Here is a 57,046-nt window from a genome sequence, read left to right as displayed (position 1 = left end):
TGGGCGTCGGCGATCTGGTGACACCTGGCATCACCCTGGGGCTGCTCGGGCTCGCGCTCCTGGCTGCGGTCGCGCCGATTGCCAGCGTCATCCGAAAGCACTGGGCTGCGCGTAACACCTGATCGCCTCGTCAGACCAAGGTGCAGCAAAGAGTCAAGCGAGCCCATCGATGCAAGCCAAATCCCCCGCCGAAAGCCTTTCCTGCGATGTGTGCGTGATCGGGGGCGGCTCGGCCGGCCTGAGTGCTGCGGCGGGCGCGGCCCAGCTTGGGGCAAAAGTCGTGCTCATCGAGAGGGGGGCCATGGGTGGGGATTGCCTTAACACCGGCTGCGTTCCGTCCAAATCGCTGATCGCAGCGGCCCATGCCGCCCATATGTTCACCGCCGCCATGGCTCTGGGCGTTGGGGAGGCGATTGCGCCCCGAATCGATTTCGAGGCCATTCACCACCATATCCATGGCGTGATCGCCGCCATTGCCCCCCATGACAGTGTCGAGCGCTTCGAAGGCCTGGGCATCAAGGTCATCAGGCAGATTGCGCGCTTCACCAGCCCCACCGAACTGGTCGCCGGGCCCTACCGCATAACGGCACGCCGCTTCGTGATCGCCACTGGCTCGAGGGCAATTGTCCCACCGGTGCCGGGCCTGCGCGCGCTTGATCCGCTGACCAACGAGAGCGTTTTCGAGATGATCGCGCGCCCCGATCATCTGCTGATCATTGGGGGCGGGCCCATCGGACTGGAGATGGCGCAGGCGTTCCGGCGCCTGGGGGCGCAGGTCACCATTGTGGATGTTGCCGGCATCCTGCCGCGCGACGAGCCGGAGGCCGCCGAACTGATCCGGGGCGTCCTGCGCGATGAAGGCATCGTGCTGCATGAACACGCCAAACTGATCGATCCACAGAAGACCCAATCAGGCGTGAGCGCAACCATCGAAACGCCCACCGACCGACACGACATCACGGCAAGCCATGTGCTGGTCGCAGCCGGCCGCAAGGCCAATGTCGAGGACATGGGGCTGGAACTGGCTGGCGTCGAGAGCGGAGCCAAGGGAATTGTGGTGGACGGCCGGCTGCGGACGTCAAACCCCCGCATCTTCGCACTCGGCGATGTGGCTGGCGGACCACAATTCACCCATATCGCCGGCTACCATGCCGGCATTTTCATTCGCAACGCCATGTTCGGCCTGCCGGCCAAGGTGGACTATGCCGCCTTGCCCTGGGTGACCTATCTCGATCCCGAAGTGGCCCATGTCGGGCTGACCGAGGCCGAGGCGCGCAAGACACATGGCGATGTGACGGTGATCATCGAGCACATGGATGACAACGACCGGGCACAGGCCGAACGCCGCACGGAGGGCTTCGTCAAGCTGATCCTGACGGGCAGGGGCAAGGTGCTCGGCGCCACGATCGTGGCGCCCCATGCCGGGGAGATGATCAGCCTGTGGGGCCTGGTGATATCGGGCAAAGTGAAGCTCTCGGCCGTGGCGTCCATGATCGCCCCCTATCCAACCCTGGCCGAGATTTCCAAGCGCGCCGCCGGCGCCTATTTCAAGCCCAAGCTTTTCGGACGCCTGCCGAAAACCTGGGTCGGACTGGTACAGAAGGTCTTTCGGTGAAGCATCCGGAATCAAGCCGTTGAACCAGCTCCTCCACCACCGGCATGACTAAGGATACGATCGCCGCGACACCCTCGGCGTTGGGGTGGCACATATCGGGCTGATTGAGCGCTGGATCCAGCACCCCACAAAGACATCGGACGACTGTCGGACCCGATCAGAGCAACTCACCACACTCGTGCACCCTGGGCCCGGTTTGGCTCGGCCCTCCGGTCAATCACTTTAGCACGGACGGGCTCATGCGGCCTCGGCAGGATTGGTTTTCAGGTCGCTACCACTTGGTGGCAGGCACGAAGGACGGGCATTGTTCGTCGTCGCTAGGACACCGACATCCTCTTCGGCAGCAAGCAGATGACCTTCTCAAGCCGAGGCATTGCGGTCCTCCTGGAAAATTCCAAGTCCGCGGAGTGTTGTGCTCGCTGTGAGCCAAAGCTCGTCATAGCGTCGGACCACCTTGGAAAAGACGTTAATTCCGATCAGCAGGTTCTGCAGCGCCAGCGCTGTTCCATGGACATCGAAGGTCTCGGGCAACTCTCCACCCTCCACTGCAAGAGTGAGCAGTACCTCTAGCCGATGGGCGCTCCGAAGGATGGCTTCCTGAAGTAGGGGGCCCAGTTCGGCATGAGTTCCGGCCAGTTCGCTGACACAGTTCACCGCCAGGCATCCCCGTCCCTCAGGATCATCCGCCCTTACCGCACATACGGCGCGGCATGTCTCGGTCAACAATTGCAGCACCTGGCCGCTCGCGACTTCGTCATGAAGGGGACGGTCTGGCGATTGAGAGAAGTACGCGTCCAGCACCTCTCGGAACAACGCCTCCCGCGATCCGAATGCATTGTAGAAACTGGAACGGGTGATGCTTAGCTTTTCGGACACGGCAAGCACCGAGTTCTTCTCATAGCCGTTTCGCCAAATCTCCTGCATCGCAGTCTGGACGGCCGTTGCACGGTCGAAGCCGGAAGGTCGCGCCACCATCTCTTCCAATCTTTTTGTACAGAGATGGACAAAACGCCCAGTCTCGTTTTATACAATGGTGTCCAAAACGGGCGACGTCAACAGAGAGAGCCTCATATGACCGTATTTCTAGTCTCACGAACGGTGGTGAAGGACCCCGTGAAGTATCAGCAGTATGCCCAAGCAGCAGCATCCACCATCATGTCCCACGGCGGTCGGATTGCTTTGAGAGGCACGTTTGCTAGAGCGCTGGTGGGCTCGGCCGACTCCCATGGCACAGCTGTGATCGAGTTCCCCGACATGCAGTCAGTGGAGACTTGGCTTGCGTCCGTTGACTACCAGGCCTTGGTGCCCGTGCGTGACCAGGGTTGCGACATGCAGTTGCTGGCCTATGAGCAGCCCCCAACCTAACCTAGGCACTATAGAGCCAGCTTCTTCAGGCAGGAACAGAACTTCCAGCAGCCTCCCGAGGCAATCGGTCGCGCGATTGCCGACTGGCTGCGACGGCAATTGCAAGACAGGCGGGCTCGGAAAGAGTCCGCCTGCTTACACGGGTCAGCGCCGCCAGAGTCTGTTGCGCACGCGAAATCCAAGCTCGGGCTCGACCTTGCTTGGCGCGCTCAGGTCGACGCGTAAGTGGCCACGCTGGACGGCAGCTTTTGGGAATTTGTCTTAGGCTAGTACACGGCCGATATGGGGCGAGTCCCAGCCCGTCGGCTGCCGACCCCATTGCGGTCGTTGGCGCTTCACACCGGTAGCGGCCGCTTCCGCCCAAAGCGGCCTTTCCTGACTTGGCACCTTTGTCATTGATATGCGCAAGGAGCGGCTTCATATTGAAGACCATGAACGTTGTCAGTCATCTGGCCAGCGCGATGCTCACCACAAGGCTTCCGGGCCGACCTATGGTGCTGGGCATCAACGGTGTAGATGGAAGTGGCAAAACAACCCTGGCCCGGGCTCTCGCAGCCGACCTGGCAGCTAGAGAGTTCCCGGTTTGCCTCATCAGCGTGGATGACTTTCACTATCCAAGGAGCATCCGAGCGCGACGGGGCGCACTATCGCCGGAAGGCTTTCGCTACGACGCGATAAACCTCGCTGCCTTGGCCGATAAAGCGCTTTCTCCAATAGCCCAGGCGAGGGAGTTCCCCGTCAGCATTGCCACGGCTGTGTGGAGTATAGACGCCGATGCGCCGGTCGATCGCCGCGCCGTGATATCAGCGGATACGATGGTGGTCGTCGAGGGGGTGTTCCTGTTCGACTGCCCTGTCTTGCCGTTGCTCGACCTCAAGGTCTATGTGCGTGCCGATTTTGAGACGACCCTCCAGAGGGTGCAGATCAGAGACTGTCACATTTTCGGTTCGGCAGATGCAGTCGTGCAAAGGTACCGAACGAAGTACATCCCAGGACAGCGAATCTATCTCCAAGAGGTGCAGCCCGAGCAACTGGCCGACATCGTTGTAGACAACGACGACTTTGAGCGGCCGCTGATCGTCAAGAACAGACTACAGGGAATGTCACCTTCTGGCGTTTAGCTGACACGCCTGCTTGATACCTGTCATTCCGCAACCCACCCCATTTGAGCCGTCTGCCGCACCTTTGAGGGACGGCAGCTTTCGGGAAATCGCCAAAGCTACCCGAGCGGCCGGAATGGGGCGCGTTGCCGACTGTCGGATGCCGATCCCATTACGGTCCTAGTGCGTGGCATTCTCAATGCCTGAAAGCGCCATCCGGTGAGGTCCCCACGGGCCACGGTATGAGCACCCGTGTTAAGCCTGATCTTCCGGGTTCAGCCGTGGATGGGTCTCTTCGCCAAATACCCACAAAACCAAGCCTGACACCATCATCGAAAGCGCCACGAACCAGAAGGTAGCCTCGAGAGCGCCGCTGAAATGGGCAACCAGGCCAAGCCCGAGCGCACCAATGCCATATCCAAGGTCACGCCAGAACCGATAGATACCAATGGCTGAGCCGCGCCAGCTGGGCGGGGCGATGTCGGCCACGGCTGCCGACAGATTGGGATAGAGCAGCGCCATGCCGAAACCGGAAATGGCGGCCGACGCGGCCCACCACCAAACGCCAGTGCCCATCACCACCATGGCGACGCCGAAACCCGAAATCCACATGCCAAGCACATTGGGCCAATGCCGGCCGACGTGATCGGAAAGTCGCCCGGTGAAGAGCTGTGAACCGCCCCAAGTGAAGCCATATGCGCCAACAATCCAGCCGATGGAGGCGAGGTCCATGCCCTTCTGGAACAGGAACACGGGAAAGATGACCCAGACCAACGCATCGACAAACTTCTCGACCAGCCCCGCTTGGCTGATCGCGGCCATGCGCCGGTCGCGCCAGGACATCAGCGTGAACACCTCCCAGGTCGTGGGGCTGTCGGAGATGTTGCGGGGATAGCGCGGACGATAGGCGCTGGTTTTGGCAGTGGCATGGGTGGCCGCCTCTGCCTTGGCCCATGGCAGTGTATCGCGAACCCAGACCAGGGTCAGCACCAGCGCAGTGATCACGACGGCGAGCCCAAAGATCAGCAGCCCCAGCCTGGCGCCAAGTCCCGTTGCAACGTAGCCTGTGACAATGCCCGCCACCGCCACGCCGACATAACCGGCAAATTCATTGAGGCCGATGGTCAGCCCTCGCTGGTCAGCCCGGGTGATGTCTAGCTTGGAGGTCTGGGTCATCGACCAGGCTAGGCCCTGATTGATCCCCAGCAGCACGGTTTCCGCGACGATCCAGTTCCAGTCGGGGGCGAAATAGATCATGAACGGGACAGGCAGGGCCGCGATCCAGCCGAGCAGCATCACGCGTTTCCGTCCAATTCGCTCGGACAGCCGACCGGCAACGAAATTCAGCACACCCTTGACCATGCCGAAAGCGACAATAAAGGCCGTCAGGAGGATGAAGGAGCCACGGGCCACGCCGAACTCGGCTTCGGCCAGGGCCGGTACGACGGTCCGCATCATGCCCAGGGCAAAGCCCACCAGCATGACCTGGAGCAGCTGATGGACGAACTGCGTCAGGTTCTCCCGAATGCCCCGCGTGAGCGTGCCCACATTGTCACCTGAAAACGCGGCACCATCGCTCATGCGACGATTTCCAGCCCGGCATTGCGGGCACGATTGCCAGCTGCTTCCGGCGGTGGTGGCGGGATGTCAGCGACCATTTTCGCCACGAACTCGTCCACGTCGGCAATGCGGAATGCCTTGTTGAAGCGCTTCTCGAACCCGATTGTCGAGGAGGGCTTGCCGCTGAGGCTGCGGCCACACACAGAGCCGGAAAAGGCGCCAGGCAGCACTTCGATATGGTCAGGCAGTGCCTTGAGACGTTCAACGCTGGCAAACAGCGCCCTGGCACCATCCTCGGCGCTGCTGGCAAGTTCGGTTCGCCCCATGTCGCCCACCATCAACGTATGGCCGGTCAGCACGAACCACGGCTCCTCGGCCCGGCTCCGATCGGTGACCAGGAGCGAGATGTGTTCAGGTGTATGGCCTGGCGTATGCATAACGGAGAGCAGGACATTGCCCAGCTCAAGAATGCTGCCGTCACTCACGTCATGAAACTCGAAATTCGCCTTGGCGCCCGCAAACAGGGTGTACTTGGCGCCGCTCGCTGCTGCCAGGGCACGCCCCGACGAGATATGGTCCGCATGGATATGCGTGTCGATCACATAGAGTATCTTCATCCCGGTGGCGGCAGCAGCTTCGAGATAGGGTTCAACAGGCCCAATGGGATCGACTACAGCCGCAGATGCCTTGCCGCCACAGCCCAGGAGGTAGGACGCACCTACGGGGTCGAAATGCAGGAACTGACGCAGGATCATGATGGAACTCCGATAAGACCAACCCTTGCGAGCCGGCCCAATTTGTTATATTCAATAATTCCATTGAATGATCGAGCGATGTTCCGATGTCAAGTCCTTCACCCAAGCTGGCCCTGTTCGAGCAGTTCGCCCTGGTCGCCAAGACGCTGGGCCACCCGCAACGGCTTGAGCTGATCGAGCAACTGGGCCAGGGGCCGCGCAGCGTCGATCTGCTGGCAGAAAAGCTCGGCTCGCCCATCGCCAATGTCTCGCAGCATTTGCAGACCATGCGCCGCGCCGGGCTGGTCGCAGCGGAGCGCCAGGGCAAGTACGTCGTCTATAGGCTGGCCGACGCCAGTGTCCTCATGGCCATTCAGGCAATCCAGCGGGTGGCAGAGAATAACCTGGCCGAAGTGAACAAAATCGTCCGAGGCTACTTCGAGCAGCGTGATAGCCTTGAGCCGATCACCCGCGAGGAGCTGTCTGGCCGCCTGCGCGACGGAATGGTCACCGTGCTCGACGTCCGCCCCGCCGACGAATTCGCTCTCGGCCATGTGCCCGGCGCGGTGAACGTACCGCTTGCCGAGCTCGACGCCCGCCTGTCCACACTCGACCCCTCAAGGGACATTGTCGCCTATTGCCGTGGAGCCTATTGCGTCATGTCCTTTGAAGCGGTGTCGCGCCTTCGCCTACAAGGCTTCAGGGCCCGGCGCCTTGAAGACGGAATGCCTGAATGGGCGGCAGCCGGCAATGCCGTAGCGTCATAACCACTCCGAACAGAGAAGAAGTAACCATGCAGCCCATGCACCGACAAGTCTTCCTGCTGGCGACGGCGCAGGCGCTGTTCCAGATCGTTTCAGTCTTGGTGATGACCATTGGCGGCCTGGCCGGAGCCCTACTGGCCCCATCGCCGGAATGGGCGACCGCACCGATCGCGGCCATGTTTCTAGGTACAGCGGTATCGACGGTTCCCGCTTCGATGTGGATGACACGCGTTGGTCGCAAGATCGGCTTCGTCACTGGAGCCAGCTTGGGTACCTTGGGCGGCCTGGTGGCTGCAGGCGGGATGATGACCTCGTCTATCACCCTGCTCTGCGTGGGCACCTTCTTGGCGGGGTGCTACCAGGGCTTCGCCCAATTCTATCGGTTCGCAGCCGGAGAAGTCGCTGATGACCGCTTCAGGCCGCGTGCCATCTCCCTGGTGCTTGCCGGTGGGGTGGTGGCCGCACTCGTCGGGCCGCTCCTGGCGCGGTGGGGCGGCGATCTCATGCAGCCCATGTACACGGCGTCCTTCCTGTTCCTGTCGGGTGCTTCGGCTCTAGCCATTGGCGTGCTGCTTGGCGTGAACGTCCCGCAGAGCGTAGACACCGCCGATGAGCGGGCCGCAGTACGGTCCCTCCGTGAAATCGTGCTGCAGCCGACCTATCTCGTCGCGCTCTTCGGCGCCGTCACCGGCTATGGCATCATGATCCTTGCCATGACGGCAACACCATTAGCCATGGTGCACCACCAGCACGACTTGGTGGCCACCTCGACCGTGATCCAGCTGCATGTGCTGGGCATGTTTCTCCCCTCATTCTTCACCGGTTCCCTCATCGCCCGTTTCGGCGTTCTGCAGGTCATGCTGGCCGGTATCTTGCTGCTGACCGGCCATGTGCTCTTCAGCCTGTCCGGCACCGGCTTTTATTCCTTCACGGCGGCCCTGATCCTCCTGGGTGTCGGCTGGAACTTCCTCTATATCGGCGGCACCAACCTGCTGACCCGGACCTACACGACTGCCGAGAAAGGCAAGGCGCAGGCTGCCAATGACCTCACCATCTTCCTGGTGGGTCTGGCATCGTCGCTCAGCGCCGGCGTTCTGCAGAACACCATTGGCTGGCAGGCCCTGAACATGTGGCTTCTGCCATGGCTTGCCACGGCGGCTGCAGCGATACTCTGGCTCAAGGTGTCACCGAAGGGAGCCGCAATCCGCGTTTAGGCTGCGGGCGGAGCGCGGACCAGTTTCCGTATGTGAATTATCATGAGGCGACACGTAGGGCTGGTTGCTTACCCTATCGCCAGAGCGCTAACCGTGCAGACGTTGTTGTTGCGCACCGTAGGCACATGGCCTAGCGCATAACAGGAACACTGGAGGGCGCAGACATGTTGGACAACTTCATTCTGAACACCGTGGCGCTTCGTCAGGCGACCTACAAAGGTCGTGATGCCATTGAGCTAACACTACCCGTTTCAGCAAACCAAGACCCGTCCCGCGAGACGTTAATCGACCGAGACTTCATGGCCTGGTCGCGTGACGTCGATTTCTCCGACGGTGTTATCGAGCTTTCGGTAGCCAGCGTGCTGGCGGACGATGCCCCTCCATATGCGAGAGGCTTCATAGGGATAGCCTTCCGCATCGACGAGCAGCAGCGCTTCGAGAGTATTTATCTTCGTCCGACAAATAGCCGCGTTGACGATCAGTTGCGCCGAAACCGATCCGTGCAGTATGTCGCCTATCCAGAGTACACATTCCCCCGGCTTCGAACCGAAGAGCCTGGCAAGTATGAGACCTACGTCGATATTCCAATGGATGATTGGATCAAACTGCGGCTGGAAATAGCTGGCTCGGCTGTTCGGCTCTTCGTCAACGGATCCAAGCAGCCTGTTTTCGTAGTGACCGATTTGAAACTTGGACCAGCGCAACGCGGAGGTATCGGGCTTTGGATCGAGGCAGGCACGGTGGGATATTTCGCCGACCTCATGATCACATCCGCCAAATAGGGACGTTCAACCCGGACGGCCTCGATGTGATGGCGTTGCAGCAGTCGATCCGAGCTCCTCCGTTGAGGTCAGGCTGCAAACTCCCACAGGCATGCGTTGTTGCCGCTGATTGCCGTTGCTTATCCGTGACTATGCCCATGGCGATGATGCAGGTCCGGATAATGCGGATGTTTATGCCGCATGGTCACCACCCTTGGGCGAGGGCCCCACGCCAATTCTGGGCCAGGATATCTTTGCGGCCAGCGCAATTGCACGCTCGCGGTGCGGAGTGTTGGCTCCATCGACCTCCGGCCATTCAGGGGGACAATGACTCTCCGCCGAGGCGGATGAGGAGGTTTTTGGCCCCAGCAGCAGTCCATATTTTTCCCTGCGGAGTGGGTATGTTTCGGCTGTTGAGTTCGCTTGCAAGGCGCGTTGGCGAGACTGGATCCTTAAGGCCAAGTGAGGCCTTGATGTCTGCGACAGTCTCTCTTAGCCTCTCGGCACGCTTGTCGGCGGCGCGACGAGCCCCTGCCGCGGCCTTACGCTGATTGCGAAGAGGTGGCGTTTGGGTTTCTGCGTTTAGTAGGCCCTTTCTGATCGAATTGCGGATTTGCTTGCCTCGAGCCGTGGCATTTGCCGCGAATATGGAGCGGATCTCATATCCCACTTCCCCGCCGGTCGCTGCGTTCTTGATCGTCACACCGGAGCTGAACAACTTGTGTATCGCATCATCAATTCTGTCCGGGTGCGTCCTTTCAAGTAGTGTCTGAAGATCAGCTACAACTAACGCGACTTCATTCGCCAGTGAAAAAGCGACGGCGTTCCTGAATTCCTCCGTCTCGGCGAAATGCCTATCGCGGTTTGTTAGTATGGAGTAAAAAGACTTGATTGGTGCAATTTTGTGTAATTTGTTGAAAGTCAGAAATAGAAGATACTGATGTTTCAGTGTTTCATTAATTTCTTCTTTTGATTGCGGCCTTCGCCTCACGTACATGAAGTAGTAGGCGACATAGTGCATAGGTCTTTCTCGCGGCTGACGCACATAGACGCGCGGCGTCAGAATCCCAACTCCGCTACGGCGATGGCGCAGATAGCACGCCTATAAGAGCACGCAATCCCCTCGCACTGTCGCCGCCGACGTCGTTCAAGGCACCTGCTGGAGGGTGGTTCTTGGGACAAGTGCAGACTTGAGGAAATAGTTAGCAAACTCAGCCCTGGAGCGCCCCGCGCATTGTTATAGGCATTTGATCGTCACCTTGAATTGAACGCAGTCGTCAACCGCTCGGCTCTAGCAAAATCGTCGATTGGACTTTGCCCGTTGAAGCGACTTTCAGAAGTGACCCGGAGGATAGGTTGCCAATTTGAGCCGGGGAGGGGGCGGCAATGCCTTCCAATGACAGGCCCTTCTAGGACTTCGAGTTGTATCGGCGGTCGCCCGCAGACCGACCTGTCCGCCTGGATGCCGCGTCGGCGGGACGTAGCCATACCTAGCCGAGTCAAACCTTGGGAAATCGCGATCGAACCGGAGCTCCTTATACATAATCACAACATGTGTTGTAATTTTATATGAAGCTCGCGCTTGAGGTTGAACCGGAGTGAGCGAAATCCCGTCCTCGTTTCCTAATATATATAATCTTGAAGATATATCTTATTAGGAAAAACGGAATTTGCATCCCGTCCTCATCGCTCTCTCCGGCAAGTACGAAACTCGAGCGTTTTCACAGGGTCGCATTTGCGCGACCAAGGCACCAAATTTGTTCCGGCATATTAAGTTTCGGCCCGGTTGGAATGCGAGGACGAGAGACCGAACTACGGCATGGCTTCCGGACAGTTGAGTAGGATTGTTTCGAGGGCTTTGCCAGCAGAGTTGGAGCTTGGGCATGGCGTCGCCGGTAGCAGAACCAGCAAAGCCCCGGTGAAAGTGCCGGTTACGAGTAGCCCTGGCGCCGTGTGGAAGGTTTGAACGACGCGCCTGTTCCGTCCATATGACCCTCTCCGGCACTATCTCTGCTTTCACACCTCCAATGCACTGGCACGAGATGAACTCGGCCAAATCCGGCTCAACGTGAGCCGTCATTCTCTTCGCGGTTCGTCCAGCCGGGGTCTCCAACGGCAGTCTGCTGACAAGTATTCGAGTCACGCCAGGCTTGTATATGTCTGGGGTCGACAGGGGCGCTTGCTGGCAAGAGTTTGTATACTTTTTGAGAGAATGTGCGCTGAGTTAGCCCGCACACGCCAGTGAGCTCCTAAAGAGGTTTCCGGTCGAGCCGAAGCATGCCTTTGCCTCTACGCAACGTGCCGACCAATTCCGAAAAAAGCGAAAATTGGGTCAGAAAATGAGCGCAAAGGTAAAAGCTTGGAGCCATCACCGCAAAATTCGATGCGGTGCTCGCCGGTGTGCGCATCTATCGCGTGTCATTGTAGCCCGTTTTGTCCGGGGGGTGTAAGCTCCAACGCAAGAGCGTTTGCGGTGAAGTTTACACTGCAACTCCAGCAGCGGTAAAACTAGCGACCGAAGATAGCTCTGAGGGCTGAGCGCGACCTGGTGGTCACTGCCGGATCTGAGTTTGATGAAGCAGCCCTGATCTCCTCTAGCCAGGCAAGTTCGTTCCGAGTTACAACCGTTCCGATGACGGCTTCAAAGGCCCTCATCGCAGCATCTTCAGCAGACTGTTGCAACGCCATTAGCAGTAGTCTGCGCGGATCCACGCTGAGCGCTGCGGCCAGAGCCGGAACGCGATCGAGTGGCAGTCTTGCCGAGCCGTTCTTTACCAGCGCCAGCATTGAAGGATTGATGAAGCCGGCTTCTATTGCGATTTCAGCCTGTGACTTGTCTTTTTGGAGCTCAAGGATGCGTTTCTGGAGGAATTTCACTAACGCAGTATCTTCGAATGGTCGCTTAGCCAATCTGATGCACTCATCTATGTTGCTGATGAGTGTCATATAGCGACGAGATATAGGGTCTGATTGATCATACGTAGGTTTGCGCTACCCTAAGGGCTGCGCGGGCTTCGCCCTTGCGGACGCCTGAGGCGTCCCTTCTTGTGTGTGCAATTTTCATAGGGAACAACTACAGCGGGATGGGCCCACTGCATTCTGGCGGTTCGCTCTGGCGCAGGCTACTAGCTATCCCCGCTTCGCGGGCAATAGCATCATGTCGGTTCAGACACGACGTCGCGGTTCCTGAGATCAGGGCCGCCAAAAACTGTCCGGCGGCACCCAATGATCATAATTTAGCACATCTGTCAGGGACTTGCTAGCATAGCGTGCCGCACCTGTTTCGTCGAACACGGACTTAATATCGACGTTTCCAGACGGAACCAGACGTCTCCAGACTGGATCAGCGCGCTTCATGAAAGTGTCCACTTGCCTTTGGTGCTCCACGCCATGGGCATTGAAGAACTTCACCAGTCCATGCCAATGAAGGTTCACCCTGGGCTTCTCCAAGATGTAGCAACAGTACATCCGATAGTCGTGGCTCTTCGCCCAGTCTCTGCCAATCAAGGTACTTTGAAGCCGAGCGTCCCAGGCCTTCAGCTTGGCTTTCGAGTTGATAATCTGGGCATCTAGCCTTCTAGGGGAGCTTGCTGGTGCCTGATTGAACGTTAGCGTTACAAACAGGTCCCAATCCCATTGGGAAACCCACTCGACCCAATCTTTTGCAAGTTTCTCTGGTTCGAGTAAGGGTGAGCAAGTGAAGTGATTTGTGACCATTCGGGTGGATAACTAGATTCGCTATTAGGCTGACAAGCTCGAATTAACGCATTTCCAAAGCTTGTCGAAGCCGCCTTGCGGCAATTAATAGTGGAAGGGGTATCTCCACCTTATCTCCACTAAAACACCCAGAACATTTGTGAACGGTGCTTTTCTAGAAGAACAGAAAATCCCAGTTTTGCTGGGCTTTCGGCAGAACTCTGCCCGCTCATAACGGTCTGGTTCCAGGTTCGAGTCCTGGTGGGCCCACCATATTCCTTTGAAAATAAGCATGACAGGCTGTCGTTGCGAGCACGGGGCAGTACGAGGGTTGCCCGGAGCACCGCTTTCGTACTGACGCGCCGATCCGCGACGTCATTCGCTCGCATTGATTAGTGGCTAAAGCCCGCGGACCGTTCCTGGTACGACGCAGTTTTTTGGCGGGATTCCATGACGTCTTCCATAGCCAGCATTACCCCCGCCGATCTCGATGATATTGTGGTCATGGCCGGTGAACTCAGCCTGCACGAGGGCGATCCTGTCCCGGACGTGAGTGCAAGCGATCTTGCCGAGGTGATGTTCTCCTCGCACCCTCTCCTCTTTGGATCGATCGCGCATGTTGATCAAATGCCTGCCGGCTACGCGCTTTGGACCGTTGGGTACACCATGCAGTACGGAAAGAGCCTGCTGGAAATCGTGGACCTCTACGTGCGTCCTGATGTCCGTCGCAAAGGCATAGGGCGTGCGCTCATGCGGACCATGGCGCACGTTGCGCAAGGCCGCGGCTACCGCTTCCTGACGGTCAAGACCTTCAACGGCAATGCTGAGGCAAACGCGTTCTATCGCGCTTGCGGTGGCATGTTGGACCAGACCAATGTCTATGGCTTTGGCCTCAAGGCCATGGCTGGGTTGCGATCAGAGGCATGTGACGACCTCTGAGGCTACCGAAGAGGTGGCCACAGCCCGACGCGTTAGCTGATCCGGGAAACGTCTAGACAGAGTCGATAGTCCGCCATCAGGAATCATCTTGGCGACGACAACTAGGCCGAAAGGCGCCCCATTCTGGACGTTCAACAGGCCAGCGCAGGTTCTCCAATACGGACACCCCCGCCAGGCTCGGAGCGACGATTAGCTGGGGAGAAGACTGGCCTTTGCCTGAAGATGTGCCGCGAGTGCAGGGCGTCTTGTTGGCCCCATGCGAGACCAGGTCTGGACCCTCAAGCTTCCGGGGTGAAGAGGGCCCTCAGTAGCATCCCGGCGATGACGTCCTCGAACCCCGGCCCGAAGAACGCGACATCCTGCAGGCTTGTATGGGTGGTGTATTTGTTCATCAGGATGGCGGCTGAAATGAACTCAGCGGCTCGGTGGTCCTTGGCCTCGACCGATAGGCTTCCGACAGACTGGCGGATCAGGCGCTTTCCCAGCCTTTTCAGGAAGGTGCTATACTCCACCGCGAATGTCGGCTCCGCCAATGTCGCTTCGCTGAGCACATAATTGACGAGCTTGAGGTCCTCTTTTCCGCTCAGGGTGAGGAACTCCTTGACCCATTGCTGCACCGCGGCCCGCGACGCCGGCTTGAGCGAGATCAGGCGATCGAATTCGGCAACAAAGCCGGGCGCTTGCCGCCGCCCGATGGCGATGGCCACGTCGATCTTGTCCTTGAAGTGCAGGTAGAAGGTCGTCCGGTTCACATGGGCCCGCTTGACGATCTTGTCGATGGTCGTGCTGCGAAACCCCAGCTGCTGGAATAGCACAAACGCTGCATCAATGATCCGCTGGCGCGTCAGCTCTTTTTGCGCCTCGCGGATCGAGGTCGTTGGGGCAGCGTCATAAAGTGGGCTGTCTGAGGACAAGAACTCTACTCATCGCGTTCTGGGCTGACTTTTGGATAGGCCATCTCATCAGCATCGGCAATACTGAAGGGCGCCGGATGCATCGCTCTGATCGGCGACGATTTTCCCCTCTGCAACCAGATAGTGCAGATAGGCCAATATCTCGGAGTGAACCTGGACTTTTCCGAGGTTGGACAGAGCGGTGAGAGGAATATTGCGATGCCGCAGGGCTGCGGCGATCGCTGTCGCGGTCAGCGGCCCCGCCGACAGGATCCCGGCGATCCTGTCCATCTGTGCGCTGTGGTAAGCGACGGTCTCGTCCAGGCGCGCGTTCGGCGTCGGCAAAGGCGCGCCGTGTCCGCTGAGGCAGAGCTTGGCCTCGAGCGCGCGCAACCGCCCGAGCGTTGCCAGATAGTCGCCCATCGGATTGTCGGAGGTGCCCGGCATGACGACAATGGGCGGAAAGCCGTTGGAAATGACGGTGTCGCCAGCAAAAAGCGTCCTTGTCCCTGCATGCCAGATGCAGATGTGGCCGTGGCAATGACCCGGGGTGAGGATCGCCTGGAATGTCTCGCCGGCAAAGCAGAGCGGTTCGCCTGCAACGAGCGGACGAAAGTCCGGCGGCACGGCGATCCGGCTATGACTGCCAAAGGGATTGGGAAAGGTCGCGCCCTCGGCAAATGCTAAGCCCATGCGCCTGAACTGGGCGGCGAATGCGCTCTCGCCGCCCGCCGATACCAGGCCTCGCGCAAACTGGAACTCCGACAGCGCTTCGGGGTGCATGGCCGGAACGCAGCCAGACCGCTCGAAAAGATGCCGGGCCTGCCCCAGGTGATCGGGATGGGCGTGGGTGATCCACACTGACCTCAGGGCAGACCAGCCCAGGCCCAGGCCCGTCACGCAATCGTCCCACACCTGCGCGCCGGCGGGGCCGGGCCAGCCGCAGTCGATCACCGCCCAGGCTGCCCCATGCCTCAGGATATAGGCATTGGCCACCATGCCCCAGCGCGCAGGTGGATGCTCGACCCGATAGACATCGAGTTCTCCCAGCCGGGTGACCAGCGTGACCGAAGGGTCTGACCCTGCATGCGCCATCACGCCTCCGGCTTGGACGCCGACGGGGCCCTCTCGCCCGATGCTGCAGCGCTGGCAAAACTTGCGGTCGCCCTGAGATGCTCCCCGCGGCCGGTCATCGCCCGAATGTCGAGCGCCCGGTCCGCGCCCTGGTGTCCGGAGAACGAGAGCCTGTCGCCAGGCACGCAGGGCGTGCCCAGTTTCATGGCGATGCGGGTCAACTGCTGGTCGGGCGCTGCGGTCTCGGTCAGGTAGCGATAGACCAGCCCAAGGCTGGTCGCGCTGTTCATGATGATATCTGGCAAGCCCTGCGACCGGGCGAGATCCCGATCATGATGGACCAGTTCGAAATCGTTGAACGCCAGGGCGCCCGCGATCACCGTTGTTGCGTTGACCGCAATGTCGAGCGGCGCAAGCGTGTCCACCGGGCGCGCGGTCGCCATTGTGGGGGGCGTAGCCCCTGTGCTCTTGGGCCGGGGGGACGGCGGCGCGCCGGGCCGGAAGAACAGGCAGCGGATGCGCAGTTGTCCGAGCAGGCCGCCGTCCGCGTTCACGAACTCATGCAGTTCGGTGGCGAAGTAGCCGACGCCGAGCGGCGTCTGCTTCTCCTCCGAAATGTCCTCCAGCCGGATGCGGGTGGTAAGCATGTCGCCGATCCGGGCAGCCCGAAACTGCTCGAGCTCGTAATTGGTGGCGACGATGGCCGGATACCCCGCCGCCGTCAGTTCGGACCGCAGGCGCTGGTTCACCGACATCGGGCTGCGGGTCGTCTCCCAAACGGTCCAGAAATGCAGCATTGCCATCGGTGCCTCGACCCTTTGCGGGTCGAGGTAAGGCTGGTAGTCCAGGCCGATCGCCGAACACCAGCGCCGAATGGCGCCGCGATCAACCGGCAGTTCGGCCCGTGCCACGAAGGGCGCGATTTGGCTCTTCAGGCGCTCTTCAATTGCCGAGTTGTTTGACATTGGGCCTGATCCTTTTGATCTGGATGTCGGAGAGCTTGCGATCCCACGTGTTTGGCGTCACGCCCTGCTCCCTGAGCTTGAACTTCTGGGCGCGGCCGCTGCCGGTGCGTTCGATGAACTCGCGAAACTCGATGTAGCGCGGGACGGCAAAGCTGGGCACCCGGTCGATTGACCAGCGGCAGATCGCCTCTTCGGTGACCTTGGCGCCCGGCTTGAGCACGATCGTTGCCTTGATCTCGTCTTCCGCCGCATCCGATTTCACGGCGTGGACAACCACCTCTGCGACGTCTTCATGACCCATGAAGGCATTCTCGAGCTCGAAACTGGAGATGTTCTCGCCGCCGTAACGCAGGCAGTCCTTCTTGCGATCGATGAAATAGAAGCGGCCATCTTCGTCGAACTTGCCGATGTCGCCGGTGTGGAACCACATCTCGTCAAAGGCTTCCAGCGTCGCCTCGGCGCGGGACCAGTAGCCCTTGAACATGACGTCCGGCTTGAGCGGCCGCACCCACACCTCGCCGATGACGCCAACAGGACATTCGTCGCCATTGTCGTCGAAGATGCGCACATCGACATCGGGCGCGCACTTGCCAGACGATCCGTCCGGACCGGGCTGGTCCACCGGAAAGCAGGTGATGGGAAAACACTCCGATGAACCATAGGCCGGCGAAGCCACCAGCTTGATCCCGTAGCGGCGCCGCCAGGTTTCCACCAGCGTCTCCGGCAGCGGTGTCCCGAACAGCACCTTGACCTGCCCGCGGCACCGTTTCTCAGCCTCGGTCTCGGGCATCTGCGGAATGATTGTCAGCATGACGCTCAGCATCAGGATATGGGTGGCTTGGCTGCGTTCGATTTCCTCCCAAAAGCCATTCGGCGTGAACCGGGGGTAGATCGACATCGTGCCGGCGATGCCGAGCGTGCCAATCAGGCCCGCCACACCGGCAGCGATATGGAACAGCGGGGCAGGGGTCCAGAGAATGTCGTCCGGCCCCTGCAGCGCCATCCAGGCATTGGCCTTGCCGCCATTGTACACCGAGTTATGCGGCAGAACGCACCCCTTGGAGGGGCCTGTCGTTCCAGAGGTGTAGATGATCACGGACGCATCCCTTGGCGAGACTTCGACGCCGAGCGGCGCTGAATCATCCAGCATGAGCGCGTCGATGGTATGCAGGTGCAGCAAGCTCATGCCTGGCTCCTGCCGCTTGGGCGTCACCAGCGAATGCACATCCGACAATGCATGTTCAATCGCAAAGATATGGTCGCAATAGTGGTTTTCGGCGATGATCACCGACGCTGACGCATCATGGATCTGGTGGCGCAGAAACTCCCCCTTCAGTTGCGTATTCATCGGCACAAAGATGGCGCCGAGCTTGTTGACGGCAAACCAGGTCAGCACAAAGTTGATGGTGTTATCGAGTATGCCGATAACCCGGTCGCCTTTGTTCACCCCCAGCCCGCGCAAGCCATGCGCGAGCCGGTTGGAATCCCGTTCAACGGTGGCGTAGGTGAATTTGTCGCCGGCAAAATCCACAAAGACCTTGTTCGGCGATTTCTCCAGAGCGTCTGCCAGAAGATCCAGCAGCGTCCTCTGACCATCATGCCTCCACATGACTCCCCCCATTTCGTTCCCCCCTCTTATTATTGTTAGTAGGAACGCGGCAGGCCAAGCATGGTCTGCGCGACGTAGTTGAGGATCATCTCGGGTGAGACCGGGCCATTCTTGGTCATGCGCACCATGGGCCAATAGGGCATCAGCTTGTACTCCATGGCGACAGCATTGCCCCCGTGTGTGCCGATGGCGGCGTCCATGCAGTGCAGCGCGGCCTCGCCGGCCGCAAATTTGGCCATGTTGGAAAAGTCGCCGGCAGGCAGCCCATGGTCATGCATGAGCGCGGCTTTGCGCGCCATGAGCGCGGCGAGCTCGAGCTCGATCTTGGCCTTGGCCAGCGGGTGCGCGACCCCCTGGTGGGTCCCGATGGGCTTGCCCCACACCGACCGGTCGCGGGCATAATTGGCCGCCTTGTCCAGCGCATAGCGCGCAATGCCCATGATATTGGTGGCCGCGACAATGCGTTCGGGGTTCAGCCCGGTGAACACCGTATGCAGGCCCTTGTGCAGGCCGCCGATCAGCCGGTCTTCCGGCACTTCGAGATTGTCGAAGAAGACCTGAAAGGACTGCTCGGGGATATGCATGAAGGACGGAATGACCGTCTTGTTGATGCCGGGCGAATCCGCGTCGGCAAGGAAGAGGGAGAGGAGCCCGCGGCCAGTCTTCTCATCGGTGCCGGTGCGCGCGACGATCAGGACCTTGTCAGCAAGATCAAGGCCCGTCGTCCAGTATTTCTGGCCGTTGATGACCCATTTATTGCCGTTCTTGACGGCCGTGGTCTTGATATTATGCGTATTTGAGCCCGCGTCCGGCTCGGTAATGGCAAAGGAAAACAGCTGCTTTCCGGTCGCCAGATCGGGAACCCAGGCCTTCTTCTGCTCCTCGGTGCCGTGTTGTGCGATGATCGGCGCGCCGATGCCCGACGAGAACACCAGCCCGGCAATCGGGCAGCCCTGCCGCGCGGTCTCTTCCATCACCATGGAGAGCTCGAAAATGCCCATGCCGCCGCCGCCATATTCCTCCGGCAGATGGATGCCAAGGAACCCGGCATCGCCCAGTTCGCGCAGCAGTTCGCTCATCGGCGCCTTGGCCTTGACCTTCTCCGCCCAATAGTCAGGACCATATTTCGAGGCGATCGCGGACACCGACTCGCGAATGGCGCGCTCCTCCACTGTCGGTTCCAGGGGCAGCGATGGGATGCCATCGGCGGTCATCGTGGCTTGCATGTTCAAGAGACGTCTCCATTCTGGTTTGAATTGATGGCCCGGCCGGGCCGAAATTGCGGAATACGGGCCCCATCGCCGCGCGCCTCGAAACAGACGCTGACGCCGTCGCCGATGCGCAGCGCATCGACATCGCAGTCGACGATGTTGGTCATCAGCTGCGGGCCTTCGGCCAGGCGCACGATGGCGAGCACATAGGGGAAATGGTCGGCATAGCCTTCAAAGGGCTGCATGTGGACCGCCGAGAACGAGACGATCTCTGCCTCGCCGCTGGCGGTTATCCAGGCGATCTGGTCCGAGCGACAGGCCGGACATTTCTGCCTTGGCGGAAAGAACACATCGCCACAGGCCCCGCATTTGGGCAGCGAAAGCCTGCTCTCGCGAGCAGCCTCCCAATAGGGCCTTGTGGCATCGGTCACCTGAGGAACGGGACGTCCAGGCATCAGGCGCTCCTTCCCAGGATCAAGGTTGAGTGTTCAGCCATCATCCCTCCGTAGCTGTGGACGAGCGCGCGGTCGGCTGAGACCTGTCGGCCGTCGGCGCGACCCATCACCTGAAGTGCGCCCTCAACGATCATCGACATCCCCGAGGCATCGCCGCCGTGGCCGTAGCCGATCAGGCCGCCATAGGTATTGACGGCAAAATCGCCGCCCGGTGCGGTGCGGCCGGAGTGGAACAGCTCCGCCGCCTTGCCCCTGGCTGCAAAGCCCAGATCTTCCAGGAACATCAGCGGATTGATTGAGAACGCGTCGTAGATCTGGACATGGTCGATGTCCGCCGGCGCGAGGCCGGCCTGGCGGAAGGCGTCCGCGCCCGAGCGGGCTGCGCCGCAGTCAACGAGGTTCCGGTTGCGGCTGACATAGCCATGGCCATGGAACTCGCCCATGCCCAGGATATAGGCGGGCTGGGCCGATATCCGGCGCGCCACTTCCCCGCTGGTGACCAGCACGGCGCCGCCACCTTCACAGGGGATTGAGCAGTCCAGATAGTGGAAGGGCGAGGCGATCATGCGCGATGCCAGCACATCGGCGACGCTGATGTCGGGCTTGGCATAGGTCAGTGCGGCAGGGTTCAGCTTGGCCCATTTGCGGCTCGAGACTGACACGGCCGCCATATCCTGCGCGGTGACGCCGAACTCGTGCATGTAGCGCGCGGCATATTGTGCGTAGAGCCCGGCAATCACCGGACCATAAGGAAACTCAAACTCCGGGTCGCAGACCGATTTGATCAGGGTTTCGGCCACATCTGGGCTCATCTTGGCGAATTTGCCCGCGCCGACGCACAGCACCGCCTCGGCCTTTCCTGCCGCGATAGCCAGCGCTGCGTATTGCACCATATATCCATAGGTGGCGCCGCCGGCCGACATGGTCAGGCCCAGGCGCGGGGTCAGCCCCAGTTCCTCGGCCAGCATTTCATGGGTGAAGATCTTCGGCGACGGCGTCGCCATATCCAGCGGCGCCGCGAGAACGCCGTCGATGTCCCCCAGCTTCAAGTTCCAGTCCGCCAGCAGCTGTTCGATCACCTGCAGATAGAGCTGCGCATTGCTCAGGTCCGGATAGCGACCGGGCTTGATCTCTGCAGCGGCGGCAATGGCCGGGCTATTCGTCAGCGTCACCATTTCAAGCGTCCTCGTGATGTCTCGGGCCCCGACGCCAAACGGTCGGCAGACCATCCCAGCAGGCCAAGTGTGCGGATGGATCTTCCTGACCCGCGCAGCCTGGGGCCGGAACGCGCGGCACAGATGGTGCCGGCACGATGCCGGACGCCAGGTCACCAGCGCCGCGCGCCTTCATGAGCGGATACCGGGGTTCGCAGCGGCCCAGGTGGCGCCGACAGGCCCCTCAAACGGGCGCAGATCCCGGCCCTCTGGTCCGATCCGCACCGGCTCGCCGCCGGGGTCATCTCGCTGCACGGAACATGCCGCAGCAGGATCGATGGCGCCCAATGGAACGACATCAAGTTTGCCCACAGGGCCGCGTCTAGCGGCACCCGACAATCTGTCGGCTGCCTGCTCAGCTTTCTCTCCCGCCATGTATCCCCCTCCAGGGCCGCCTACTCAAGGTCGACGTTACGCTAATCATACGACACGTATTGAATTAGACAATAGGTGTTGTGTGAGTTTTTTCGGAGTGCTAGATTTGACCCATCGACACGAGCGAATTTGAGTACTGAGAGGCAAGATGAGCGAAACCAGCCCCCGCGTAGTGGCGTTTGATGAGGCGTCCGCCTTCGTGCTTGGCGGCACATCCGGGATTGGCCTTGCCGTTGCACGCGTCCTTCAGGACAAGGGCGTGCGCCGGATCATGCTGGCCGCCAGAAATGCCGAGCGCGGCCAGGCGGCCATAGAGGCCCTGCGCGGGCCGGCCGACATCCGCTTCATCGCCTGTGACGCTACCGATGGCGCCTCGGTCGCTGCCGGTGTCGCAGCCGCGCAGGCGGCCTTCGGCGCCGTGGACATTGCTGTCTCGGCGACGACCGCCGAGACGATGCTGGGCCTTGTCGGCAATCTGGAGATGCGTGACATCGAGCGCGGATTGAGCGGGATCGCACTCCCGCCGCTGTATCTGGCCAAGGCCGTGCTGGCCGGGATGAAGGCGCGGGGCGGTGGGGCGATCGTCAGCGTCGCCTCCGACGCGGCCAAGGTTGCCACGCCCGGTGAAGCCGTCATCGGCGCCGCCATGGCCGCGATCGCCATGTTCTCGCGGACACTGGCCATGGAGGCCAAGCGCGACGGGATCCGCGTCAATGTGGTCACGCCCTCGCTGGTCACCGGAACGGGCTCTGAACAGCGAATTCTGGCATCCCCTTTTGCCGCCAAGATCTTTGCCAAGGCCACCGAAAAGGCGGCTCTCGGGCTGCCCGATGCGGCCGAGATAGCCGAGCTGGTGGCCTATCTCGTGTCCCCGGCCGCAGCGCGTCTGACCGGCCAGGTTGTGTCGCTCAACGGAGGAATTTCGGCAGCCTGACCGCTTGCTGCGCAAGGCCGAGAGGAGCCTGCAGCCGCCGGCAAGGACCCCAGGTCCGTTTGCCGGCACACCAATGGGAGGATTTATGACCAGCAATTCCAAGCCGGATACCAGGCACTATCCGCACCTGACCTTCGCCAGCGTGAAGGTCGGGGACAGGTTTGTTCTGGGAGAGCACACAATGGCCCGTGAAGAGCTCATTGCCTTTGCTCAACGATTTGATCCTCAGCCCTTTCATCTGGGCGACGCGGCCGCTGCAGACCATGCCGTCTTCGACAGGCTGGCTGCCAGCGGGTGGCATACCGCCGCCGTGATGAACCTGCTGGTGGGGCCGTTTTACGAACGCACGGCGATCAAGGGTCTCGCCGGCGGCGGTGTCGACAAGCTCATATGGGCCAAGCCCGTCTATGCCGACGACGTTCTGCGCATGGATATGGAGATTGTTGACGTCCGGCCCTCACGAACCAAGCCGCATCTTGGGTTCATCTCCATGCGCATCCACGCGCACAACCAGGATGATGAGCTTGTGGCCCACATGACGCTCACCGGCGCTTTTGAAACCGGCGTGCAGCCTGCCTGAGCCCGGCAAGGCCCGAGGTCGGCGGCGCAGGCCAGCCTGTCCCGATGGCCCGACGCCGACGATGCCCGGGGCGCCCTGGTCGAGCTCAGGCCGGCGCGAAGACCGAAATCCGCAGCTATCTGTAGAAGTTTGGAGGACAAATGAAAATTCTGGTGCCGGTCAAGCGGGTCGTTGACTACAATGTCAAGATCCGCGTCAAGGCGGACGGCTCGGGCGTCGATCTCGCCAACGTCAAGATGTCGATGAACCCCTTTGACGAGATTGCCGTCGAGGAGGCCATTCGTCTCAAGGAGGCCGGCAAGGCCGATGAGATCATCATCGTGTCTGTGGGGCCCGCCCAGGCCCAGGAAACCATCCGCTCGGCGCTGGCCATGGGCGCCGATCGCGGCATTCTGATCAAGACCGACGCGGTCGTGGAGCCGCTCGACGTTGCCAAGCTGCTCGCGGCCGTGGTGGCCGCCGAAGGCGCCGAACTGGTCGTTCTGGGCAAGCAGGCCATCGACGATGATGCCAACCAGACGGGGCAGATGCTGGCGGCGCTGCTGGGCTGGGGGCAGGGCACCTTCGCCTCCGCCATCGAACTGGGCGACCGGCAGGTCACGGTCGTCCGCGAGATCGATGGCGGACTGCAGACGGTCGCTGTCGCGCTACCGGCCGTGGTGACCACCGACCTGCGGCTCAATACCCCACGCTATGCCAGCCTGCCCAACATCATGAAGGCCAAGAAGAAGACCATCGAAGACAAGAGTGCTGCCGATTATGGCGTCGAGATCCGGGGGCGGCTGCGGGTGATCCGCACCGAAGAGCCGGCCGTCCGTCTGGCTGGCATCAAGGTCAAGGATGTCGCCGAGCTGGTCGACAAGCTGAAGAACCAAGCGGGCATTCTCTGAGCAGGCCCCGGGAGCGAAAACCATGACTATTCTTGTTATTGCCGAACACGACAATGTCTCTCTGTCCGAGCAGACAGCCAAGGTGCTGACGGCCGCCACCCAGATCGGCACGGATATTCACATCCTGGTGGCGGGCAAGGGTGCCGCATCGGTGGCAACGGCCGCTGCCGGGCTTCTGGGTGTGAGCAAGGTCATCCTGGCTGAAAGCGATGCCCTTGAGCATCGCATGCCCGAGGCCCTGGCCGAAATTATCCTTGCCCTGGCGGACGGCTACGACACCTTCATCGCCGCCGCCAGCAGCGTCGGCAAGGGCGCCATGCCGCGTGTGGCCGCGCTGCTCGACGTCATGCAGGTTTCCGAGATCATCGCGGTTGTCAGCCCCGACACCTTCAAACGCCCCATCTATGCCGGCAATGCTATCCAGACAGTGCAGGCACTCGATGCCAAGAAGGTGGTAACCGTCCGCACGGCGGCCTTTGCCGCGACGGGGAGCGGCGGAGCGGCCGTCGTGGAGACCGTCTCGCCCACCTCGGGGGTGGTTCTCTCACGCTTTGTGGCAAACAATCTCTCCCAGAGCGAGCGCCCCGAACTGCAGGGCGCGCGCATCGTGGTGTCCGGGGGCAGGGCGCTCGGATCGGCGGCCAAGTTCGACGAGCTCATTCTGCCCCTGGCCGATGTCCTGGGCGCGGCCGTCGGCGCCAGCCGTGCTGCCGTCGACGCCGGCTATGTGGCCAGCGATCTGCAGGTGGGCCAGACCGGCAAGATTGTCGCCCCGGACCTCTATATCGCCGTCGGCATCTCTGGCGCCATCCAGCACCTGGCCGGGATGAAGGATGCCAAGGTCATCGTCGCCATCAATACCGATGCCGATGCGCCGATCTTCGGGGTGGCCGACTATGGCCTGGTGGGCGACCTGTTCACCGTGCTGCCGCAACTGACCGCCGCACTCAAGGCATGACCGGCGACCCTGCCGGCAACGGGATTGGCGACAGCAATGACTGAACGCGAACAGATGCACTTTGATGTGGTGATCGTGGGGGCAGGGCCTGCGGGCCTGGCCGCAGCGATCCGCCTCAAGCAGGCCGACAGCACCCTGTCGGTTGTTGTGGTCGAAAAAGCCGCCGAGGTGGGCGGCCATATCCTGTCGGGCGCGGTCATCGATCCGGCCGCGCTTGACGAACTGGCCCCTGACTGGCGCGACGAATGCCCAGAGGCCAGGGTGCCGGTGACCGAGGACCGCTATCTCATCCTGGGGCGCAAACGCGCCTTTGCCATCCCCAATCTCGTCATGCCGCCGCTCTTGTCCAACCACGGCAATTTCGTCGTCTCGCTCGGCAATGTCTGTCGCTGGCTGGCCGCCAAGGCGGAGGCGCTGGGCGTGGAAATCTACCCCGGCTTCGCGGCGACCGAACTGTTGGGCATGGCCAAGGGAACCATCACCGGCATTGCCACCGGCGACATGGGTCTGGACAAGGCTGGCCAGCCAGGGCCGGACTACCAGCAGGGTATGGAGCTGATCGGTCGCTATACGCTGCTGGCCGAAGGCTGCCGGGGCTCCTTATCCAAGATGGCCATTGCGCGCTTTGGTCTCGATCGCAGCGCCGATACGCAGAAATATGGCATCGGCTTCAAGGAAATCTGGCAGGTCGATCCCGGCCGGCATCGGCCCGGCCTGGTGCAGCACAGCTTTGGCTGGCCACTCAGCCCGATGACTGCGGGGGGCTCCTTCCTCTATCACATGGGCGATGGCCAGATCGTGGTCGGCTTCGTGGTTCATCTCAATTACAGAAATCCCCACCTCTCCCCCTTCGAGGAGTTCCAGCGTTTCAAGACGCATCCCGCCATCAAGCCGGTGTTCGAAGGCGCCAAGCGCATCGCCTATGGCAGCCGGGCCATCTCGTCGGGCGGCTATCAGTCGGTTCCCCAGCTGGTCTTCCCCGGTGGCATGCTGGTGGGTGATGCCGCCGGCTTCGTCAATCTGCCGCGCATCAAGGGTAGTCACAATGCGATGCGCTCCGGCATGCTGGCCGCCGATCACCTGGTCGCCGCCCTCAAGGCGGGCCGCCAGGGCGACATGGTCAGTGCCTATGACGCCGCCTGGCGCGACAGCGCGATCGGCCGCGACCTGTTCCCGGTCCGCAATATCAAGCCGCTGTTTTCCAAGCTGGGGCTCTGGGGCGGTGTCGTGCTGGGCGGCATCGAGATGTGGCTCAACCAGCTGTTGAACTGGTCGCCCCTGGGCACGCTGCGCCATGGCAAGCCCGATCACGCCTGCCTGGATCCAGCAGGCCTGCACCAGCCCATTGCCTATCCCAAGCCGGATGGACGGCTGACGTTTGATCGACTCTCTTCGGTGTTTCTGTCCGGAACCAACCACAGGGAGACGCAACCCGTCCACCTCAGGGTTGCCAGTCCGCAGCTGCAGCAGCAAAGCGAATACGCCGAATTTGGCGGGCCTTCGACGCGCTACTGCCCGGCGGGCGTCTACGAATGGATCGTCGAGCCAACTGGTCCCCGCTTCCAGATCAACGCGCAGAACTGCGTCCACTGCAAAACCTGCGACATCAAGGACCCCAACCAGAACATCACCTGGACGGCGCCCGAAGGCGGCGACGGGCCGAACTATGCCAATCTGTGAGACGGCCGAGGCAATCTTGGAGATCCCTGTCAGGATCCACGCCAGCAAGACCCAAGCCGGCATTGTCGCAGGCCGTCCACCATCGAGCCAGAGTCGCAGTTGCACCGAACAGTTGCCGAACGGGCTCTACCTTGTTTGTGGGGCTTGGCCTTCGCCCCCACGACGGGATCACGCGGGACCGATGAGGCCGTGGCGCTCAAACAGACGAAACGCCAGGACGCTCGGGTTCTTTCTGCGAGCGCATTGAGGCGGGCCCAGCCGTCCCTGTTCTCTGGCGTGCTCATCCATCGAAACGCTGGCTGAAAGCACTTTGCCACAGATGCTGCCAGTTTCGCCTCTGGCGGAAATTTCCACAGTCTTCCCCGAGAGACGCTCGCTTCGTCTCCCGGCGGTACGATATAATGCGCGAAGAACAACGACTTGCCGGCTATGATCCGACCGCTGCCTGACGGTTCCCCCAGACAGAAGCGCAGCTGTGCGTCCTATTCCGGCCGTTCGGGCGGTCCATTCGATTTCCTGCAAGCGGTTGGTCCGGTCAGTGCTTCGTTGCGGTCCTAGGGGGGGTAGGATGCGGAAGGGTAGCTCGCTGGTCTGATCCACCACAAGCCGCCGCCCGACCGCCTCCCAAAAGAACCCGGTCTTGTGCTCAGCCACCGTGGCGAGCTCGCCAGGTCGCGCAGTTGCTCTGGGCGCACTTATTGGCGATCCATCAATTTGACCCGGCACTAGAATAGCTCATGGCCCGGGTGGCGTTCGCAAAACAGTTCGTTTGCTCGGCATCACTATGTGGCCACGCGCCGACCCGCGCATGGCATGGTCGGCGTTGCCCCAACGTCTAGTTTGCGCCAGGCCGCAGGGTTGTGTGGGTCAGTCCTGCCGGTTCACGGCGCGATATTGATCTCCACCAGGGCATGTCTCTTGTTGTCCATCACCTGTGTGATGGCCTCGTCCAGCGCCGCTGGCAGGTCTTGGTGGCGGTCCACCCTTACGGACCAGGCGCGGCTGGCGGCCGCCACCTGCGCAAAGTCCGGCGTGGGTGAGAGGGAGACCAGCGGCATGACATTGGACTTTGCCGCATAGCCGTCCGGATAGATGCCGATCACCGACTGCCGGACGGCGCCCCATTCCGAATTGTTGAGCACCAGCACCAGCACCGGAATGCCCATGGCCTCGGCAATCTGGTGGCACGCGACGGGATTGGAAAACATGTAGGATCCATCGCCCATGGTGGCGATCACCAGCGTGTCGGGCTGTGCCAGCTTCATGCCCAGACTTGCCGGGAAGCACCATCCCAGCCCACCCGAATGCGGCTCCTGGAACCAGGACGCATGGTCATGCAGCGTTAAAAACTCCAGGGGCACCCCGAGTTCGGACAGGATCGCGGTCAGTCGCCCCTCGATGGCCATTGACAGGCAATGGCTGACAAAGGCCTTGGTCATCGGGTTGGCTCCGCCGTTTTCGGCCTCACGCGTGACGGCGGCGCGGCGGTTGGCGGCGGCCGCACGCACATGAGAACGGCGCGTTTCGCGCGCCGACTCTGTCTGCCCGAGATAGGCAGAGGCTGCCAGGGACAGTTCGGACAAGACGACGTCGGTATCGCCCACCAGCGCGAGATCGCACTTGAAATTGCGCACCGGAACATTGGCGTAGAGCGGATCCTGGCCGATATGCACCACTTTGCAGCCATCAGCCAGGGCATGGATATCGGGAGACCATGGGGCCAGGGAGTCGATGACCAGGATCAGGTCCGCTTCGGCGAGCCATTTTGCCGGGTCCATGCCGACAGCCATCGGGTGGTCGGTGGGTACGGCAAGCTGCAGGGCCCAGTATTGGCAGACCGGAATGCCCCAGTCGAGGACGAACCTGGAGAGCAACTCGAAGCCGGCCGCCGATCCGGCACCGCGCTGGGCGATGATCAGGGGCCGCTTGGCCTGGCTCAGCAGGCGTGCGGCGCTTTCGATGTCGGCAGGCCGGGGCGACGCAATGGCGGGGACCATGCGACCGGGACCGTCCAGCTCGTCTGCGGGACACAGCTGGCAAAGCACCTCGCGCGGCAGGCTGAGATAGACCGGCCCGCGTGGCGTGGAATTGGCCACCGCAAAGGCGCGGTCGACGATATCGACGGCTTGCTCTGGGAAGCGCAGCTCATAGTCCCACTTGACCACTTCGCGGATCATGGCGGCCTGATCGCGCATTTCCTGCCCCCAGCTGATGGGGACGGTGCGTGCGCCAAGACGGCCCTGTTCGACAGCCGGCGTGCGCCCCGAAAAAAGCAGGATCGGAACATGCTCCATGGCCGCATTGATGGCGCCGATGGCACAATTGGCCAGCCCCACATTGGTATGGGCCATGACGGCCTGGGCCCTGCCGGTGGCCAGATAGTAGCCGTGGGCCATTCCCATGGCCGCATTCTCGTGCGGAATGATGACGGTGTGCGGAAGCGGGATGTCCTTTGCCTTGGCTTCGGCCAGTCCCTCGATGATCGGAGGGAAATCCGTGCCCGAATTGGCGAAGATATAGTCGACGCCGATGGCCTTGAGACGCGCCAGGATGGCCCCGCCGGCAGTGATCATTTCAGGCTTGGAATTGCTCATGTCTGGACTCTCTGGCATGGACGACGGACCATTGGTGGAACTTGCGGCGCCGAGGAGCGACCGCAGATGTCGGGCTTTACTGGCTGGATAGCGACTGGGTTATCTTGGCGAGGAGCTGTACGAGGCGCTGCTTGTCCTTGCCGACGATGCCGTCGAGGCGGCGATCATGATCAAGGGCGACGGACCGCAGCCGGTCCTGCACCAAGCGCCCCTGCGCCGTGAGCTGCACGCTGTAGCTGCGCTGATCTTCCGGCTTGCGCTCCCGCACGATCAATTGCTGGCTGGCCAGCCCCTTGAGCGTTGATGTCAGCGTCGAGCGATCCCGGCCGCAAAGGCGGCCGAGATCGGATGGGGTGAGCGGCCCTTTCTCGGCCAGGACGGTAAGGATGGTGTACCATCCGGGTTTGAGCCCGGCTTTGTCCGCTGCGGCACTGAAGGCTGCAAAGGACGCCTCCTGGGCCAGCCTCAGGTGGTATCCGATCACATCCCCGAACACAGATGGAACGGGACCATCGGCAGCGTCCGCCGCCCCCACCGCCACATCGGTCGCCTTGCCTTGCACCGCCTTCGCCATCTCGCCCCGCCTGCTTTGAGCCATGCCATGTCAGCGCCGTCAGATGCGGACCCTGTCAGGTTAGCGGCGACGTCCGAAACAGGCAATATAGTTTGATATCAAATAATTTGAGACCAAAGTATATTGCTGCTCGCCGCCGGCGATGCGATGATGGCGTCACGAAGCAGGCCTGGAGGAAGTGGGACATGCGGATTGCGGTTATCGGCGCCGGCGCAATGGGTGGCCTGTTTGCCGCCCGACTGGCACAGAGCGGGCACGCGGTCTCGCTGGTCGAGGTGTCCCGCCCGCTCATCGAGGCAATCTCGACGAATGGGCTGCGCCTGACCGGCGTGTTCGGTGACACGATCAACGCCATGCCGATCGGCCCGGCGGATCACTACAGGCAAGCATTCGACCTGGTGATCATCTTCACCAAGGGTATCCACACCACGTCGGCCCTCACGGCGGCCCAACATCTCATTGGCGCCCAAACCTGGGCACTCACTGTGCAGAACGGCATCGGCAATGTGGAAGCCATCCAGCAGTTCGTGCCGGAGCAGCGCATTGTCATGGGCATGACCAACTGGCCCTCGACGCCGCGCGAGCCCGGGTTCGTCTCTGTTCCCGGGACGGGGGAAGTCAGGATCTGGTCCGCCGACGGCCGGGATTCCGAACAGCTTCGGCTCGTGGGCAAGGCATTGGATGACGCTGGCCTCAATTGCCAACTCGACCCCATGGTCAAGATCGCGATCTGGGAGAAGCTCGCCTTCAACGCGGCACTCAATTCGACGGCCGCGCTGACCGGTCTGACCGTCGGCGAAATGTCCGAAAGCGCTGAAGCACGCGATGTGGTCTTCGCGGTGGTGGCAGAGACCGTGGCGGTCGCTTTGGCCCATGGCATCGGCGTTGACCGGGGTCACATACAGGCCGCTGTCGCGCATGCATTTGCCAATCACGGGACGCACAAGCCATCCATGCTGCAAGACAGGTTGGCCGGCCGGGCGATGGAGATCAGCACCATTACCGGCGCGGTCGGCAAGGCGGGACGCGACCTGGCGGTCCCAACACCGGTCACATCGACGCTGGCCAGCCTGCTGACGGCTCTCGAGCGGGCCCCAAACCCAGGTGGACCGGCGCGCTAGGGACACGCTCGAAACGCTCGCCTGGCCTGGCGTTCTCTCCGCCGCAACCGAATGCCAAGCCATGGCGGCCGATCGGCTCAACATGTCTCAACGACCGTGCGCCAGCGCTCCGTTGTGACGGACACAGAATGCAGGCAGCCGGATGCGACGGGCGCCGACAAGAGCGGACTGCCCCCGACCTGGGCCGGGGGCAGTGACTTGGCGCCGGATCTAGTCTTCGCTGCCAACCGCCGGCTCAGACGCCCGCCGTGTGGCCGGAGGTGGGCCCGGCGGCTGGACGTTGAGCTCGGTCAGGACGCGTCTCCTGGTTCGGTCGACCACAAGTCGAACCGCATCGGGACGAGAATAGTGTCCGGCGGGATCGGCGGCGGCCTTGGCGATCAGGATCAGCGTTGGATCCAGCTCCGCATAGACAATGCCCTCTTCGTCTTCCGCCAGTTCATTGCCGATTGACCTGCCATCGGGCGCGTAGATCTTGGTGAAGCCGCCACCCGGCTTGCCGCCCCGCGTATTCAGCAGATTGGCCTTTTCGGGCGTGCTCGCAACCATGTCGAACATCTCCTGGCTGACGATCGCGCAGGGCGCCACGACAAAGCAGCTGCCCTCCACCGCATAGAGCATGGCCGCGGCGTTGTTCACCTCCGGCCCCAGCGTGTGGGCGATGTCGCGCATCAGGCAGAAGCTTGGCCAGGCTGCGACGTGGACTTCCTCATGCTGGGCATACATGGCCATCTTGACCAGGGGTTGAACGTGCTCCCAGCAATTGAGCGCCCCCAGGCGCCCGAATTCGGAGTCCACGACAACCAGGTCGGAGCCGTCGCCCTCGCCAAAGATCGTGCGCTCGACATGGGTGGGCTTGAGCTTGCGCCGGACCGACAGCAGCGCGCCATCCGGCCCGATCGTTGCCTGGGACATGTAGCGGGAGCTTCCCTCGACTTCGGAGAACCCCATGACCACGGTCACAGAGGCCTTCGCCGCAATCGCCTGCAGGCGCCGCATCGGCTCGGAATTGATCGAGAAGCTGTTGAGATGGTAGCGCGGAACGAATGGGATGGCTTCAACCGGCGCTCCCATCCAGACGAACCACGGATAGCCGGGCAACCAGGTTTCGGGAAATGCCACAAGGGCAGCCCCATTGGCAGCCGCCTGATTGATGTATTGCTCCGCCTTGGTGATCGACGCGTCCAGGTCCATAAATACCGGCGCGGCCTGAACCGCAGCTGCCTTGATCGGCTTCATAGCGTTCTCCGTTGTCTCAATTCAGTGTCTTCGATTGTACCGGGGGCCAACAATACACATTACTGCCGACCCCTCTTGGCCGTGCGATCGATGCCGGTTCACCCCGGCAAGGGCGCAGCGGGAAAAAACCGCTCCGCGGCCAAGCCCAAACCCAGGAGGCGCCGGTCGGCCCCGAAATCCGCATCGAAGGCAAGGCCAATGGGAAGATTGTCGCTGGTGGCGCCGCAGTTCAGGCTGATGCCGGGGATGCCTGCACACGCGCCCGGGTCGGTGTTGCGGATGAGCGTCTGGAAAGTGGGGCGCGGCTGACCGTCGATCATCACGACCTCATCCGCGCCAATCAGGGGCGCGGCAATCGGCACGGTCGGGAAGACCATGGCGTCCAGCCCATTGTCGGCAAAGGCGGCGCTATACTGCGCACGAAGCGCCGGCAGACCACGCGTCAGGGCCTGATGATAGGTGGCCGGATCGGCTCCTGCGCCGGCAAAGATTGCGCGCACGTCATTGCCGGCCACGCCTGCGACCAGTTCTTGATATGTCGGGCCGCAATCCAGGCCGACAACAAACTGCGCGAGTTCGGCCCGCGTCTCAAACATCGCAATGACAAAGCTGATGTCATCCACAAGGTCCAACAAGGCGGCCACATCAACCTCGACCAGCACCGCTCCCTCGGCGACGAGGGTGTCCAGGGCCTTGCGGCATGCCGTCTCGACCTCCGCCGTTAGTGCCGACCAGAACCTGGTCTGCGGTATGCCAAGCCTTAGTCCCTTGATGCTGGCCCCAGGCGCAGCGGACCAGTCGCCGGTCACGGCCTGGTCAAGCAGCACCAGGTCTTCAACGCTCCGGGCAATGGGTCCTGGCGTGTCACGGGATGCCGATAGCGGTACAATGCCCTTGGTGGGCCACCGACCGGTCGAGGGGCGAAACCCATGCACACCGCAAAGCGCGGCCGGCACGCGCACCGACCCGCCTGTGTCCGTGCCGATGCCAGCTGGAACAAGGCGTGCGGCGACCGCAGACCCCGTCCCGCCAGATGATCCGCCAGGAACATGGTCCAGTCGGTGCGGATTGTGCACGGCGCCAAAGGCCTTATTGTTGGAGGTCGCGCCCAGTGCCAGTTCATGCATGCCGCTACGACCAAAGGCTATTGCGCCCGAAGACAGGAGCCGCTGGACCACGGCCGCGTCCTGCGCCGGGCGGTAGGCGTTCAGCGCGCGCGTGCCCGCGGCGCACCGCTGTCCCCTGACCGCGATATTGTCCTTGAACGTAACAGGCAGTCCCGCCAGCGCCCCGACGTGCCCGCCTTCCCTGTCGCGATCGGCGGCTAGGGCGGCGTTCCTTATGGCGTCGGTATCGAGCTCGACAAAGGCATTCAGCGCGCGTCGCTCGTCACATCTTGCCACGAGGGTATCAACCAGCTCCAGGGTGGAAAAGTCGCCTGCGTTGAGGCCCCTGATCACCTGGCTGGCGGAAAGATCGTAAAGCTGCACCATTTTGCTTCCCGTTCGCTGAACGGGCGCAACATGACTTTAGTACAGCCAGGTGGATATCGACAGAATTGCAGACACAGGCTGATCACTCTGGCCGGGACGAGAACATGGCGGCCAGCTCCGCGCGGTTGGCGCATGACCGTTTTTCGAGCAGCCGATTGATATGTGTGCGCACAGTACCAAAGCTTATGCCTAAAATTCGAGCAATGTCATGATCGGTACACCCGCGTGCGACCAGCTCGACCACTTCTCTTTCGCGGCTCGTGGTGCCTGCCCAATATCGTTTCGTTCGCATCAGCGCGCGCGTCAGAAACGGGCTCAATGCGTCCATGATGCCGAGTTCCCGATCAGAGAACTCCGGCTGGCGGGCATTGCGCCAGATTCGAAAGTCGCCGATATCAAGGTCGCGATCAAACAGGAACAGGTTGATACCGGAGTACATTCCTTCATCGAGCAGGAAGTCATTGTAGAATTCAGACCGCATCAAGGCAGATCTGTCGATGACTTCATCGACCAGCGCTGCCCGTCTTTTGGAGCGGAGTTTTTCGCTCATAGGGTCGCAATACTGAAACCAGTCCTTGTATCGGGCAAGATTGGCTGCAGATATATTGCACGCATAGACATCTTCAGAATGTCCTGTCGCCCCGTTCCACACATATGAAGCGCCGAAGTCGGCCTTCAACAATTTCACGATATCGGGCAGTACCAGCTTACGGATATCATCGAACGGACCCGATCGCTCGAGGCGGGCGATGACCTCCCCGAAGCGGTTCATGTCGTCGGAATTGAAGTCCCTGACAGCAACCATCTTGAGCCTCCTTACCCAAGAACCTGCAAGGTTCATGCCAACGCCCGCGGTTCTCCTCTCGCCGCGCTGGGACGGAAAGCTTCAACATTTATGTCGATATCGTCAAGAAGTTCGTCTCGCTAGCGTTCTGACAGTGCAAGCCCTGGCGAAGGTCGCCTGCTTGCCGCAAGAGAGGGAAGACATGTCCAAGACAGTATCCGCAGGGACGTCGCTGTCGCGCCGCACCCTTCTTAAGGCCGGAGGGGCGCTCGCGCTCGGTTCAACGTTCCCGATGCCGGCGATTGCCGCCACCCAGAAGCTCAAGATCGGCTATATCACCGGCGCCACCGGCAATATGGCGCCATTTGCCGAAGCCGACCCGTTCCTGATCCCGCTCGTGCAGCAGGCGTTCAAGGACGGGCTGGAGATCGGCGGCACGACCTACGATATCGAGATCGTGACGGCCGATGACCAGTCCAATCCGGATCGTGCGTCCACGATTGCAGCGCAGTTCATCAACGGCGACCAGGTCAACCTGATGCTGGCCATGAATGCGCTCACCAATGTCCCCGTCGCCTCGCAATGCGAGATCGCGGGTGTTCCCTGCATCACGACCATGGACCCCTGGCAGGGCTGGATGTTCCCGCTCGGTGGCAAGCCGGACGTTGGTTTCGAGTACGTCAACCACTTCTTCTGGGGCATCGAGGACATCATTTCCCTTTATGTTGGGATGTGGGACTCGCTGCCGACCAACAAGGTCATCGGGTCCTGCTGGCCCAACGATCCGCCGGGCAAGGTCTTCGGCGATGCGACCATCGGGTTCCCCCCGGCCCTTGCTGCAGCCGGCTTCAAAGTCGTCGAGACTGGCTCTTTCCAGCCTGGGGCAGACGATTTCTCCCAGCAGATCGCCCTGTTCCGCGACAATAACGTTGAGATCGTCACCGGCCTGTTTTCGCCGCCGGAATGGGCCGTGTTCTGGCGCCAGGCTGCCCAGCTCGGCTTCAAGCCCAAGGTGGCTACCGTTGCCAAGGCACTGCTGTTTCCCTCGGGCATCGAAGCCCTGGGGACCACCGGCGATGGCATGTCCACCGAGATCTGGTGGACGCCCGAATATCCGTTCAAGTCGTCGATTACCGGCCAGACCAGCAAGGAGCTTGCCGACGCCTATACCGCCGCGACCGGCCGTAACTGGACCCAGCCGCTGGGCGTGGTGCACGCCCTGTGGGAGGCCGGCATCGGTGCATTGAAGGCCTCGGGCGACCCCACCAATCCCGAAGCGGTCGCCGCCGCGGCAAGGAGCCAGGTGATCGATACGGTGGTGGGCAAGCTGGACTGGAACACCAGCCCGGTCAAGAACGTGGCCAAGCTCAAGATCGCCGGCGGCCAGTGGCGCCTCAAGGACGATGGCGCCTACGACCTGATCGTCACATACAACAAGTCGGCGCCGGACGTGCCGCTTGGTGGCGATTTCAGCCTCGAACTGGGATCATAGGCTCACCATGTCCGAACCGGTCAACGCCCTCCTCGAGATACGGAGCGTATCGAAGTCTTACGGTGCGACTCCTGTTCTGGAGGGCGTAACCTTCAGCATGGCGCGTGGAGAGCTGCTGGGAATCATCGGACCCAATGGCTCGGGCAAGACAACCTTGTTCGGCACCATTTCCGGTGGTCTTCCGATCGATGCGGGGAGCGTCCGGCTCGATGGAGTTGATGTGTCCACGCTGAAGGCCTCGCGGCGGGCGCAAATGGGCATAGGACGCACCTTTCAGGTGCCACAAGCGTTTGCCGATATGTCGGTCTACGAGAACCTGCTGGTCGCTGCGCGTTTCGGTGCGCAGCTGGGGGGCAAAGCCGCCGATGAGCTGGTTGCCGACATCATGGACCTCACCAACTTTTCCGCCAGGGCAGACGCCCTGGCGGGCAAGCTGCCGCTGCTCGACCGCAAGCGGCTCGAACTGGCCCGTGCGCTCGCAACCCGGCCTTCGCTGCTGCTGCTCGACGAAATCGCCGGCGGCCTCACGGACGACGAGGCCCAGGAACTGGCCGCTACTGTGACCGGACTGGTGGGGCCCGACCTTGGGATCATCTGGATCGAGCATCTGGTCCATATCCTGACAGGGGCGGTGGACCGCCTGCTGGTGCTGGGCAATGGGGTTGTCGTGGCCGACGGGAGCCCCAAGGCCACCATGGAGAGCCCCGAGGTCCGTAAAATCTATCTCGGCCTGGAGCCTGACAGCGATGATCTCGATCACTAACCTGCACGCCGGTTACGGCGCATTGGCCGTCCTTTTCGGCATTGAGCTCAAGGTCGCGCGCGGGGATTGCCTGGCTTTGATCGGCGCCAATGGTGCTGGAAAGTCCACGCTTTTCAGCACCCTTTCCGGCCTCCTGGATGCCCAGCAGGGCGATATCCAGTTTGACGGCCAATCCATCATAGGCCTATCGCCCGTCACGATCGTCCAGCGTGGGTTGATCGTGGTGCCGGAAGGGCGCCGTCTGTTTGCCAGCCTGTCGGTCGAGGAAAACCTCCTGCTCGGCAAGAACAGCAAGCGCCAGGGCAACTGGACGCTGGAGCGGATCTACGATCTGTTTCCCACACTCGGGCCGCTCCGACACCGCAATGCGATGGCTCTGTCGGGCGGGCAACAGCAGCTTGTCGCGATCGGCAGAGCCCTGATGTCCAATCCTCTGGCGCTGCTGTGCGACGAGCTTTCGCTCGGGCTTTCCCCCGCGGCCGTCGATGTTGTCTATGAAGCGCTCAAGACAATCCGGCGCGAGGGACTGACGACGATCATCGTCGAACAGGACATCGGCCGCGCCTTGTCGTCGTCTGACAACTTCGCCTGTATCCGGCATGGCCAGATCGCTTTGGCGGGACGGTCCGACCAGGTGGACCGATCCGCTATTTCCGCAGCATATTTCGGGACACATTGATGGTCGAGATCCTTCTGAACGGCATCTTTATTGGCTCGTTATACGCCCTGTTCGGCATCGGCCTTGCGCTGACGCTGGGGTTGATGCGGCAGATCAATCTTGCCCACGGCGACCTGATCGTCCTGTCCGCTTACGCAGCCCTGGAGGCAACGCGCCTGACCGGCCTGCATCCGTTGATCGTCATGCCAGTTGTGGTGGTTGGCATGTATTTCATCGGCTGGGCGCTCCAACGCGTCTTGATTGAGCGGGTCATGGGGCGCGGAGAGACATCGCCCCTGCTGATCACCTTTGGTCTGTCGATGGTGTTGCAGAGCGCGATGCAGCTCGCCTTCACCGCCGATACGGCGTCCCTGGACCCCGGCTTTCTGGGGCCTGCCTCTGTCCAGATCGGCCCCTTGACCATGGGCCTTTTGCCAATCATCACCTTTGGTGTGTCCGTTGGCGTGTTCGCCCTGACCGCCGCAGTGTTTAACGCCACAAATTTCGGACGCTCCGTGCGCGCCACAGCCGATGATGCCCGGACGGCCACACTGATGGGCATCGACACCAAGAGCATTTTTTCCACGGCAATGGGCTTGTCGATCGCGGTGTCTGCAGTGGCCGCCATCTTCTTTGGCATGCGGGGAACATTTGGCCCCTTCGTGGGCGGCAACTGGATGCTCTACGCCTTCGAGACGGTCATTCTTGGGGGCCTGGGGTCGATCTGGGGCACTTTTGCAGGCGGGCTCATCCTGGGCGTTTCACAGGCGCTGGGCGGGATGATCCAGCCAAGTTTTGCGCCACTGCTGGGGCATATCGTGTTTCTCGTTGTCCTCCTGGTCCGGCCACGCGGCCTTTTTGCGAAATGACATCAATGACCGCAAACATGAACCTCGTACGCTCCATCATCTTTCTCTGTGTTGCGTTGGCAGCCTTGGCGATCGCACCGTTCGTCATGCCCGCCAAGGCCATGACGATTTTGATCGAGTTCTGTGCCGTCCTCGCTCTGGCGCTGATCTGGAATGTTCTAGCCGGCTTCGCGGGCCTTTTCCTGATGGGTTTTCAGGTCTTCATCGGCGTGGGCGGCTATGTGCTGTTTGTGACAGCCAACCAGATGGGCGTGGTGCCCTTCTATCTGCTTCCTGTGGCCGCACTCGGTGGCGGCCTGCTGGCGGTGGCCATTGCCCCTGCGCTCTTCCGCTTGTCCGGCGCGCAGCTGGCGATCGGGTCCTGGGTAATCGCCGAGATCGTCCGGCTGGTTGTCTACCATACGGACGCCTTGGGCGCCGGCGGCGGCATCTCGCTGATCGTGATGCGCATCGTGCCCCGCGTCGACCGCCTTCCCCTGACCTATGGCGCGGCTGTCCTGGTGCTGGTGATCACGCTGCTGGCCATCGTCTTGCTGATGAACTCCAAATATGGCCTGGCGCTACGGGCGATGCGAGACAATGAGGTGGCGGCAGAAGCCCTGGGCGTGAACGTCTTCTGGATGAGAATGGCCGTGCTGGTCATCGGCGGCGCGCTGGCAAGTGCGGCTGGCGCGGCCTACTATCTGCTTGCCCTCAACATCTCGCCGACGTCGGGCTTTTCCATCAACTGGACGGCGACGATCCTGTTCATCGTCATCCTGGGTGGCATCGGCACGGTCGAGGGACCCATTCTGGGTGCCATAATCTACTTCGCCCTGCGCGAGCTGCTGATCGATGCGGGGACCGCCTATTTTATCGCCATCGGTACTTTGGCGATCATGGTAACAGTATTCCTGCCAGGAGGGCTTTGGGGATTGGTCCGCAGGCTTGTGCCTTTCGACCTTCTCCCGATTCGAAAAGTCGCTCCAGCGCGCAGGACTTAGCAGGTCGCCGACAGGGAGACGGCGCCAAGGTTCCGGCCAAAGCCGGGCCGGTACATTCCAACATGGCCGAGATGCTCGGCTTCCAACAACAAGCGCGAAGGCGCAGGGAGATTACGTCATGGATATCGAACTTCTTATTGATGGAGCCGCGCGCGCTGCAGCCGACGGCGCTACATTCGACCGCATGGACCCATATACCGGTCAGTTGGCCAGCCGCTCCGCCGCCGCCGGCGTTGCCGATGCCAACGCTGCCGTCGAGGCGGCGGCCCAGGCCTTCAAGACCTGGTCCAGGACTGGCCCCGGTCAGCGTCGTTCCCTGCTGAACAAGGCTGCTGATGTCATGGCCGGCAAGGTGGCCGAGTTCACCCAACTGATGATCGAGGAAACGGGTTCGACCGCACCTTGGGCTGGCTTCAACGTCATGCTGGCTGCCAACATGCTGCGCGAAGCTGGCGCCATGACCACGCAGATCAGCGGCGAAATCATCCCGTCAGACAAGCCCAATACCCTGGCCATGGGGATTCGCCAGCCCGCAGGCGTCTGCCTGGGCATCGCACCATGGAACGCCCCTGTGATCCTGGGAACCCGAGCGATCGCCATGGCAATTGCCTGTGGCAATACGGTGGTCCTCAAGGCATCGGAGGCCTGCCCCGGCGTGCACCGACTGATCGGGCAGTGCCTGCACGAAGCCGGCATGCCGGCGGGGGTGATCAATGTGATCACCAACGATCCCAAGGACGCTGCGGTGATCGTGGAAACCCTGATCGCGCACCCCGCCGTGCGGCGTGTAAACTTCACCGGCTCGACGGCAGTGGGCAAGCGCATCGGTGAACTGGCTGGCAGGCATCTCAAGCCCGCTCTGCTCGAGTTGGGCGGCAAGGCGCCATTCATCGTCCTGGATGACGCCGATATCGATGGTGCCGTGAATGCGGCGATCTTTGGCGCCTATATGCACCAGGGTCAGATCTGCATGTCCACCGAGCGCATCATCGTGGACAACAAGGTCGCGGACGCCTTCGTCGACAAGCTTGCGGCCCGTGCTGCGCAACTGCCTGCGGGCGATCCGCGTGGCCATGTGGTGATCGGCTCCCTCATCAGCCTTGCCGCCGCCGAAAAGAACGAGGCCCTGGTGGCCGACGCCGTGGCCAAGGGCGCGGTCCTGCGTGCGGGTGGCAATCGTAGCGGAACCGTGGTCGAGGCCACTGTTCTGGACAATGTCACGCCCGCCATGCGGGTCTATACCGAGGAATCGTTCGGCCCGGTCAAACCAATCATCCGCGTCGATGGCGAAGACGAAGCGATCCGCGTCGCCAATGACACCGAGTATGGACTGTCGTCGGCGGTGTTCAGCCGCGATATCCAGCGCGCACTCGGCGTTGCCGCCCGGCTGGAATCGGGGATCTGCCACATCAATGGCCCAACCGTGAGTGACGAGGCCCAGATGCCATTCGGGGGCATGAAGGGGTCCGGCTACGGTCGCTTCGGCGGCAAGGCCGCGATCGCCGAATTCACCGACCTGCGCTGGGTCACGATCGAAGACGCCGGCCAGCACTATCCCTTCTAGGCAGCCCCCCAGTTGCACAGGTCAGACCGGCAGGCGCCAGCCTGCCGGTCGCCCGAAGTCGCAAAGGCTTGCCGTGTGTTGGCCAGGGCGCTGCCCCAGAGCGGGTGCATCGACGTCCCCTATGGTTCGACTGCAAGCGCACACCCATGCCGCTCAGGCAAATCGTACCAGACCGGCAATGCGGGCGGACATGAGCCGTGACTGGTCGTTGGCCGCCGGCGACAGCCTTGGGCCCTTGCGCAGGAGCAATTTGGCTTCGGCGCTCTCAAACACTTCATGCGCAATGCGCACCACGCCATCGCGGGGCACAGGATTGTGGGCCACGCCGAACTCGACACCTGCGATGATGATGAACGCGGCGATTTCGCCCACCGGCCTGGTGCGCAGCCCGATCAAGACCTTTGGATAGCGCGACTGAAACGCGCGTAACGACCCGCAAGACCAGACCATCGACAAGGCCTTCGACGGCAACCATCCCTACGGTTCCTGTGCGTCGAGCCCGAGTGTTACCCTGATCGGTGCCTGGCCGCGTGGTGCGCGGCCGGCGGATTGTGGCTGCCTATTTGTTGCGGCCGATGCGACCGAGGTGGGTCTGGTTGAAGGCCGTGACGTATTTCAGCCCGTAGCCCATGGCGCGGTCAAAGCCGGCATGCGCGGCCAGGATCAGCGCCAACTGCCAGAGCAGGGGCATGCCCGAGAACCAGCCGAGGGCGCCCAGGGCCAGGGCGGTTGCATAGCTATGTACAAAGTTATAGGCGGCGCCGCCGAGACGCGGACTGACGGTGTAGAAGGCAAAGGACAGGTCTGGCGCGAAGAACAGCGCTGCAAAGAGCCAGAGATTGCCGCCGGAGATGACATAGGCCGTTGTGGCGGCGGCGAAGATGGACAGGCCCTCAAGGCGCAGCAGGCTGCGCACGCCGCCGGTGACGGCGCCGTTGGTGGAGACAATGTTGGAAGCGGTGGCGGAAGCGGTGGTGGACATGGCAGGCATCCCGGGCTGAGTGGCGGAGCGCGTCTGTTGCGCTGGTGTGATGCCGATGTAGCGCGGGACGTGGCGCGACCAAATTGACCAAGGCCGTATAGAGACTATGCAAAAGCGAATGGCACCCGGCTGGGCCGGATGCCATTGCGGTCGTCGGGAACGGTTGGCCGTCAGCGGTTGCGGCGGCGGAGCTGGTCGAAGAAGACGATGACGATGATCAGCACGCCTGTGATGATGCGCTGCCAGAAGGAATTGACGTTCAGCAGATTGGCGCCATTGGCGATGGTGGCCAGGATGAAGGCGCCGATGAGCGGGCCGTGTACCGAGCCGATGGCGCCGAACAGCGAGGTGCCGCCGATGACGGTGGAGGCAATGGCCTGCAGTTCCCAGCCGTCACCCTGGGTGGCATTGCCGACGCCCAGGCGGGCGGCCAGCATGACGCCGACGAAGGCGGCGAACATAGACGACAGGCCATAGGCGATAAAGATCATCTTGGGCACAGAGACGCCGGAGAGGCGCGCCGCCTCGGGATTGGAGCCGACGGCATAGAGATAGCGGCCCCATTTGGACAGGTGCAGGAAGACAAAGGCCGGAATGGCCACGATCACGACCATCCAGAACAGGTTGGGCACGCCCAGAAAGCTCTCGCGCGAGAAGAGGGTGAAGGCCTCATTGGTGATGTTGATGGTCGAGCCATTGGTGATCAAAAGGCCGATGCCGCGCAGCGAGGTCAGTGTCGCCAGGGTGATGATGAAGGGCGGCAGGCCCATCTTGACGATGCCGAAGGCGTGGAAGCAGCCGATGGCGAGGCCCACCGCCAGGGTGATGAGGATGGCAATCGGAATGGGCACGCCCGCCTGCAGCAGGCCGGCGACCACGACGGTGGAAAAGCCCACCACGGCGCCCACCGACAGGTCGATGCCGGCGGTGATGATGACGAAGGTCTGGCCGATGGCCAGAATGGCGATCATCGAGCCCTGACGCAGCAGGTTCGAGATATTGTTGCCCGTGGCAAAGCTGGGCGTGGCGATCGAGAGCACGATGCACAGCAGCAGCAGCAGGCCCACCAGGGTGAGCGCGAACAGGAAGTTGAAGTTCCTCTTGGGGGCAACGCTCGTTGGCGTGACTTCGGTGGTCATTGTTGTCTCCAGTCTGGGGCGTTCAGACGCCGATGGCCTCGGCGAGGATGTCTTCGTGCGTTTTTTCACGGTAGGCCTGACTGCCCACCAGATGCCCGTCCCGGAAGACGTGCAGCGTATCGGCCAGCTCATAGACCTCGGGCAGATAGGACGAGATCAGGATGATGCCGGCACCATTCTTGAGCAGCTTGGCAAAGAGGCGATAGATCTCGGCCTTGGTGCCGACGTCGACGCCCACGGTGGGCTCGTCGAAGATGAAGAGTTCGGCGCCATGGTTGAGCCATTTGCCGATGACGATCTTCTGCTGGTTGCCGCCGGACATGGACGAGGCCAGCGAATTGCGCGACGGCGTCTTGATACCCAGATCCTTGATCTGCTGGTCGGCGCGGCGCTTTTCCTCGCCGGCATTGACCACAATGCCGCTGTTGATCTGGTCATAGACCGGCAGGTTGATGTTGAGCCCAATGGGCAGGTTGAGATTGAGGCCCTGGTCGCGGCGGCTCTCGGGGGCCAGAGCAATGCCCAGGTCGATGGCGGTGCGCTCATTGCGCATGTCGACCACATTGCCCTGCCAGACGATGTCGCCCGCGGTCTTGGGATTGCGGCCGAAGACGCTGAGCGCGAATTCGCTACGGCCGGCGCCGATCAGGCCATAGAGGCCGACGATCTCGCCAGCGCGGACCGTGAGCGAGACATTGTTGAAGCCCTTGCCGCTGAGATTGCGAGTCTCCAGCAGGACCTTGCCGAGGGGAATGGCTTCCTTGTGGTAGATCTGCTCGAGCGAGCGGTTGATCATCAGGGCGACCAGCTCGGCATCATTGGTGTCGGAAATGTTGCGCGTGCCCACCAGGGTGCCGTCGCGCAGCACCGAGACGCGGTCGGCCAGCTCGAAGACTTCCTCCATGCGGTGGCTGATGTAGACGATGGTGACGCCTTCGTCCTTGAGCCGGCGGATGAGCGCGAAGAGCTGTGCCGCCTCCGAGCGGGTGAGATAGGCGGTGGGCTCATCAAAGATGATGAATTTGGTGCCGCGTAGCGAGGCGCGGGCGGTGGCGACCAGCTGCTGCTGACCGATGGTGAGATCGCCCAAGAGGATATCGGCGGGCAGGTTGAAGCCCATGTCGTCGAGGATCTTCTGGGCAGCGCGGGTCATTTCGCGCTTCTGCAGCAGGCCGAATTTGACGGCCTCGTCGCCGAGGAAAATATTGGCAGCCACGCTGAGATGGCGGCAGAGCACCACTTCCTGGTGCACGGCATTGATGCCGTGGGCAATGGCCTCATTGGGGGTGGCGAGCTCGACCTCGGCGCCGTTCCAGACGATCTTGCCGCCGGTGCGGCGGATGACGCCGGTGAGCAGCTTGATCAGGGTGGATTTGCCGGCGCCATTCTCGCCGACGATGGCGTGGATTTCGCCGCGGCGGAAGGCCAGCGAGGCGGGCTTGAGCGCCTGGATGAAGCCATAGCGCTTCTCCAGCTCGCGCAGCTCAAGGATGGGTTGCGCATCCGCGTTCGACGACGCGTCAGGGCTGCCGCTGCGCATGGCGGCGCCCGTTGATAGATCAGTCACTGTGAGTTCCCCCGCCGTGGCAGTGCCGCGCGGTCCTTGTGCCTGACCGTCACGGCGCAATTGGAACCGGGGCGCCCGGCGGAGTCAATCCGCAGCGCGCCCCGGATAGCCGGACTAGTTGACCTTGGGGTTCAACAGTTCCTGGCTGCGGGCTTCTTCCATGTTGGCGGTGGTGATCAGGTTCGCACCGGTGTCGACAAACGCCTCGACCTTTTCGCCCTTGGAGGCGGCGAGGGCCGTCTTGATGCCGTCATAGCCCATGCGGTAGGGGTCCTGAACGACCAGGCCATCGATGGTGCCGTCCTTGAGGAAGCCAACGAGCTTTTCGTCGCTGTCGAAGCCGATCAGCGAAACCTTGTCGGCAACGCCGTTTTCAGCGAGGGCCTGACCAGCGCCCTGGGCCATGATCAGGTTGGAGGCGAAGATGCCGACCAGGTTGGGATTGGCGGTCAGCAGGTCGGTGGTGATGTTGAGGCCGGTTGCGGCCTGACCATCGGCATATTTGTCGGCAACCAGCTTGATGCCCGGGTACTTGGCGAGCTCTTCGATAAAGCCCTGCTTGCGCTCTTCGAGCGAGCCGGCGTTCGGCACCGAGGTGATCAGGGCGACTTCGCCCTCTTCCTTGCCGGTGGCAGCCTTGACGGCGGCAACCAGGCCCTGGGCTGCAATACGGCCGCCCTGGACGTTGTCGGTGGTCAGGAACGAGGTGAAGGCGGTCGAGTCAGCCGAGGAGTCGATGCCGATGATCGGAACGGACTTGGCGGCTTCGGTGATCGGCGCGCCGAGAGCCGACTTTTCGGTGGGGGCGATCACCACGGCAGCGGGCTTGCCGGCAACGGCGTTCTCGAGGATCGAGATCTGGCCGTTGATGTCGGTTTCGGCCTGGGCGCCCAGTTCGGGAACATTGACGCCGAGATCCTTACCAGCGGCGCGGGCGCCGGCCAGAACGATCTGCCAGTAGAAGGACGTGGTGTCCTTGACGATGATCGGGATCGTGACGTCCTGCGCGGAGGCCGGAGACACGCCGAGCATGCCTGCAGCCAGGGCGACTGCGGACAGGCCCATCACGGCGCGGCGATTCAACTTGCTGAAATTCATGGTTCTTCTCTCCCTTTGTGCGCGGTGCTGCGGATATTCTGTGTCCGTCAGCGCGCGTGATATCTATGCACGTCTCAAGCAGCCTGCAAAATGTTTTTTATGCAGAGTAAACAGAGCAAAGAATGTATGATCTGTTTTCGCTTGGCGTGGATCAAACATTCTAAAATAACTTCCGTCAAGGAGCAATTTGCGACTCGTGCACCGCAATCGGGCTTGTGGCGGCAGCGGGCACTGCTGGGTCAGTGGGCGTCAAAGGCCGCCAGCATGGTCTTGCGGGCGGAGGCGAGATGGAGGCTGCAGGCGGCATGAACCTGGACCAGATCGCGACTGAAGAGGGCCTGGATATAGGCCAGATGCTCGCGGATGGCGGTCTCGTTGCGCAGGCGCTCGTCGCGCTTGTTCCACTGGTAGTGGTAGTGAAAAATGAAGGTGATGATGTCGTAGAAATCATCGATGAAGCGATTGGGCACCGCCGAATTGATGAGCCGGTGGAAGCGGTTGTCGAGGTCGGAGAAGTCCTGGAAACGGGCGTCGATCTGGTTGAGCAGCTCGTGATGCTGGCGCTCGATGGCGCGCAGACGGGGCCAGATGGTGGCGCTATCCGGCAGGCGGACGAGGGCGCGGGCCGACCGCAGCTCGAACATCTCGCGGATCTCGAACAGTTCCATGGCGAAGTCGCGGGTGAAGCCCATAAAGACCCAGCCGGCATTGGGGCGCTTGGCGATCAGGCCAAAGCGGCGGAAGCGGTTGAGGAATTCGCGGATGCCGGTGGTGCCGACGCCAAAGGCGCGGGCCAGCTCGAGTTCATTGATCTGGGTGCCGGGCTGGGCATGGCCGCGCAGCATCCATTCCATGAAATGGACTTCCACCTGCTGGGCCGTGGCGATGGTTTCGGTGTGGGGGAAATGGGCATCGTCGGGCACAGCGGTGGCGATGATGCGGTTGCGCCCCTGGCCGGTGATGTAGCCGCGCTCGGCCAGATGGGCGAGCACCTTGCGCACGGTGGTGCGGCTGACACCGAGATCGGCGCTGAGGGCATTTTCCGAGGGCAGGGGGGCGCCGGTACCGGCGGCGCTGAGCAGGGTCAGTGTCTGGTTGAAGGCCTGCTTGAATACGGTGTCAGTCTTCACGGCGGCGCTGCTCCTGTCTTTCACTTATCGATAAAAAACAATTTGACGAGGACTTGTCCAGACGGTTTGTCTCCGCATCTGGCCCGCCAGTGCGCCGGGCACCAGCCCGGCTGCGTGACGGCGCCAAGCGGTCCGGCCAGGACCAAGCAGGACCCATACAGGACCCATGACCATGACTGCGATGAACGCTCTGATCTGTTCGGAACCCGGCGTGTTGAGCGTGATCGAGCGCCCCAAGGCGGAGCGGGCGCCCGGCGAAGTGCTGGTGCGGCCGCGGCGCGTTGGGATCTGCGGCACCGACTATCACATCTATGAGGGCAAGCACCCGTTCCTGGCCTATCCGCGCGTGATGGGCCATGAGCTGGCCGTGGAAGTGGTGGAGCCGGGCGACAGCGACTTCAAGGCCGGCGAAGTGGTGGTGGTGAACCCCTATCTGTCGTGCGGGACCTGCATTGCCTGCCGGCGCGGCAAGCCCAATTGCTGCACCAAGATTGCCGTGCTGGGTGTGCATCGCGATGGCGGCATGGCCGAATTCATCTCACTGCCAGCCAAGAACCTGGTGCGGGCCGAGGGCCTGTCGGCCGACGCCTGCGCGACGGTGGAGTTCCTGGCCATTGGCGCCCATGCGGTGCGCCGGGCGAGCCTGGATGATACCGACCGCGTGCTGGTGATCGGCGCCGGGCCGATCGGCTTTGGCGCGGTGCTGTTTGCAACCCTCTCGGGCGCCAAGGTGACCGTCATGGACCGCGACCAGGAGCGGCTGGCCGCGGCGCGCGATCTGTTCTCCATTGCCGGCACGATCACTGCTGATGACAGCGTGGATGCACAGGTGGCTGCGGCGACCGATGGCGAAGGCTTTGACGTGGTGTTCGACGCCACGGGCAACCAGGGCTCGATCGAAAAGGGCTTCGACTTCGTGGCCCATGGCGGGCGCTATGTGCTGGTGAGCGTGGTCAAGGGCGACATCACCTTTGTGGACAGTGACTTCCACCGCAAGGAAATGTCGATCTTCGGCAGCCGCAATGCCACCTCGGTCGATTTCGAGCGGGTGATTGCGGCCATTCGCAATGGCCAGGTGCCGATCGACAAGCTGATCACCCACCGCACGACGCTGGCGGGGGCAGTGACCGACCTGCCGCGCTGGGCGACGCAGAAGAGCGGGCTGATCAAGGCCGTGATCGAGATCGCCTGAGATGCATAGACGGTGACGGGCCCGGGGTCCGTCACCCCAGCATGAGGTGACGGATCTGGGTGTAGTCGATCAGCGACTGCATGGAGAGATCGGAGCCATAGCCGGAATTCTTCATGCCGCCATGGGGCATTTCGGTGGCCATGACGCCATGGGTATTGATCCAGGTGACGCCATATTCGAGCGCATTGGCGATCTCGATGGCGGTGTCGGTGCGGGCTGACCAGACCGAGGAGCCCAGGCCATATTCAGAGGCATTGGCCCAGTCGATGGCGGTCTGCACCTCGTCAAAGCGGGTGAGACTGACGACGGGGCCGAAGACCTCTTTTTGCACGATCTCGGCTTCGATGGGCGCGACGACCAGCGCCGGGGCGACGAAGAAGCCGGCGGCTTCCGTGACCGAGCGCTGCATGACGTCGGCGCCGGCGGCGCGGGCGCGTTCGACAAAGCCAGTGACGCGCTCCTGCTGGCGAGCGCTGATGACCGGGCCGAATTCGACATCGGTGCGCCCGGGCTGGCCATAGACGAGCTGGCCGACCATGGTTTCGAGCTTGTCGGTAAGGGCCTGGGCGACGCCGGACTGCACGAAGATGCGGCAGGCGGCGGTGCAATCCTGGCCGGCATTGTAGAAGCTGGCTTCGCGCAGCGTCTCGACGAGCTTGTCGAGATCGGCATCGTTGCAGACGATGACCGGGGCCTTGCCCCCCAGCTCGAGATGGGTGCGCTTGATCATGGGGCCGGCGGCGGCTTCGAGCACGGCGCGGCCGGTGCGGATGTCGCCGGTGAGCGAGATCATGCGCACCAGATCATGCGAGATGAGCTGGCGGCCCACGTCCGGGCCATTGCCGCAGACGATGTTGACGACGCCGGGGGGCAGGATGTCGGTGAAGATCTCGCCCAGAGCGAGCAGGCTCAGCGGGGTCATTTCCGAGGGCTTGATGACCACAGCATTGCCGGCAGCGATGGCCGGGGCGATCTTCCAGGCGGCCATGAGCAGCGGATAGTTCCAGGGCGCGATCTGGGCGATGACGCCGATGGGGTCGCGGCGGATAAGGCTGGTGTGGCGGGACGAGCGGTAGTTGCCGGCAGCGGGGGCCGGCATGTTGCGCACGGCGGTGGCAAAGAAGCGGAAGACATCGGCGACATTGGCCAGTTCACCGGCTTCGACAAAGCGCAGCGGCTTGCCGGCATTGCGCGATTCGATGGCAGCCAGGTTGGCGACGCGGGATTCGATGGCATCGGCAATGGCCAGCAGGGCCTTGCTGCGTTCGCGCGGGGTGAAACGGGACCAGGACTTGTAAGCGGTGTTGGCGGCCTGGACAGCAGCGTCGATCTGCTCCGGGCTTGCCGAGGCAACGTCGGCAATGGCAGTGCCGCGGGCGGGGTCGTAGGCCGTTTCAATGGCACCCTGGCCAGCAACGGACTCGCCGCCGATCAGCAGGCGCGTATCAAAAGCAATCATGAAGCAGTCTCCGATCCGGGGGCGGCAAGGTAGCGTGCCCGCGCAGACTGACCCAGATAATGCCAGAAGGCGAGATCGTGGGGCCGGCTCTCTGGCTGCCACTCAGGATGCCACTGTACCGCAAAGACTGGGGCAGCGGTGTGGCTGGCCGAAATGGCCTCGATGATGCCATCGGCGGCAGTGGCATTGGCGACCAGGCCCTGGCCCAGCGCATCGATGGCCTGGAAATGCACGCTGTTGACGCGCAGGCTGGCTGCGCCGGCATAGCGATCAAGCAGGCTGCCGGGGAGGACGGCGATGTCATGGGCATGGCCGAACATGGCGGCGAGATCGGCATCGTCGGGGGCATGGTGGGTTGCGGCGGCAGGCGAGCTGCGCATGTCCCGCAGGGTGCCGCCAAAGGCGACGTTAATCTCCTGCAAGCCGCGACAGATGCCGAAGACGGGCTTGCCGGCATCGACTGCGGCATGGATGAGGGCGGCACTGAAACCATCGCGGCCAGCATCGGTGGGCGCCATGGCCGGCGCGGCGGAGGCATAGCGGACGGGGTCGATATTGGAGCTGCTGCCGGTGAGCAGGATGGCGTCGAGGCGGGCGATGATGGCGGCAGCATTGGCCGGGTCCTGAAAGGACGGCAGGATGACCGGCGCAGCGTCGGCAAAGCGGCTGACGCCCTCAAGATAGCGCAGCTTGACGGTCTGGGCCGATTCGCCTTCGACCTGGCGGGCGCAGGCCATGACACCGATTACGGGGCGGGGGTGATCCATCTGGGCGGCCTGCCTTTTGCACGTGTTTGCCAGGCGGCCTCCCTAACCGGGCGATCACCTGCTAGGGTATTGGCTATGACACACAAAAAAGACGGCGGACAGGCATGAGCACCAATTTCACCGGCAACGCCGATATCGTGACCTGGCTGGCTCAGAACCCCCAGATCGAAGTGCTGCACACGGCGGTGTGCGATCTCAACGGCATCATGCGCGGCAAGCGCATTCCCATCGACCAGGCCCGGCGCATTGCCGACAACGGCATCCGCATGCCGCTGTCGATCGTGGGCGTGGATGTGTGGGGCGAGGACATCGTGGGCAATCCGATGGTGTTCTCCAGCGGTGACACGGACGGTATCTGCAGCCCGACCGGGCGCGGGGCGCTGCCGATCAACTGGACGACACGACCGAGCGCGATGATCCCACTGTGGCTGTTCGAGGATGCGCGCACGCCTTTCCTGGGTGACCCGCGCCAGGCGCTGGCGCATGTGACGCGGCGCTATGCCGAGCATGGGCTGACCCCGGTGGTGGCGACCGAACTGGAATTCTACCTGGTGGATCCGGAAGCGGATTCGGCGATGCCGCCGATCTCGCCCTATACGGGCAAGCGACTGGATTCGGACGCCATCCTGTCGCTCGATGAGTTGGAGGACTTTGGCGAGTTCTTCCGCGACGTCTATCTGCAGTGTGAGCAGCAGAATGTGCCGGCTGACACGGCCGTGGCCGAGAACGGCGTGGGGCAGTTCGAGATCAACCTGCTGCACACCAATGACGCGCTCAAGGCGGCCGATGATGCCGTGCTGTTCAAGCGCATCGTCAAGGGCGTGGCGCGCAAGCACAAGCTGGTGGCCACCTTCATGGCCAAGCCCTATGGCGCGCGCTCGGGCAATGGCTTTCACGTGCATTTCAGCCTCAACGATGCGGCGGGCAATAATGTGTTCGACGACGGCACCGAGACCGGCTCGGATGTGATGCTGCATGCCGTGGGCGGGCTCTTGGCCGGCATGGCGGAATCGACGCTGCTGTTCGCGCCGCATTTCAATTCCTATCGCCGGCTGCGGCCGGACACCCATGCGCCAAGCGCAATTTCCTGGGGCTATGAGAACCGCACCACGGCGGTGCGCATTCCGGGTGGCAATCCCAAGGCGCGGCGTATCGAGCACCGCGTGGCCGGGGCCGATGCCAATCCCTATCTGGTGCTAGCGGGCATTCTGGGCGCGGCGCTGGCGGGGATCGAGGACAGCAAGAAGCCGCCCAAGCCCTTTGCCGGGCGGGCCTATTCGGAGCGTCTGCCCAAGCTGCCGGCGGACTGGGCTTCGGCCGTCAATGCGTTCGAGGATGGCGACATGATCCCGCGCATCTTTGATCCGGTGTTGCAGTCGATGTTCGTCAACTGCAAGCGGCAGGAGATTGCCGGCTTTGCCTCGCAGGTGACGGACCTTGAGTTCAGCGCCTATCTGGAGGTGGTGTGATGACCCCGGCCAAGACGGTGGCGGATGGCCGCTATCCACCCAGCTATTACGCCGCGTCGCGCGCCATTGAGCGCACGCCCGTGCCGCTGATGGGCGATGTGTCGGCTGACGTCTGCGTGGTGGGCGCGGGCTATTCGGGCCTGTCGGCGGCGCTGCACCTGGCCGAAAAGGGCTTCAAGGTGGTGATCGTGGAAGCCGCAGAAGTGGGCTGGGGCGCCTCGGGACGCAATGGCGGACAGGTGGTGAACGGGCTCAATGCGAGCCTTGAAACCATCGAGCGGCGCTATGGCACAAGCACGGCCAATTTCGTGGGCGGGCTGGTGCAGGAGGGCGCCGGGATCATCTATGACTGGGTGGCGCGCTATGGCATCGACTGCGACCTCAAGCGCGGCAATATCTATGCGGCCTATACGGCCCAGCATATGCGGGGCCTTGAGGACAAGCAGGCGCTGTGGCGCCGGCATGGCATGGATGACCACGAAATTCTCGACCAAGAGGGCATCCGTCGCCATATCGGCAGCACGGCCTATGTGGGCGGGATGATCGACCATTCGGGCGGGCATATGCACCCGCTGAACCTGGCGCTGGGGGAGGCCAAGGCCTTCGAGAGCCTGGGCGGGGTGATCCATGAGCGCTCGCCGGTGACCAAGGTGGAACAGGATGGGGCCGGCGCCAGGGTGATCACGGCGCAGGGCCGGGTGACGGCCAAGGCCGTGCTGGTGTGCGGCAATGCCTATTTGGGCAATGTGGTGCCGGAGCTGACGGCGCGGGTGATGCCAGTGTCGACGCAGATGATGGCGACGGCGCCGCTGGGCAAGGAGCGGGCCGAGGCCCTGTTGCCGAGCGGCATGTGCGTGGAAGACGTGCGCTATATCCTCGATTATTTCCGGCTTAGCGCCGATCACCGGCTGATCTTTGGCGGCGGCGTCGTCTATGGCGGCACCGATCCGGCCGATGTGGTGGCCAAGCTGCGGCCGAACCTGGACAAGGTGTTTCCCCAACTCAAGGATGTGACAATCGACTATGCCTGGAGCGGCAATTTTGCGCTGTCGTTCTCGCGCGTGCCGCAGTTGGGGCGACTGGGCGAGCGGGTGTATTTCGCGCATGGCTACAGCGGGCACGGCATCACCGGCTCGCATCTGTTTGGGCGCATCCTGGGCGAAGCGGTGCGTGGAGACCTGACGCGTTTCGATACCTTCGCCAGCCTGCCGTGGATCCCGTTTCCGGGCGGGCGGATGTTCCGGGCGCAGTATTCGACACTGGGCTCGTGGTGGTATGCGCTCAAGGACCGGCTGGGCTGGTAGGCAGCCCGGCGCTCAACGCGGAATGATGAAGTCGTCGCTTTCGCCGGGCACCAGCTCGAGCGGCCAGATGCGGCGCACCAGGCCCTGGGGATAGATCTCGGCATAGGCGGGCATGGAGGCGAGCAGGGATTCGCCGAGTGCCACGCCCAGATCGCGCAGCGACAGGCGGAAGCAGGTGAGCGGCGGCGAGAGGAAACGCGACTGCGGGCCTTCGCGGAAACCGATGACGGCAATGTCGCGACCGGGGCGTACGCCGGCCTCGTTCAGCCGGCGATAAAGGCCGATGGCCATCATCTCATAGATCAGGATGACCGCCGTGGGCCGCTCGGGCAGGTTGAGCAGTTCATGTGCAATCTGATAGCCGCCCTGTTCGGATGAGCCGGCGCGGATGATCAGCGCGGGGTCGAAGGGAATGCCGTGGCGGGCCAGGGCGGCCTTATAGCCTTCGAAGAACACGAAGCCCAGGTTGATATCATTGCTGGGCAGGCCCACGGCAATGCGGCGATGGCCCTTGGCGACCAGGCGATCGACGCCGCGATTGACCACGCCCTCGAAATCGAGATCGATCCAGGGATGCGGTCCCGGCGTGCCCGAACGGCCCAGGGCGACGAAGGGCAGGCGGGCATTGGCCAGCAGCTCGATGCGGGCATCGCGGCGATGGGTGGCCGAGATGATCATGCCATCGACCATGCCGCGGGCCACCATGCGGCGCAGATATTGGCTGGGGTCCTCCTCGGTGGAGCAGGGCAGGACCACAAGATCGAGGTGGTGGCGGCTGAACGCGGCCTGCACGCCGTCGATGACACCGAGAAAGAAGTTGTCGCCATTGCCGGCTGTGTCGGCGCCCGATTCAATGGTGAAGCCGATGGCCTTGGTGCTGCCCTCGCGCAGGCTGCGCCCGGCCTGATTGGGCACATAGCCCATGGCGGCGGCGGCCTCGAGCACGCGGGCGCGGGTTTGCTCGTTGACGTCAGGCTTGCCATTGAGGGCGCGCGAGACGGTGCCGATCGAGATATCGAGTTGCTGGGCGAGGCGCCGAATGCCCTTCATGTCGCTGGTCCCCCTGAACCGCCTGTCTGCTGCAGGCCTTGATTATGCATTGTACCGGGCTGAGGCGCTTGGCAAGCATTGCGCTCGATCCCGGACATAAGTATGATTTTTCTCCGAAACGTTTACGAAGCCCTATTGACAGGTTCGCGATCCTAAAAGTATCGTCGTAAACGTTTACGGGACATGCCCGCAGCGATACCCACGGCAAAGATGGGTAGGCGCGCATGGTCCCAGGGAGGGTTGCATTTTGGTATTCAAGGCCGTTCTCGCGGGTTGTGGCGCCATGTCCAAAGGGTGGCTGTCGGCGATTGCCGAGCATCCGCTGCTCAAGGGGCGCGTCGAGGTTGTGGGTCTGGTCGATCTGGACCGTGCCACGGCGGAAGCGCGTGCCGCCGAATTCGGGCTGAGCCAGGCTGTGATCGGCACGGAGCTTGATGCCGTGCTGAGCCAGACCAAGCCCGATATCCTGTTTGACGTGGTGGTGCCCGTGGCTCGTGCCGGCGTGGTGGCGACCGGGCTGCGTCACGGTTGCCATGTGCTGAGCGAAAAGCCGATGGCGGCGACGCTGGCAGCAGGCCGCGAGATGATCGCCCAGGCCAAGGCGGCGGGCCGCATTCATGCCGTAGTGCAGAACCGCCGCTTCATCGCCGGGGTGCGCCGCATCCGTCGGCTGATCGAAAGCGGGGCGCTGGGCGAGGTGACGGCGCTGCATTGCGACTTCTTCGTGGGCGCCCATTTCGGCGGCTTCCGCGAGCAGATGGAAAATGTGCTGCTGCTGGACATGGCGATCCATACGCTGGACGCCGCGCGCTATATGGCGGGCGCGGCGCCCAAGGCGGTGTATTGCCTGGAAACCAATCCGGCAGGCTCGTGGTATGCGCATGGCGCGGCCGCCAATGCGATCTTCGAATTCGACCAGGGCGTGGTGTTCAACTATCGCGGCAGCTGGTGCGCTGAGGGCGCCAATACCAGCTGGGAAGCGGCATGGCGCATCGTGGGCACCAAGGGCACGCTGACCTGGGATGGTGGCGATGCCTTCGTTGCCAATGTGGTGGCGGGGGATACCGGTTTCTTCCGCGACCTCAAGCCGATCGACGTCCCCGAACCAGCCGATATCGACCAGACCCATGGCCATGCCAGCGTGCTGGCCGATTTCCTCGATGCCATTGTCAGCGGCCGCGCCCCCGAAACGGTGGGCAGCGACAATATCAAGAGCCTGGCCATGGTGTTTGCCGCCATCGAAAGCGGCAAGACCAAGCAGCGCGTTCTCATTGAAGCCTAGAAAGTTACTGTTGTGAGCAATCCCGCAAAATCGATCCGTATCGGCACCATGATCCAGGCCACCGAGGGCAAGGCGCCGGAGAATATCGCCGCCATTGCCGACCTGGGCTTTGAGAGCTTCGAGCCCTTCTTCTGGCAGAGCACGCATGGCCAGGACCTGGCTGAGCTGGGCAAGCGGTGCAAGGACGCCATCGGCGACCGTGACATCGAGATCAATACGATCGGCATGTTCGGCAATCCGCTGGAAGACCAGGAAATGGACCGCCAGACCCTGCAGGGCTGGAAGGACTGCATCGACAATGCGCATCACTTCGGCGCCACCTGCGTGGCGGGCTTCACCGGCCGCGTGCGCAACAAGCCGCTGACCGACAGCCTGCCGCAGTACAAGAAGGTATGGAGCGAGCTGGCCAAGCGCGCTGCTGACAAGGGCGTCAAAATTGCCTTCGAAAACTGCGCCATGGACGGCAACTGGGCCACGGGCGACTGGAACATCGCGCATAATCCCGACGCCTGGGAGCTGATGTTCAACGAGACGCCGGACGACAATATCGGGCTCGAGTGGGAGCCCTGCCACCAGATGGTCTATCTGATCGATCCCATGCCGCAGATCCGCAAGTGGGCGCACAAGTTCTTCCATGTGCACGGCAAGGACGCGACGATCCGCTGGGAAGTGATCAAGGAGCATGGCGTCTTCGGCAAGGAGAAGTTCGTGTTCATGCGTACGCCGGGCTTTGGCGACAGCAACTGGACCGACATCATTTCCGAACTGCGTCTGGCCGGGTTCAAGGGCTCGATCGATATCGAGGGCTGGCATGACCCGGTCTATCGTGGCGACCTGGAGATGACCGGCCAGGTGGCGGCGCTGAACTATCTCAAACAGTGCCGCGGCGGCGATTACGTTGCCGTGTGATGTGATCCAAGATTGCTTGACGCTGTGTGAGAAACCGTTTTATCAAAGCTGAGAAAAGGGTTTTCCAGTGAGGTACGCCGACGTGGCCAAGGCTGAGCGCATTCGCATCTACGACGTTGCGCGCGTTGCTGGAGTCAGCGTCGCGACGGCGTCCAAGGCGCTCAACGATACCGGCCGCATGACCGAGCAGACGCGGGAACGCGTCAAGCAGACGGCGGCGGCCCTGGGCTTCCGGCCCAATGCCATGGCCCGGGCGCTGACGCAGCAGCGCAGCTTCACCATTGGTCTGTTGACCAATGACACCTATGGCCGCTTCACCCTGCCGGTGATGGCCGGCGTGGCCGAGGCGCTGGTGGATCAGGGCGTGTCGGTGTTCCTGTGCGGCATCGAGGATGACGCGGCGCTGGGGCAGATCCATGTCGATGCGATGCGCGACAAGCAGGTCGACGGCATCATTGCCGCCGGCAAGCGTATTGACCGCCGGCTGCCGGTGGACCTGTCGAACCTGGCCATTCCGGTGGTCTATGTGTTCACAGAAGGCCCCGAGGACGCCATTACCCTGGTGTCGGACGACGAGCAGGGCGCGCGCGAGGCGGTGGAATGGCTGGTGCAGCTGGGGCGCCAGCGGGTGGTGCATATCACCGGCCCCGCCAGCTTTGCCTCGGTGACGGCGCGCGAGACGGCCTATCGCGATGTGGTGGGTGCGGGCGCCCAGGTGCTCAACGGGCCATGGTCCGAAGCCTGGGGGCATGAAGCAGTGGCAAAGCTGTGGGATGCAGAGGGGCCGCATCCGGACGGTATTTTCTGCGGCAATGACCAGATCGCCCGTGGCGTGGTGGATGCACTGCGCGAACGCGGTGTGGATGTGCCGGGCGATGTGTCGGTGGTGGGGTTCGACAATTGGGAGATCGTGGCTGCCGCGACGCGGCCGCCACTGAGCACCGTGGACATGAACCTCAAGGAAATGGGCCGCGAGGC

At 62.4% G+C, this 57,046-nt stretch carries 51 protein-coding genes (2 of these 51 cut by a window edge); 25 read left to right on the top strand and 26 right to left on the bottom strand.

Annotation, left to right across the window (positions count from 1 at the left end; translation table 11 throughout):
• A protein-coding gene (locus E8M79_RS15165; RefSeq protein ID WP_137152695.1) for a VTT domain-containing protein crosses the window boundary here: on the top strand, positions 1–122 show its end. 631 nt of this gene lie to the left of the window's left edge; the window shows 122 of its 753 coding nt (coding positions 632–753); the start codon falls outside the window, past its left edge; the stop codon is at positions 120–122.
• 47 nt (positions 123–169) lie between these two features.
• Entirely contained in the window at positions 170–1,615 is a 1,446-nt protein-coding gene (locus tag E8M79_RS15160; RefSeq protein WP_137152694.1) for an FAD-dependent oxidoreductase, read from the top strand.
• Positions 1,616–1,975: 360 nt separating this feature from the next.
• On the opposite strand, the gene E8M79_RS15155 is transcribed toward E8M79_RS15160, so the two are convergent.
• Positions 1,976–2,590 carry a TetR/AcrR family transcriptional regulator gene (locus E8M79_RS15155; protein ID WP_248305072.1) on the bottom strand — a complete coding sequence of 205 codons (615 nt, stop codon included), beginning with the start codon at positions 2,588–2,590 and terminating at the stop codon, positions 1,976–1,978.
• Positions 2,591–3,411: 821 nt separating this feature from the next.
• Here E8M79_RS15155 and E8M79_RS15145 point away from each other — a divergent pair.
• Entirely contained in the window at positions 3,412–4,101 is a 690-nt protein-coding gene (locus tag E8M79_RS15145; protein ID WP_248305071.1) for a hypothetical protein, read from the top strand.
• Positions 4,102–4,335: 234 nt separating this feature from the next.
• Here the strand turns inward: E8M79_RS15145 and E8M79_RS15140 are convergent, their stop codons facing one another.
• Both E8M79_RS15140 and E8M79_RS15135 read right to left on the bottom strand, forming a co-directional pair.
• A complete protein-coding gene (locus tag E8M79_RS15140) occupies positions 4,336–5,661 on the bottom strand; it encodes an MFS transporter (RefSeq protein ID WP_137152690.1) in 1,326 nt (441 codons plus the stop codon).
• Positions 5,658–6,395: an MBL fold metallo-hydrolase gene (locus E8M79_RS15135; protein ID WP_137152689.1), complete on the bottom strand. Its 738-nt coding sequence runs from the start codon at positions 6,393–6,395 to the stop codon at positions 5,658–5,660. The genes E8M79_RS15140 and E8M79_RS15135 overlap by 4 nt, the downstream gene beginning before the upstream one ends.
• Before the next feature lie 86 nt (positions 6,396–6,481).
• On the opposite strand from E8M79_RS15135, the gene E8M79_RS15130 reads away from it, so the two are divergent.
• From E8M79_RS15130 to E8M79_RS15120, 3 genes are all read left to right on the top strand, one after another.
• Complete coding sequence (locus E8M79_RS15130; RefSeq protein WP_137152688.1) at positions 6,482–7,141, top strand: metalloregulator ArsR/SmtB family transcription factor; 660 nt, start codon at positions 6,482–6,484, stop codon at positions 7,139–7,141.
• A gap of 26 nt (positions 7,142–7,167) precedes the next feature.
• Positions 7,168–8,352 carry an MFS transporter gene (locus E8M79_RS15125; RefSeq protein WP_248305011.1) on the top strand — a complete coding sequence of 395 codons (1,185 nt, stop codon included), beginning with the start codon at positions 7,168–7,170 and terminating at the stop codon, positions 8,350–8,352.
• A gap of 164 nt (positions 8,353–8,516) precedes the next feature.
• Positions 8,517–9,134: a hypothetical protein gene (locus E8M79_RS15120; protein WP_137152687.1), complete on the top strand. Its 618-nt coding sequence runs from the start codon at positions 8,517–8,519 to the stop codon at positions 9,132–9,134.
• A 295-nt stretch (positions 9,135–9,429) separates the two neighbouring features.
• On the opposite strand, the gene E8M79_RS15115 is transcribed toward E8M79_RS15120, so the two are convergent.
• Entirely contained in the window at positions 9,430–10,134 is a 705-nt protein-coding gene (locus E8M79_RS15115; RefSeq protein WP_137152686.1) for a hypothetical protein, read from the bottom strand.
• Positions 10,135–11,621: 1,487 nt separating this feature from the next.
• Positions 11,622–11,990: an XRE family transcriptional regulator gene (locus E8M79_RS15110; protein WP_248305010.1), complete on the bottom strand. Its 369-nt coding sequence runs from the start codon at positions 11,988–11,990 to the stop codon at positions 11,622–11,624.
• A 1,269-nt stretch (positions 11,991–13,259) separates the two neighbouring features.
• Between E8M79_RS15110 and E8M79_RS15105 the strand changes: the two genes are divergently transcribed.
• A complete protein-coding gene (locus tag E8M79_RS15105) occupies positions 13,260–13,748 on the top strand; it encodes a GNAT family N-acetyltransferase (RefSeq protein WP_137152685.1) in 489 nt (162 codons plus the stop codon).
• A gap of 278 nt (positions 13,749–14,026) precedes the next feature.
• On the opposite strand, the gene E8M79_RS15100 is transcribed toward E8M79_RS15105, so the two are convergent.
• Genes E8M79_RS15100 through E8M79_RS15070 form a run of 7 tightly spaced genes read right to left on the bottom strand, consistent with a single transcriptional unit; the run spans position 14,027 to position 21,130 of the window.
• Complete coding sequence (locus E8M79_RS15100) at positions 14,027–14,662, bottom strand: TetR/AcrR family transcriptional regulator (protein WP_137152684.1); 636 nt, start codon at positions 14,660–14,662, stop codon at positions 14,027–14,029.
• A gap of 48 nt (positions 14,663–14,710) precedes the next feature.
• Positions 14,711–15,736, bottom strand: coding sequence for an MBL fold metallo-hydrolase (locus tag E8M79_RS15095; RefSeq protein WP_137152683.1), 1,026 nt, complete (start codon positions 15,734–15,736; stop codon positions 14,711–14,713).
• Complete coding sequence (locus E8M79_RS15090) at positions 15,736–16,680, bottom strand: MaoC family dehydratase N-terminal domain-containing protein (protein WP_137152682.1); 945 nt, start codon at positions 16,678–16,680, stop codon at positions 15,736–15,738. Before E8M79_RS15090 ends, E8M79_RS15095 begins: the two co-directional genes overlap by 1 nt.
• Positions 16,658–18,301 (bottom strand): AMP-binding protein, encoded by a 1,644-nt coding sequence (locus tag E8M79_RS15085; RefSeq protein ID WP_137152681.1) that lies wholly within the window; start codon positions 18,299–18,301, stop codon positions 16,658–16,660. The genes E8M79_RS15090 and E8M79_RS15085 overlap by 23 nt, the downstream gene beginning before the upstream one ends.
• A gap of 23 nt (positions 18,302–18,324) precedes the next feature.
• Complete coding sequence (locus E8M79_RS15080) at positions 18,325–19,515, bottom strand: acyl-CoA dehydrogenase family protein (RefSeq protein WP_248305070.1); 1,191 nt, start codon at positions 19,513–19,515, stop codon at positions 18,325–18,327.
• 2 nt (positions 19,516–19,517) lie between these two features.
• Positions 19,518–19,955 carry a Zn-ribbon domain-containing OB-fold protein gene (locus E8M79_RS15075; RefSeq protein ID WP_137152680.1) on the bottom strand — a complete coding sequence of 146 codons (438 nt, stop codon included), beginning with the start codon at positions 19,953–19,955 and terminating at the stop codon, positions 19,518–19,520.
• Positions 19,955–21,130: a thiolase family protein gene (locus E8M79_RS15070; RefSeq protein ID WP_137152679.1), complete on the bottom strand. Its 1,176-nt coding sequence runs from the start codon at positions 21,128–21,130 to the stop codon at positions 19,955–19,957. Before E8M79_RS15070 ends, E8M79_RS15075 begins: the two co-directional genes overlap by 1 nt.
• 562 nt (positions 21,131–21,692) lie before the next feature.
• Between E8M79_RS15070 and E8M79_RS15065 the strand changes: the two genes are divergently transcribed.
• From E8M79_RS15065 to E8M79_RS15045, 5 genes are all read left to right on the top strand, one after another.
• Positions 21,693–22,478 (top strand): SDR family oxidoreductase, encoded by a 786-nt coding sequence (locus E8M79_RS15065; RefSeq protein ID WP_137152678.1) that lies wholly within the window; start codon positions 21,693–21,695, stop codon positions 22,476–22,478.
• 85 nt (positions 22,479–22,563) lie between these two features.
• A complete protein-coding gene (locus E8M79_RS15060) occupies positions 22,564–23,058 on the top strand; it encodes a MaoC/PaaZ C-terminal domain-containing protein (RefSeq protein ID WP_171015882.1) in 495 nt (164 codons plus the stop codon).
• A gap of 140 nt (positions 23,059–23,198) precedes the next feature.
• On the top strand, positions 23,199–23,948 hold the full coding sequence (locus tag E8M79_RS15055) for an electron transfer flavoprotein subunit beta/FixA family protein (protein WP_137152676.1): 750 nt from the start codon (positions 23,199–23,201) through the stop codon (positions 23,946–23,948).
• 22 nt (positions 23,949–23,970) lie between these two features.
• Positions 23,971–24,906 carry an electron transfer flavoprotein subunit alpha/FixB family protein gene (locus tag E8M79_RS15050; protein ID WP_137152675.1) on the top strand — a complete coding sequence of 312 codons (936 nt, stop codon included), beginning with the start codon at positions 23,971–23,973 and terminating at the stop codon, positions 24,904–24,906.
• Positions 24,907–24,942: 36 nt separating this feature from the next.
• Complete coding sequence (locus E8M79_RS15045; RefSeq protein ID WP_137152674.1) at positions 24,943–26,586, top strand: electron transfer flavoprotein-ubiquinone oxidoreductase; 1,644 nt, start codon at positions 24,943–24,945, stop codon at positions 26,584–26,586.
• 881 nt (positions 26,587–27,467) lie between these two features.
• Here the strand turns inward: E8M79_RS15045 and E8M79_RS15040 are convergent.
• Positions 27,468–29,180, bottom strand: a complete 1,713-nt coding sequence (locus E8M79_RS15040) for a thiamine pyrophosphate-requiring protein (RefSeq protein WP_205747915.1) — start codon at positions 29,178–29,180, stop codon at positions 27,468–27,470.
• A gap of 76 nt (positions 29,181–29,256) precedes the next feature.
• Complete coding sequence (locus tag E8M79_RS15035) at positions 29,257–29,754, bottom strand: MarR family transcriptional regulator (protein WP_171015881.1); 498 nt, start codon at positions 29,752–29,754, stop codon at positions 29,257–29,259.
• 185 nt (positions 29,755–29,939) lie between these two features.
• On the opposite strand from E8M79_RS15035, the gene E8M79_RS15030 reads away from it, so the two are divergent.
• Positions 29,940–30,875, top strand: coding sequence for a ketopantoate reductase family protein (locus E8M79_RS15030; protein WP_137152671.1), 936 nt, complete (start codon positions 29,940–29,942; stop codon positions 30,873–30,875).
• 210 nt (positions 30,876–31,085) lie between these two features.
• Here the strand turns inward: E8M79_RS15030 and E8M79_RS15025 are convergent, their stop codons facing one another.
• The 3 genes from E8M79_RS15025 to E8M79_RS15015 all read right to left on the bottom strand — a co-directional run bounded on the left by E8M79_RS15025 (position 31,086) and on the right by E8M79_RS15015 (position 34,412).
• Positions 31,086–32,114, bottom strand: a complete 1,029-nt coding sequence (locus E8M79_RS15025) for a carbon-nitrogen hydrolase family protein (protein ID WP_137152670.1) — start codon at positions 32,112–32,114, stop codon at positions 31,086–31,088.
• Positions 32,115–32,212: 98 nt separating this feature from the next.
• Positions 32,213–33,607 carry an indoleacetamide hydrolase gene (iaaH, locus tag E8M79_RS15020; protein ID WP_137152669.1) on the bottom strand — a complete coding sequence of 465 codons (1,395 nt, stop codon included), beginning with the start codon at positions 33,605–33,607 and terminating at the stop codon, positions 32,213–32,215.
• Between the two features lie 82 nt (positions 33,608–33,689).
• The gene (locus E8M79_RS15015; RefSeq protein ID WP_137152668.1) at positions 33,690–34,412 is read right to left on the bottom strand and encodes a helix-turn-helix transcriptional regulator; all 723 of its coding nucleotides are present in this window, start codon (positions 34,410–34,412) and stop codon (positions 33,690–33,692) included.
• A gap of 181 nt (positions 34,413–34,593) precedes the next feature.
• Between E8M79_RS15015 and E8M79_RS15010 the strand changes: the two genes are divergently transcribed.
• The 6 genes from E8M79_RS15010 (at position 34,594) to E8M79_RS14985 (ending at position 40,720) form a co-directional block, all read left to right on the top strand.
• A complete protein-coding gene (locus tag E8M79_RS15010) occupies positions 34,594–35,883 on the top strand; it encodes an ABC transporter substrate-binding protein (protein WP_205747914.1) in 1,290 nt (429 codons plus the stop codon).
• Positions 35,884–35,890: 7 nt separating this feature from the next.
• The gene (locus E8M79_RS15005) at positions 35,891–36,646 is read left to right on the top strand and encodes an ATP-binding cassette domain-containing protein (RefSeq protein ID WP_137152667.1); all 756 of its coding nucleotides are present in this window, start codon (positions 35,891–35,893) and stop codon (positions 36,644–36,646) included.
• Positions 36,630–37,325: an ABC transporter ATP-binding protein gene (locus E8M79_RS15000; protein WP_137152666.1), complete on the top strand. Its 696-nt coding sequence runs from the start codon at positions 36,630–36,632 to the stop codon at positions 37,323–37,325. Before E8M79_RS15005 ends, E8M79_RS15000 begins: the two co-directional genes overlap by 17 nt.
• Positions 37,325–38,173: a branched-chain amino acid ABC transporter permease gene (locus E8M79_RS14995; RefSeq protein ID WP_137152665.1), complete on the top strand. Its 849-nt coding sequence runs from the start codon at positions 37,325–37,327 to the stop codon at positions 38,171–38,173. Before E8M79_RS15000 ends, E8M79_RS14995 begins: the two co-directional genes overlap by 1 nt.
• A 17-nt stretch (positions 38,174–38,190) precedes the next feature.
• Positions 38,191–39,156 (top strand): branched-chain amino acid ABC transporter permease, encoded by a 966-nt coding sequence (locus E8M79_RS14990; protein WP_171015880.1) that lies wholly within the window; start codon positions 38,191–38,193, stop codon positions 39,154–39,156.
• Between the two features lie 118 nt (positions 39,157–39,274).
• The gene (locus E8M79_RS14985; RefSeq protein WP_137152663.1) at positions 39,275–40,720 is read left to right on the top strand and encodes an aldehyde dehydrogenase; all 1,446 of its coding nucleotides are present in this window, start codon (positions 39,275–39,277) and stop codon (positions 40,718–40,720) included.
• 153 nt (positions 40,721–40,873) lie between these two features.
• Here E8M79_RS14985 and E8M79_RS14980 read toward each other — a convergent pair whose 3' ends face one another.
• The 6 genes from E8M79_RS14980 to E8M79_RS14955 all read right to left on the bottom strand — a co-directional run bounded on the left by E8M79_RS14980 (position 40,874) and on the right by E8M79_RS14955 (position 46,636).
• Positions 40,874–41,191: a hypothetical protein gene (locus E8M79_RS14980; RefSeq protein WP_137152662.1), complete on the bottom strand. Its 318-nt coding sequence runs from the start codon at positions 41,189–41,191 to the stop codon at positions 40,874–40,876.
• Between the two features lie 88 nt (positions 41,192–41,279).
• A complete protein-coding gene (locus E8M79_RS14975) occupies positions 41,280–41,702 on the bottom strand; it encodes a DUF4260 domain-containing protein (RefSeq protein ID WP_137152661.1) in 423 nt (140 codons plus the stop codon).
• A gap of 170 nt (positions 41,703–41,872) precedes the next feature.
• Positions 41,873–42,841 (bottom strand): ABC transporter permease, encoded by a 969-nt coding sequence (locus tag E8M79_RS14970; protein WP_137152660.1) that lies wholly within the window; start codon positions 42,839–42,841, stop codon positions 41,873–41,875.
• Positions 42,842–42,863: 22 nt separating this feature from the next.
• The gene (locus E8M79_RS14965; protein WP_137153400.1) at positions 42,864–44,381 is read right to left on the bottom strand and encodes a sugar ABC transporter ATP-binding protein; all 1,518 of its coding nucleotides are present in this window, start codon (positions 44,379–44,381) and stop codon (positions 42,864–42,866) included.
• A 141-nt stretch (positions 44,382–44,522) separates the two neighbouring features.
• Positions 44,523–45,506, bottom strand: a complete 984-nt coding sequence (locus tag E8M79_RS14960; RefSeq protein WP_137152659.1) for an ABC transporter substrate-binding protein — start codon at positions 45,504–45,506, stop codon at positions 44,523–44,525.
• A 239-nt stretch (positions 45,507–45,745) separates the two neighbouring features.
• Entirely contained in the window at positions 45,746–46,636 is an 891-nt protein-coding gene (locus tag E8M79_RS14955) for a GntR family transcriptional regulator (protein ID WP_137152658.1), read from the bottom strand.
• A 181-nt stretch (positions 46,637–46,817) separates the two neighbouring features.
• On the opposite strand from E8M79_RS14955, the gene E8M79_RS14950 reads away from it, so the two are divergent.
• On the top strand, positions 46,818–47,828 hold the full coding sequence (locus E8M79_RS14950; RefSeq protein ID WP_137153399.1) for a zinc-binding alcohol dehydrogenase family protein: 1,011 nt from the start codon (positions 46,818–46,820) through the stop codon (positions 47,826–47,828).
• Between the two features lie 31 nt (positions 47,829–47,859).
• On the opposite strand, the gene E8M79_RS14945 is transcribed toward E8M79_RS14950, so the two are convergent.
• Together E8M79_RS14945 and E8M79_RS14940 are read right to left on the bottom strand one after the other, a co-directional pair.
• A complete protein-coding gene (locus E8M79_RS14945) occupies positions 47,860–49,287 on the bottom strand; it encodes an aminobutyraldehyde dehydrogenase (protein WP_137152657.1) in 1,428 nt (475 codons plus the stop codon).
• A complete protein-coding gene (locus E8M79_RS14940) occupies positions 49,284–50,054 on the bottom strand; it encodes a gamma-glutamyl-gamma-aminobutyrate hydrolase family protein (protein ID WP_137152656.1) in 771 nt (256 codons plus the stop codon). Before E8M79_RS14940 ends, E8M79_RS14945 begins: the two co-directional genes overlap by 4 nt.
• Before the next feature lie 104 nt (positions 50,055–50,158).
• Here E8M79_RS14940 and E8M79_RS14935 point away from each other — a divergent pair, with 104 nt between their 5' ends.
• A complete protein-coding gene (locus E8M79_RS14935) occupies positions 50,159–51,523 on the top strand; it encodes a glutamine synthetase family protein (protein WP_137152655.1) in 1,365 nt (454 codons plus the stop codon).
• The gene (locus tag E8M79_RS14930) at positions 51,523–52,827 is read left to right on the top strand and encodes an FAD-binding oxidoreductase (protein WP_137152654.1); all 1,305 of its coding nucleotides are present in this window, start codon (positions 51,523–51,525) and stop codon (positions 52,825–52,827) included. The genes E8M79_RS14935 and E8M79_RS14930 overlap by 1 nt, the downstream gene beginning before the upstream one ends.
• Positions 52,828–52,839: 12 nt before the next feature.
• On the opposite strand, the gene E8M79_RS14925 is transcribed toward E8M79_RS14930, so the two are convergent.
• Positions 52,840–53,877: a LacI family DNA-binding transcriptional regulator gene (locus tag E8M79_RS14925; protein ID WP_137152653.1), complete on the bottom strand. Its 1,038-nt coding sequence runs from the start codon at positions 53,875–53,877 to the stop codon at positions 52,840–52,842.
• Positions 53,878–54,124: 247 nt separating this feature from the next.
• On the opposite strand from E8M79_RS14925, the gene E8M79_RS14920 reads away from it, so the two are divergent.
• From E8M79_RS14920 to E8M79_RS14910, 3 genes are all read left to right on the top strand, one after another.
• The gene (locus tag E8M79_RS14920; RefSeq protein ID WP_171015879.1) at positions 54,125–55,159 is read left to right on the top strand and encodes a Gfo/Idh/MocA family oxidoreductase; all 1,035 of its coding nucleotides are present in this window, start codon (positions 54,125–54,127) and stop codon (positions 55,157–55,159) included.
• A 12-nt stretch (positions 55,160–55,171) separates the two neighbouring features.
• On the top strand, positions 55,172–56,068 hold the full coding sequence (locus tag E8M79_RS14915) for a sugar phosphate isomerase/epimerase (RefSeq protein ID WP_137152651.1): 897 nt from the start codon (positions 55,172–55,174) through the stop codon (positions 56,066–56,068).
• 67 nt (positions 56,069–56,135) lie between these two features.
• A protein-coding gene (locus E8M79_RS14910) for a LacI family DNA-binding transcriptional regulator (protein WP_137152650.1) crosses the window boundary here: on the top strand, positions 56,136–57,046 show its 5' portion. 145 nt of this gene lie beyond the right edge of the window; 911 of the gene's 1,056 nt are visible here — the first part of the coding sequence; its start codon is at positions 56,136–56,138; the stop codon falls past the right edge of the window.

This window comes from Devosia sp. FKR38 (genome assembly GCF_005222805.1).
Classification (GTDB): Bacteria; Pseudomonadota; Alphaproteobacteria; order Rhizobiales; family Devosiaceae; genus Devosia.
The sequence above is the reverse complement of the archived record's forward strand: the minus strand, read 5'-3'. Positions and strand labels throughout refer to the sequence as shown.

What these genes read in the sequence shown, in the direction of transcription:
- E8M79_RS15160 (WP_137152694.1), top strand. Translation starts at nt 170, where the DNA reads ATGCAAGCCAAATCCCCCGCCGAAAGCCTTTCCTGCGATGTGTGCGTG.
- E8M79_RS15155 (WP_248305072.1), bottom strand. Translation starts at nt 2,590, where the DNA reads ATGGTGGCGCGACCTTCCGGCTTCGACCGTGCAACGGCCGTCCAGACT.
- E8M79_RS15145 (WP_248305071.1), top strand. Translation starts at nt 3,412, where the DNA reads ATGAACGTTGTCAGTCATCTGGCCAGCGCGATGCTCACCACAAGGCTT.
- E8M79_RS15140 (WP_137152690.1), bottom strand. Translation starts at nt 5,661, where the DNA reads ATGAGCGATGGTGCCGCGTTTTCAGGTGACAATGTGGGCACGCTCACG.
- E8M79_RS15135 (WP_137152689.1), bottom strand. Translation starts at nt 6,395, where the DNA reads ATGATCCTGCGTCAGTTCCTGCATTTCGACCCCGTAGGTGCGTCCTAC.
- E8M79_RS15130 (WP_137152688.1), top strand. Translation starts at nt 6,482, where the DNA reads ATGTCAAGTCCTTCACCCAAGCTGGCCCTGTTCGAGCAGTTCGCCCTG.
- E8M79_RS15125 (WP_248305011.1), top strand. Translation starts at nt 7,168, where the DNA reads ATGCAGCCCATGCACCGACAAGTCTTCCTGCTGGCGACGGCGCAGGCG.
- E8M79_RS15120 (WP_137152687.1), top strand. Translation starts at nt 8,517, where the DNA reads ATGTTGGACAACTTCATTCTGAACACCGTGGCGCTTCGTCAGGCGACC.
- E8M79_RS15115 (WP_137152686.1), bottom strand. Translation starts at nt 10,134, where the DNA reads ATGCACTATGTCGCCTACTACTTCATGTACGTGAGGCGAAGGCCGCAA.
- E8M79_RS15105 (WP_137152685.1), top strand. Translation starts at nt 13,260, where the DNA reads ATGACGTCTTCCATAGCCAGCATTACCCCCGCCGATCTCGATGATATT.
- E8M79_RS15095 (WP_137152683.1), bottom strand. Translation starts at nt 15,736, where the DNA reads ATGGCGCATGCAGGGTCAGACCCTTCGGTCACGCTGGTCACCCGGCTG.
- E8M79_RS15090 (WP_137152682.1), bottom strand. Translation starts at nt 16,680, where the DNA reads ATGTCAAACAACTCGGCAATTGAAGAGCGCCTGAAGAGCCAAATCGCG.
- E8M79_RS15085 (WP_137152681.1), bottom strand. Translation starts at nt 18,301, where the DNA reads ATGGGGGGAGTCATGTGGAGGCATGATGGTCAGAGGACGCTGCTGGAT.
- E8M79_RS15080 (WP_248305070.1), bottom strand. Translation starts at nt 19,515, where the DNA reads ATGCAAGCCACGATGACCGCCGATGGCATCCCATCGCTGCCCCTGGAA.
- E8M79_RS15075 (WP_137152680.1), bottom strand. Translation starts at nt 19,955, where the DNA reads ATGCCTGGACGTCCCGTTCCTCAGGTGACCGATGCCACAAGGCCCTAT.
- E8M79_RS15070 (WP_137152679.1), bottom strand. Translation starts at nt 21,130, where the DNA reads ATGGTGACGCTGACGAATAGCCCGGCCATTGCCGCCGCTGCAGAGATC.
- E8M79_RS15065 (WP_137152678.1), top strand. Translation starts at nt 21,693, where the DNA reads ATGAGCGAAACCAGCCCCCGCGTAGTGGCGTTTGATGAGGCGTCCGCC.
- E8M79_RS15060 (WP_171015882.1), top strand. Translation starts at nt 22,564, where the DNA reads ATGACCAGCAATTCCAAGCCGGATACCAGGCACTATCCGCACCTGACC.
- E8M79_RS15055 (WP_137152676.1), top strand. Translation starts at nt 23,199, where the DNA reads ATGAAAATTCTGGTGCCGGTCAAGCGGGTCGTTGACTACAATGTCAAG.
- E8M79_RS15050 (WP_137152675.1), top strand. Translation starts at nt 23,971, where the DNA reads ATGACTATTCTTGTTATTGCCGAACACGACAATGTCTCTCTGTCCGAG.
- E8M79_RS15045 (WP_137152674.1), top strand. Translation starts at nt 24,943, where the DNA reads ATGACTGAACGCGAACAGATGCACTTTGATGTGGTGATCGTGGGGGCA.
- E8M79_RS15040 (WP_205747915.1), bottom strand. Translation starts at nt 29,180, where the DNA reads ATGAGCAATTCCAAGCCTGAAATGATCACTGCCGGCGGGGCCATCCTG.
- E8M79_RS15035 (WP_171015881.1), bottom strand. Translation starts at nt 29,754, where the DNA reads ATGGCGAAGGCGGTGCAAGGCAAGGCGACCGATGTGGCGGTGGGGGCG.
- E8M79_RS15030 (WP_137152671.1), top strand. Translation starts at nt 29,940, where the DNA reads ATGCGGATTGCGGTTATCGGCGCCGGCGCAATGGGTGGCCTGTTTGCC.
- E8M79_RS15025 (WP_137152670.1), bottom strand. Translation starts at nt 32,114, where the DNA reads ATGAAGCCGATCAAGGCAGCTGCGGTTCAGGCCGCGCCGGTATTTATG.
- iaaH (WP_137152669.1), bottom strand. Translation starts at nt 33,607, where the DNA reads ATGGTGCAGCTTTACGATCTTTCCGCCAGCCAGGTGATCAGGGGCCTC.
- E8M79_RS15015 (WP_137152668.1), bottom strand. Translation starts at nt 34,412, where the DNA reads ATGGTTGCTGTCAGGGACTTCAATTCCGACGACATGAACCGCTTCGGG.
- E8M79_RS15010 (WP_205747914.1), top strand. Translation starts at nt 34,594, where the DNA reads ATGTCCAAGACAGTATCCGCAGGGACGTCGCTGTCGCGCCGCACCCTT.
- E8M79_RS15005 (WP_137152667.1), top strand. Translation starts at nt 35,891, where the DNA reads ATGTCCGAACCGGTCAACGCCCTCCTCGAGATACGGAGCGTATCGAAG.
- E8M79_RS15000 (WP_137152666.1), top strand. Translation starts at nt 36,630, where the DNA reads ATGATCTCGATCACTAACCTGCACGCCGGTTACGGCGCATTGGCCGTC.
- E8M79_RS14995 (WP_137152665.1), top strand. Translation starts at nt 37,325, where the DNA reads ATGGTCGAGATCCTTCTGAACGGCATCTTTATTGGCTCGTTATACGCC.
- E8M79_RS14990 (WP_171015880.1), top strand. Translation starts at nt 38,191, where the DNA reads ATGAACCTCGTACGCTCCATCATCTTTCTCTGTGTTGCGTTGGCAGCC.
- E8M79_RS14985 (WP_137152663.1), top strand. Translation starts at nt 39,275, where the DNA reads ATGGATATCGAACTTCTTATTGATGGAGCCGCGCGCGCTGCAGCCGAC.
- E8M79_RS14975 (WP_137152661.1), bottom strand. Translation starts at nt 41,702, where the DNA reads ATGTCCACCACCGCTTCCGCCACCGCTTCCAACATTGTCTCCACCAAC.
- E8M79_RS14970 (WP_137152660.1), bottom strand. Translation starts at nt 42,841, where the DNA reads ATGACCACCGAAGTCACGCCAACGAGCGTTGCCCCCAAGAGGAACTTC.
- E8M79_RS14965 (WP_137153400.1), bottom strand. Translation starts at nt 44,381, where the DNA reads ATGCGCAGCGGCAGCCCTGACGCGTCGTCGAACGCGGATGCGCAACCC.
- E8M79_RS14960 (WP_137152659.1), bottom strand. Translation starts at nt 45,506, where the DNA reads ATGAATTTCAGCAAGTTGAATCGCCGCGCCGTGATGGGCCTGTCCGCA.
- E8M79_RS14950 (WP_137153399.1), top strand. Translation starts at nt 46,818, where the DNA reads ATGAACGCTCTGATCTGTTCGGAACCCGGCGTGTTGAGCGTGATCGAG.
- E8M79_RS14945 (WP_137152657.1), bottom strand. Translation starts at nt 49,287, where the DNA reads ATGATTGCTTTTGATACGCGCCTGCTGATCGGCGGCGAGTCCGTTGCT.
- E8M79_RS14940 (WP_137152656.1), bottom strand. Translation starts at nt 50,054, where the DNA reads ATGGATCACCCCCGCCCCGTAATCGGTGTCATGGCCTGCGCCCGCCAG.
- E8M79_RS14935 (WP_137152655.1), top strand. Translation starts at nt 50,159, where the DNA reads ATGAGCACCAATTTCACCGGCAACGCCGATATCGTGACCTGGCTGGCT.
- E8M79_RS14930 (WP_137152654.1), top strand. Translation starts at nt 51,523, where the DNA reads ATGACCCCGGCCAAGACGGTGGCGGATGGCCGCTATCCACCCAGCTAT.
- E8M79_RS14925 (WP_137152653.1), bottom strand. Translation starts at nt 53,877, where the DNA reads ATGAAGGGCATTCGGCGCCTCGCCCAGCAACTCGATATCTCGATCGGC.